A 54,169-nucleotide genomic window follows, 5' to 3' on the forward strand; every position below is an offset into this window, starting at 1 on the left:
CGAACGACACGCCGTCCACCGCGCGCACCACGACCGGCGCGCCGTCGCGCCCGCGTCCGCCGACGGGAAAGTGCACGGCCAGGTCGCGCACCGACAGCAAGGGGGATGATTGCGCTTGCGTCATCGCGCCGCCTCCGGGTAGAGCCAGCAGGCCACGCCCTGCCCGTCGTCCACGCGCGTCAGCGGCGGAAAGGCGCCGCGGCACCGCGCCATGGCGTGGCTGCAGCGGTCATGGAAAGGGCAGCCTTCGCCGCGTTCCCACACCGAGGGCACCATGCCGGGAATCTCGGGCAGGTCCGGCCGGATATCGTCGGGCGCCCGGTCCAGTTCCGGCAGGCACGCGATCAGGCCCCGGGTGTAGGGGTGCAGCGGATGCGCCAGGATCTGGCCGACGCTGCCCTGCTCCACCACGCGGCCGCCATACATGACCACCACGCGGTCCGCCATCTCCGACACCGCCCCCATGTCGTGGGTGATCAGCAGCACCGCGGTGCCGCGCCGCGCCTGCTGCTCGCGCAGCAAGTCGAAGATCTGCGCCTGCACCGTGACGTCCAGCGCCGTGGTCGGTTCGTCGGCGATCAGCACGTCCGGGTCGCAGGCCAGCGCGATGGCGATCATGACGCGCTGCCTCATGCCGCCCGACATCTGGTGCGGGTAGTCGTCCACACGGCGCTCGGGCAGCGGGATGCCGACGGACTTCAGCATCTCGATGGCGCGCTCGCGCGCCTGGCCTTTGCTCAGGCCCTGGTGCTGGCGCAGGGGTTCGGCGATCTGCTCGCCCACCGAATACACCGGATTGAGCGCGGTCATGGGCTCCTGGAAGATCATGGAAATGTTGTTGCCCCGCACCTGGCGCATCGCCTCGTCGTCTTGCGACGCCAGGTCGGCGCCGCGCAGGCGCACGCTGCCGGCGCCGATGCGCGCCAGCGGCGGGATCAGGCGCATGATGGCCAGCGCCGTCATGCTCTTGCCGCATCCGGACTCGCCCACCAGGCACAGCGTTTCCCCCGGCCGCAGGTCGAAGCTCACGTCGCTCAGCACCTCCGCCACGCGCCCCCGCGTGCGGAACTCCAGGCTCAGGCCGTCGACCTCCAGCACGGGCAACTGGTCGGGCGCGTTCATGCCCGGCCCCGCGAGGTGGGATTGAGCGCGTCGTTCAGGCCGTCGCCGATCAGACTGACCGCCAGCACCGTCAGGAAGATGGCCGCGCCGGGCAGGGTCACCGCCCACCAGGCGGTAAGGATGTAGGGGCGGTTGCTGCCTATCATTAGCCCCCAGCTCATCACGTTCGGATCGCCCAGCCCCAGGAACGACAGGCCGGCCTCGAACAGGATGGCGGTGCCGATGGCCAGCGTGGCCGACACGATCAGCGGCGCCAGCGCATTGGGCAGGATGACGCGCCAGATGATGCGCGCGTCGCCCGCGCCGATCACCCTTTCCGCCAGCACGTATTCGCGGCGCTTGAGGCGCAGGAATTCCCCGCGGGCCAGGCGCGCCGTTCCCGTCCAGCTCACTACGCCGATGGCCACGGCGATGGTGGCCAGGGACGGCGTGAAGAGCGTGACCAGCACCATGGCAAAGAGCAAGGTGGGCAGCACCTGGAAAAACTCCGTGATGCGCATCAGCGTTTCGTCGACCCAGCCGCCGTAGTAGCCCGCCAGCGCGCCCACCGTCACGCCGATGGCCATGGACAGCACGGCCGCCACCACGCCCACCAGCAGGGTCGCGCGGCCGCCGTAGATCATGCCGGTCAGGACGTCCCGGCCCAGGTAGTCGGAACCCAGCAGCAGGTCCGAGCCGGGCGGCTCCATCGGGGCGGCGGCGATCTCGAATGGATCCGTCTCCATCGCCATCGGGCCGAAGATGGTTACCGCCAGAATCGCCGCGAGCAGCAGCACGCCGATCAGCGCGGTCGGGTTGCGCGCGAAGACCCGCAGCGCCTCGTAGGGTGGTCGCGGCGGCGGCTTGGGCCGGGCATCGCCCAGAGCGGCGCCGGGAATCGCGATGGGGGCTGGTCTCATGCTCATGATGTCTTGATCCTGGGATCGATCAGCCGGTAGGCCAGATCGGTAAGCTGGTTCATCACCACCACCAGCAGCGATGCGAAGAGCAGGATGCCGAGCAAGGTGGGGTAATCGCGCCGGAGCACCGAGTCAAAGGCCAGTCGCCCCAGCCCGGGCCAGTTGAAGACGGTTTCCACCAGGATGGCGCCGGCCAGCACATTGCCGAACTGCAGCCCCAGCATGGTCACCACCGGCAGCACGCCGTTGCGCAGCGCGTGCTTGTACAGGACCGTGCGCTCCGGCAGGCCCTTGGCGCGGGCGGTGCGGATGTAGTCGGCCGACAGCGCGTCCATGACGCTGGCGCGCGCCAGCCGGCTGTACTGCGCCAGGTACACGAAGGCCAGCGTGAACGCCGGCAGCACCAGGTGGTGCAGCACGTCCAGCGCGCCGGCCCATCCGCCCTGCGGCCCGCCCGCCGAGCGCATGTCGGACACCGGAAAGATCGGCCAGGTCGAGGCGAACAGGATGATGAGGATGATGCCCGTCCAGAACACCGGCGCCGAGTAACCCACGACGGACAGCAGCGTGATGCCCTGCGACAGCGGACCGTTCGGCTTGCGCGCGGCCAGCGTGCCCAGCAGCGTGCCGACGATGAAGGCGCTGGACACGGACGTCACCACCAGCAGCAGCGTGGCGGGCACGCGTTCCCAGATCAGCTGGGCGACCGGCACGTTGAAGAAGTAGGAATAGCCCAGGTCTCCACGCAGCACCTGCGACAGGTACAGGCCCAGCTGCACCAGGAACGGCTTGTCCAGCCCGTACTGGACCCGCAGCTGCGCGCGCAGGTCCTCGCTGATGCCGCCCATGGACCCCGCGATGGTCTCCACGGGGTCGCCCGGCGAAATATGGATCAGCAGGAAATTCAGCGTCACCACGGCAAGCAGCAGCAGCGCGGCGTAGGCGAGACGGCGCGAGAGATAGCGCAGCATGGCGGCCCCCTGGCTATTGCAGGTACGTATCGTCCATCGGCGACAGCAGGCCCCATATACCCGCGGGCAGGCCCTGCACCTTCTTGGACGACAGCGTGTGGTACGGGATGACCGTCAGGAAATCGATGGGCACGTCCTCGGTGACCAGGCGCTGGAACTCGGCGTACAGCGCGCGGCGCTTGTCCACGTCGGTCTCCACGCCCGCCTGTTCCAGCAGGGCGTCGACCTTGGGGTTCTTATAGGATTGCGTGTTGGTCCAGATGATGTCGCGGATGTTGGTCGACAGATAGGTCCGGTGCACGCCGATGACGGGGTCGCCCCAGTTGAAGACGATGTCGGTGGTGATGTCGAAGTCATGGCTGGCGATGCGCTTGGCCCAGGTGGGGAAATCCGGCGACGCCCGCACCTGCACCGCGATGCCCACCTTCTTTAGCTGGCTGCGCAGGTACTCGGCCACGTTCTTGCCCTGCACGTCGCTGCCCGGCATGTAGTCCACCGTGAGCGACATGCGTTCGCCCTTGCCGTCCTTCTTGAACCCGGCCTCGTCCAGCAATTGCTCGGACTTCTTCAGGTCCAGCGGATACTTCTTCACTTCCTGGGTGGCGAAGGGGCTGGTGCCGACGATCGGGCCGTCCGCCGGCGCGGCAAACCCCGCGTTCAGCGCCTTGGTGATAAAGCCCTTGTCCGTCGCGTAGGCAATCGCCTGGCGCACCCGCACGTCGTCCAGCGGCTTGCGGGCGGTGTTGAACGCCAGCCAGCTCAGCGCGCCGATGCCCTCGTAGCCCTTGTTGCTCATGACGATGGCCGGGTTGTCCTTGGCGCGCCGCAGGATGGTGGGCTCGGTCATGTAGGGCAGCACGCCGATGTCGCCGCGCTCCAGCCCGATCAGCAGATTGGTGGCGTCCGGATTGATCTTCACTACGATGCGGTCCAGATGGGGCTTGCCCGGCAGGAAGAACTTGTCGAAGCGCTCCAGCACGATTTCCTGGCCGGGCTTGAATTCCTTGAACACGAACGGGCCGGAGCCCACCACATTGGCGGAGTTGCGGGGATGGGTCTTGAGGTCCTGGCCGTCGCCATAGATATGCTTGGGCAGGACCGGCATCAGTGCCGGCGACAGGGCCAGCAGGATCGCCGGATGCGGCTTGCTCATGCGCAGCACGGCGGTATGGGCGTCCGGCGTGTCCACGCGCTCCACCGGCGCGAACATGGTCTGGAACGGATGGTTCTGCTTGACCGCCATGATGGAGAAAGCCACGTCTTCCGACGTCACGGGCTTGCCGTCATGGAACACCGCGTCGCTGCGCAGGTGCAGCGTCAGCGACTTGCCGTCGGGCGCCAGCTCCCAGGATTGCGCCAGATAGGGCTGCGGCTTCCAGTCCGCGTCGTAGCGCAGCGGGCTGGCGAAAAGCTGCGAACTGGGCAGCGCCGTGGCGATGCCCGATTGCACGGCGCCGTTCAGGTGCCGCGGCACCTGGGTCGAACCGATCACCAGCGTGCCGCCCGCCTTGGGCGGGTCCGCCGCCATGGCGCCTCCCGCCAGGGCGAACACCGACAGAATTGTGGCCAGGCCTAGTCTTGCGCTGCGCATGTTCTACCCCTTGATGTGGTGACAGCCATTCATCGGATGGCTTGCGCTTTAGCGTAGCCATCCAATGGGTCCGGGCTTAGTACCAAACCGCGAGACTTGCTGGTGCCAGCTCAGCCGGCCAGCGCCCGCGCATACAGCACCGCCACGGCGCAGCTGTTCACGCGCGCCTCCATGGAGTCGGAGCGGCTTGTCAGCAGCACCGGCACCCGCGTGCCCAGCACCAGCCCCGCGGCGCCGGCGCCCGCCAGCCAGGTCAGCTCCTTGTAGAGCATGTTGCCGGCCTCGATGTCGGGCGCCAGCAGGATGTCCGCGTCCCCCGCCACGCGCGACACGATGCCCTTCTGCTCCGCCGCCTCGCGCGAGATGGCGTTGTCGAAGGCCAGCGGCCCGTCGATCTCGCCGCCGCGGATCTGCTGCCGGTCGGCCATCTTGGACAGCGCCGCCGCGTCCAGCGTGGCGGGCATGGCCGGGTTGACCGACTCGGTGGCGCACAGCACGGCCACCTTGGGCCGCTCGACGCCCAGGGCGCGCGCCAGGTCGATGGCGTTCTGCGCGATGTCCGCCTTTTCCTGTAGCGTGGGCGCGATGTTGACGGCGGCATCCGTCAAGATGAAGAGCTTGGAATAGGCCGCCACCGCCATGACGAAGGCATGGCTGATGCGCCTGCCGGTGCGCAAGCCCGACTCGCGCGCCACCACGGCGGACATGAAGTGGTCGGTGTGCAGGCTGCCTTTCATCAGCATGCGGACCGCGCCGTCCCGCGCCAGGGCCGCCGCGGCGCGCGCCGCCAGCAGCTCGTCGTCCGGCGTGTCGACGATCTCCATCGACCCGGCCCGTATGCCCGTCTCCGCCATCAACGCCGCAAGCCGGGCCGCGGGCCCGACGAGCACGGGCTCGATGTAGCCCGCTTCGCCCGCCTGGGCGGCGGCGCGCAGGCTGGTGGCGCATAGCGGATACGCCACCGCGGTGCGCAAGCGCCCCGCCGCCAGCGCGGCAACGCGCAGCGGCTCGAACATGCGATCGATTGCCATGGCGCCGATCAGCGTCCGACCGGATCGATCGGCAGCGGCACTTCGCCCGCCTTGAACGGCTGGTTCACGTACTTGCGGTACTTGTCCAGGAAGCGCACCGGCTGCTTGAGCGCATCGCGCCGGAACGGATCGCCCAGCTCCTGGCTGACCATCATTTCCAGCACGGTGGTCTTGCCTTCCAGCTGCGCCTGGCAGGCGGCCTGCAGGGCCGCGCCGACCTGATCCGCGTGCTCCACCCGTATGCCTTCCGCCCCCATGGCGCGCGCCAGTTCGGCAAAGCCCGGGTTCCGCAGGTTGCTGCCCACGAAGCGCCGGCCGTAGAAGTCGACCTGGTTCTTTTTCTCGGCGCCCCACTGGCCGTTGTGGAACACCACCGCCGTCACCGGAATCTGCTCGCGCACGCAGGTCAGCAGCTCCTGGAAGCTCATGCACCAGGCGCCGTCGCCCACGTAGGCCACGGCCGGCCGGTCGGGCCGGCCCAGCTTGGCGCCGATCAGCGCCGGCAGCGCGTAGCCGCAGTTGCCGAAGCTCATCGCGGCCAGCATGGAGTTGGGCTCGTCGAACCGCAGGTAGCTGTTGGACACCGAGCAGATGTTGCCGATGTCGGTCGACACCATGACGTGCTTGGGCATGGCGCGTTCCAGCTCGCGCAGCATGCGGCGCGGGTGCATGCGGCCCCCGCCGTGCTCGATGATGTCCAGGCTCCAGTCATCGCGTTCGTGCGACCAGTCGTCCAGTTCCTTTTCCCATTCGGCCTTTTGCGCGGCGATCTCGCCGGCGCGGCCTTCCTTCGTGCGGACGCAGGCGACCTCGCGGGCCTGCAGCTTGGCCGCCAGCGCTGCGGCCGCGGGCTTGGCGTCGCCGCAGATGCCGACCGACACCGGGCGCACCAGGCCCAGCATCCGGTGGTCCGCGTCGACCTGGATGATGCGCGCGCCCTGCGGCCAGTAGTCCAGCCCGTGCTGCGGCAAGGTGCCGAAGGGCCCCAGCCGCGTGCCCAGCGCCAGCACCACGTCGGCCTGCGACAAGAGCTTCATGCCGGCCTTGGCGCCCTGGTAGCCCAGCGGGCCGCACCACAGCGGATGGCTGGCCGGGAACGCGTCGTTGTGCAGATAGCTGGTCACCACGGGCGCGCCCAGCAGCTCGGCCAGCGCCACGCATTCGGCCTGGCCGTCGGAGAACAGCACGCCGCCGCCCGCCACGATGACCGGGAATTTGGCGTCGGCCAGCAGGCGCGCCGCCGCTTCCAGGTCTTCTTCGGACCCCGGCCCGCGGCGGATCCGGCGCGGCTCCGGAATGGCCACGTCGATCTCGCCGTAGAAATAGTCGCGCGGGATATTCAGCTGCGAGGGCCCGCGTTCGGCCATCGCATTGTCGAACGCCTTGGCCGTGAATTCGGCCATGCGGTCCGGCCGGTTCACGTGCGCCTGGTATTTGGTGATGCGCGAAAAGATGGGCAGTTGCTCCGTCTCCTGGAAGCCGCCCAGCCCCATGCCCGACGTGCCGGTCTCGGGGGTGATGGCCACCACCGGGCTGTGCGCCCAGTAGGCGGCGGCCACGCCGGTCACGAAATTGGTGATGCCCGGGCCGTTCTGCGCGATGCACACGCCATGCCTGCCGGTCACGCGCGAATAGCCGTCGGCCATGTGCGCCGCGCCCTGCTCGTGCACCGTCGGCACGAAGCGGATGCCGGCTGCGGGAAACAGGTCCAGCGCATCCATGAAGGCCGAACCGACGATGCCGAAAACATCTTTGACGCCCTGCGCGACCAGCGTCTCGACAAACGCTTCGCTGGGGGTCATGTGTTGCTTGCTGCTCATGGTCTCTCTCCTGGCGGGCCGGCGCTCGTCCCATTGCTTATTGGCCGGTGTGATCCGATACTGCGCCAGAAATCTCGTCCTTCCCATCCCGCGGCGTTTCATTTTCTGCAAATTCTGTGCGAGGATGGGCTGCCTTTCGCCGAATCTTCAAATATTGAAAGATGAAAGACGAATCCTCCGCCGCGCTGCGCGCGCTGACGCTCCTGGAACAGGTGGCCCGGTCCGGGCAGCCGGTGTCGCTGGCCGCGCTGACCGAGGCCACCGGCCTGCCCAAGCCCTCCGTGCTGCGCATCCTGTCGCGCCTGGTGGATGCCGGCATGCTGCTGCGCGAACCCGCCGGAAAAAGCTATGTCAGCGGCCCCCGGCTCAGCGCCCTGGCCCGCGACACGCTGCTGAATTCGCCGCTGCGGGCCGAGCGCCATCGCATCCTCGACAGCCTGGTCGATGAAATCGGCGAAACCTGCAACTGCACCATGCTCGACGGCGACGAGGTCATCTACCTGGACCGCGTGGAAACCGCCTGGCCGCTGCGGGTAAACCTGCAAACGGGTTCGCGCGTGCCCCTGCACTGCTCGGCCAGCGGCAAGCTGTTCCTGGCGCACATGCGGCGCGAGGCGCGCGCGCGCCTCCTGGCCGCCGCGCCACTGCCGCGCTACACGCCCAATACCCTGTGCGATGTGGCGGCGCTGGAACAGGAACTGCGCGTCATCAAGAAGGAAGGCGCCAGCTTCGACCGCGAGGAATTCCTGCTGGGCATCGTCTGCATGGCCGTGCCCATCCTGCACGGCTCGCGCGCCATCGCCGCGGTCGCCCTGCATGCGCCGGTTGCGCGCCTGTCCATCGAAGGCGCCCGCGCCTGGCTGCCGCGCATGCAGGAAGCCGCACGGGCGCTGGCGGGCACCTACGAGCCTGCGCCCTAGCGCCCTGACGCAGGCGTCGCGGATGCATTGCGTCCCTGTTTTTTCTGCCCTGTGCGGGACAGGCGCGCATTCGGGCCGCCGGCGGCGGCGAAGCGATGCCAGGGCTTACACTGTCGGTCGACTCTGTTTTTCGCGGTCTTTGCGATCCGCCCTATTGTGACCAACACCCCCTTCTCCTCCCTGCCCCTCTTGCCCTCCCTGCTCGACAACCTGCAAAGCCTGGGTTTCGAACAGATGACGCCCATCCAGGCGCAAAGCCTGCCGCTCATCCTGGAAGGCCGCGACCTGATCGCGCAAGCCAAGACCGGCAGCGGCAAGACCGCGGCGTTCGGCCTGGGCGTGCTGCAGAACCTGGACGTCAACCGCCTGGCCCCGCAGGCGCTGCTGGTGTGCCCCACCCGTGAACTCGCCGACCAGGTGGCGCAGGAACTGCGCCGGCTGGCCCGCCTGATCCCCAACGTCAAGATCCTGACGCTGTGCGGCGGCGCCGCCGCGCGTCCCCAGGCCGAATCGCTCGCCCGCGGCGCGCATCTGGTGGTGGGCACGCCCGGCCGCATCCAGGACCACCTGGAGCGCGGCAGCCTGGACCTGTCCGGCCTGAACACCCTGGTGCTCGACGAGGCCGACCGCATGGTCGACATGGGCTTCTATGACGATATCGTCGCCATCGCCTCGCACTGCCCGACCAAGCGCCAGACCCTGCTGTTCTCGGCCACCTACCCCGACAACATCCGCAAGCTCAGCGCCCGTTTCCTGCGCAACCCCGCCGAGGTCAAGGTCGAGGCGCAGCATGATTCCAGCCGGATCGAGCAGTACTTCTACGAAATCGGCGACGGCGAAAGGCTGGACGCCGTGGCCCGGCTGCTGGCCCACTTCCGCCCGGTCTCCACGCTGGCCTTCTGCAACACCAAGGTCCGCAGCCATGACCTGGTCGAACGCCTGCAGGCCGAGGGCATCAGCGCCCAGGCGCTCAACGGCGACCTGGAACAGCGCGAGCGCGACGAAATCCTGATCCAGTTTGCCAACCAGAGCTGCGCCGTGCTGGTCGCCACCGACGTGGCCGCGCGCGGCCTGGATATCCAGAACCTGGGCGCCGTGATCAATGTGGACGTGACCAAGGACACCGAGGTCCATGTGCACCGCATCGGCCGCAGCGGCCGCGGCGACCAGAAGGGCCTGGCGCTCAGCCTGTGTTCGCCCGACGAAATGCGCTGGGCCAACCTGATCGAGCAGTACCAGGGTTCGCCGCTGAAATGGGCCGACCTCAAGTCGCTGCGTCCCAAGGCCGACCGGCCTTTGCGCGCGCCCATGATCACCCTGTGCATCCAGGGCGGCAAGAAGGACAAGCTGCGCCCCGGCGACTTGTTGGGCGCCCTGACCGGCGACGGCGGCCTGAGCTTCGAGCAGGTCGGCAAGATCAACATCACCGAGTTCAACTCCTATGTGGCGCTGGACCGTCAGATCGCCAAGCAGGCGTTCTCGCGCGTGTCCAACAGCAACATCAAGGGCCGCCGGTTCCGCATGCGCTTTCTGGAAGAGTTCTGATCGCCCGCCGGGCCCTCGGATTGTCGCGATTCCGGTGGAAAGCTTGATGATTTTGTTCGGCCTTTGCCATAATGGCGCGGCCAGCACCTGCGGCCTCCCCTAAGCCGGGCGGCCGCGGGTCGCGGAACCAAAGGCACGCGGCGCGCTCCAACCGGCGCACTGTCCCCCTTAACCATCACAAGAGAAACTCACCATGATCAAGTCCGATGACACCGGCAAGCTGATCCTGCGCCTGACCCTCGGTATCCTGATTCTGCTCCACGGCTTGGCCAAACTGACCGGCGGCGGCGTCAGCGGCATCAGCGGCATGCTGTCCTCGCACGGCCTGCCCGGCTTCCTGGCGTATGGCGCCTACGTGGGCGAGATCATCGCTCCCGTGCTGCTGATTATTGGCGTCTACACCCGCCTGGGCGGCCTGCTGGTCGCCATCAACATGGTCGTCGCCATCCTGCTCGCGCACAGCGGCCAGATCGGCAGCATCAACAACCAAGGCGGCTGGGCGCTGGAACTGCAAGGCATGTTCCTGTTCACCGGCCTGGCCATCGCCTTCATGGGCGCGGGCCGTTTCAGCCTGGCCGGCAACGGCGGACGCTGGAACTAAAAATCGCCCAGGCGTAAAGCCGCAACGCGGGACAAAGGGGTCGCTCAGGCGGCCCCTTTGCTTTTTCGGGCTTCCCGGCAGACATTGATACGAACGACATCGACGGTCACGCGCCCGCAAACACCGGTCACGCGAAAGCTGTTTCGGAACGATTACAGTCCCGAACTCGCGCCATCCGCTGTGGCCTAATTCCTAAGAGCGCAACTGCGCACAGGAAACGCCATGACCTCTTCCATCCGGATCTCCCGCCTGCGGCCGCTGGCCACCGCCGCCATGCTGGCCGCCTGTGCGGCCGCGGCGGCGCAGACCTATGCGCCGCCGCCCGCGCCGTCCTACGATCCCGCCTATGACAATGGCGATCCCGCCGCCGCCAACCTGGCGCTGGTGGACCGCAGCCCCGAGCCGCCGCCGGCCCTGCCCGTCTACGTGCAGCCGCCGGCCCCGGGCGACGGCTACCTGTGGGTGCCGGGCTACTGGAGCCGCAACCATTACGGCTTTTTCTGGGTTCCCGGCGCCTGGGTGCTGGCGCCCTACGCCGGGGCGCTGTGGACGCCCGGCTACTGGGGCTACGCCAACGGCCTGTACATGTGGAACGCCGGCTACTGGGGTCCCCACGTGGGCTTCTACGGCGGCATCAACTACGGCTTTGGCTACACCGGCCTGGGCTATGCCGGGGGCTACTGGAAGCGCGACCGCTTCTACTACAACCGGTCCGTCACGAACGTGAACGTCACGCGCGTGAACTACGTCTACAACCACACCGTCGTGGTCAACAACGCGGACCACCGGCGCGTCAGCTACCACGGCGGCCCGTCGGGCATCCGGCGCCAGCCCGATCCGCGCGAACTCGCGGCGCGCAAGGAACGCCACGCGCCTCCCACGGATATCCAGCGCGGCTACGCGCGCGATGCCGGCAGCAACCGGGCGCAATTCTACGAGCACAACAAGGGCCGGCCTCCGCAGGCATACGTCGACCATTCCGACAACGGCAGGCGCCCCGATGGACAGCGGGCGGAAGGCGGCGGACGGCCCGGCAACGGCTGGGACGGCCGCGACAAGGGGCCGGAAAACGGACGGGACGGCAGGCCGGGCAATGCGCCGCCGCAGGCCCGCGAACAATTGGCCCAGCAGCAGGATCGTCAACGGCAGGTTCGCGAACAGCAGCAACGCGACCAGCAGGCGCAGCGGCAGAATCGCCAGCAGGAGGCGCGCGATCAACAGGCGCGCCAGCAACTGGAACGCGACCAGCAGGCCCAGCAGCGTGCCCGCGAGCAGCGCACGCGCGATCAGCACGCGCGCGAGCAGCAGCAAAACAACGCGCAAGACCAGCAGCAGGCCCGCCGGCGGGAAATGCGCGATCAACAGGCGCGCCAGCAGCTGCAACGCGACCAGCAGATCCAGCAGCAGGCCCGCGAGCAAGGGCAGCGCGATCAGCAGGCGCGCCAGCGGCAACAACGCGAACAGCAGGACCGGCAACTGGCCCGCGACCGGCAGCAGCACGAGCAGCAGGCGCGCCAACAACGCGACCAGCAAGCCCGCCAAAGGCAGCAGCAACAGCAGCAACAGCAACAGCAGCAGCAGCAGCAGCAACGCGACCAGTCTCGCGGCGGCGACGGCAATGGCCGCGGCGGGCCAGGCCGAGACTGAACTGGACCCTCGCCACCCGCAGGGCTACAGTAGCCCACCTGCCCGCGGCATTCCCGCGCGGCGCCCCGACACTAGGAGATTCCGATGAAGCGCCTTGCCCCCTGGTTACTGCTATGCGGCCTGCTGGCCGGTCCTTCGGCCCAGGCCGCGCTGGACGTGGGCGCCCCCGCGCCGGACTTCAGCACCCAGGCTTCGCTGGGCGGGAACGTCTTCACCTTCAAGCTCGCCGAGGCGCTCAAGCAGGGTCCAGTCGTGCTGTACTTCTTTCCGGCCGCGTTCACGCAGGGCTGCACGATCGAAGCGCACAACTTCGCCGAAGCCACGGATGAATACAAGTCGCTGGGCGCCACCGTCATCGGCGTCTCGACGGACAACATCGACACGCTGAACAAGTTCTCGGTCAGCGCATGCCGCAGCAAGTTTGCCGTCGCGGCGGACGGCGACGGCAAGATCATGAAGGCCTATGACGCCGTCCACGACAAGCGTCCCGACTACGCGCAACGCGTGTCCTACGTGATCTCGCCGGAAGGCAAGATCCTGTATGAATTCACGGATATGAGCCCGGAGTCGCACGTGGCCAACACGATGCGCGCCCTGCGCGACTGGAAGGCCAGGCAGTAGCCTAGTTGAACGGCCAGACGGTGGGATGCGTGCCGGGCGGGCAGGACGGCCGTGTCCAGCGGGCCGGCGTTGCGGAAAAACGCGCGGCGTGGCGCAAGGCGACCAGTTCGCCAAAGCCCGAGGGCACCGTTTCCAGCAGTCCGTCAAAGCCCGGCAGGGGACAGGCAAGCCCGCCATCGACCCGGCCCAGGTTGCGCAGCCAGTGCGCGGTCTGCGCCAGCGACACCCGCACATGCCAGCTTCCGCCTTCGGTCGCCTGGCGCGCCAGGGCCACTTGCGCCCCGAACGCCATCAGGTAGCCCGACGCATGGTCCAGGATCTGCATCGGCAGCGCCTTGGGCGCGTCCTGGCCGGCGGCTTGCGCTTCGGCGTGGTTAAAGCCCGTTGCCGTCTGCACCAGGGAATCGAAACCGCGGCGGTTGGCCCACGGGCCCACGTTGCCGTAGGCGGACAGCGAGACATAGACGATGCCCGGACGGATGCGCGCCGCGTCCAGCGGGCCGAAGCCCAGGGCGGACAGCCCGCCGGGACGGTAGCCCTGCACGAACACATGGGCGCTGCGCAGCAGATTGCCCACGGCGATGCGGCCATCGGCCGTGTCCAGGTCGGCCAGCACGGAAAGCTTGCCCCGGCTGGTGTCGATGATGTTGTCGATATTGGGCAGCTGCGGGGAATTGACCAGCATCACATCGGCGCCGTAAGCCGCCAGCGCCCTGCCGCAAACCGGCCCGGCGATGATGCGCGTCAGGTCCAGCACGCGGATGTCCTTGAGCGGGCGGGCGTCTTGCCCGTACTTGGGCAGGGGCCGCGGATCGGCCTCGCCGATGCGTTCGACGGTCAGGAGCGGCTGCGCCGCAATGGCCTGGCCCTGCGGATGGCGGTCCCATTCGTCAAAGCTGCGCATGGCGGAAACCACCATGCCGGCATCGGCCGCAACCTGCTCGAAATCCTCGGCCTTCCAGCGGCTCAGCGCGCGCTCCACCGCGTCTCGCGTGGCGCCGTCGCCGGTGGGGCAGCCCAGCAGCGCCAGGGCCCCGTCGCGGTGATGGGCGAAGTTGGCGTGGATGCGCACCCAGCCGCCGTCGCCGCAGCGATAGACGCCGGTGATGGGATCCCAGGGATTGGGGGCAATGCCATTGATCGTGAAATGGCTGCGGCATTCCTGCGCCGCATGCAGCATGTCCACGCTGACCTGCTGGCGCGCGCCGCCGCGCAGGTGCCAGATTTCGGCCGCGGCCAGGGCCGCCGCCGCCATGCTGGCCTGCGCTGCCGTGCCGACGGCGAACGACGAAGGAAGGACAGGGTCCGCACCGGTCAACACCACGTGCTCCAGCGACTCGTCGGGCAGGTCGACCGAGCGCCAGAGTTTTTGCAAGACGTCGCGGGATGTCTTGCCGGCGGGTGTGCGTCCCTTCAGAAAGGACGGGCGTAGGTCCATCAGGTTTCCCATATCGTTCATCTTGCTCTGATTGTTTATTGCATTACATGGCGGGGCCCCACCCGCGTCAATACGTACAGCGCGCCAGCGTGTTTCATGGTTTGACCGGCGCATGCCCGCCCGCCGCTCTTTCCCCATGCGCGGGGGCCTCCTGTTTCACCCGTGCGCACCGGTCACATCTACTCGTAGTTTTTACATCGTCTTCCAAGCCCCAACGCCGCCGGAACGCGGCCTGGCGGGCCGCGGGATAAAATCCCGCCTCGCCTGCCGGCCCCCGCCGCGCCGTCCTTTCCTGCCCTGGACCGTCCTCATGAACACGCTGCTCTGGCTACGCACCGACCTGCGCATGCACGACAATCCCGCCCTGGCCGCGGCCGCCGAAGCCGGCGCCGTCACGGCGCTTTTCCTGGCCGCGCCGGGCCAATGGCGCCGGCATGGCGAGGCGCCCGCCAAGGTCGACTTCTGGCTGCGCAACCTGCGCGAGCTCTCGCGGGACCTGGCCCGGGCCGGCATTCCGCTCAAGCTGCTGACCGTCCATGACTGGAGCGAAGCGCCCGCCGCCATTGCGCAATTCTGCCAGGCCCACGCCATCACGCAGGCGCACGCCAATGCCGAGTGGCCAGTCAATGAACGCCGCCGCGACGCCGCCGTGGCGGACAGCCTTCGGGCCATCGGCGTGGATTGGACCCTGCATCATGGCGCGTCGCTGCTGCGCCCGGGCACCGTCCTCAGCGGCAAGGGCGAGTGCTATCGCGTCTACACGCCCTATGCACGCGCCTGCCGCGAACGCCTGCGCACCGCGCCGCTGCGGGCCATTCCCGCACCGCGCGCGCAGACGCCGCCGGCTTGGGGCCCCGATCCGCTGCCCGCGGCCTTTGACGGCTTCGACGCGCCCGGCGACGCCGTGCGCGCGCTCTGGCCCGCCGGCGAGTCCGCGGCCGGCGACCGCCTGGCCGCCTTCGCCGACAGCGCCATCGACGCCTACAAGGACGAGCGCGACTTCCCGTCCCTGCCCGGCACCAGCTGCCTGTCGCCCTATCTGGCGGCGGGCGTGCTGTCGCCGGGCCAGGCCCTGCGCGCCGCGCTGGCCGCCAATCACGGCGAGCTGGACAGCGGCCGCGCGGGCGTGGCCACCTGGATCAACGAACTGCTGTGGCGCGAGTTCTACCAGCACCTGCTGGCAGCGCATCCGTCCTTGTCCATGCACCGGCCCATGAAGCCGGAAACCGCCGCCGTGCCCTGGCGCGACGCGCCCGCCGACCTGCTCGCCTGGCAGCAAGGCCGCACCGGAATCCCCATCGTGGACGCAGCCATGCGCCAGCTGCTGGCGCTGGGCTGGATGCACAACCGCCTGCGCATGGTGACCGCCATGTTCCTGTCCAAGAACCTGCTGCTCGACTGGCGGCTGGGCGAGGCCTGGTTCATGGCGCAACTGGTGGATGGCGATCTGGCCGCCAACAACGGCGGCTGGCAATGGAGCGCCTCCACCGGCGCCGACGCGGCGCCCTACTTCCGCGTCTTCAATCCGCTGACCCAATCGCGCCGGTTCGATCCGCGCGGCGCGTTCCTGCGCGAATGGCTGCCGGAACTGGCGCATCTGGACGAGCGGGCCATCCACGACCCGAGTCCCATGGAGCGCGCGGCGGCCGGCTATCCGCTGCCCATCGTGGATCTCGCGCAGAGCCGGTTGCGCGCGCTGGAAGCCTTCGGCAACCTGCCGCCCGCACCGGCCTTACCTTTGGCATAACCTCTGAACATCTTGATGTAGATCAACCTCGCTGCCCTGTCCGTCCCGGATGATCCCGCTGCACCACGCCTATCACGGACGCCAGACGCATGCGCAACAACCAGCCGGTTCACGACAAGGAATACACGCTGCAGGACGAGCAGTACCTGATCTCCCGCACCGACGCGCGCGGCCGCATCATCTACGCCAACCCCGCCTTCGTCGAGGTCAGCGGCTTCTCCCGCGAGGAACTGGTGGGCGCGGCGCACAACATCGTGCGCCATCCCGACATGCCCGAAGAGGCGTTCGAAGACCTGTGGCGCACCATACAGCGCGGCGAATCCTGGACGGGCATGGTCAAGAACCGCCGCAAGGACGGCGGCTTCTACTGGGTGTTGGCCAACGTCACGCCCATCATGGAACGCGGCGAGACCGTCTGCTATGCCTCGGTGCGCGTCAAGCCGACGCGCGCGCAGATCGAGGCCGCCCAGGACGTCTACGCGCGACTGCGCGACGGCACCGCCCGCGGCTTGCGGCTCAGCCGTGGACAGGTCAGGCCCACGGGCCTGCGCGGCGCGCTGGCGCGCCTGAGGATCTGGCGCCTCACCGGGGTGCGCTCGCGCATGCTGGCGTGGGCCGTGCTGGCATCCTCGCTGTTCCTGGGCGCCGCCGGCGTCGCGCTCTACGGCATGTACGAGCGCATGAACAACGAAGAGCTCGCCATCGCCGCGGGCGTGCTGGCGGGCGGCGTGGTCCTGATCTTCGCGTCGGGCTGGGGCTTTGCCCGATCGATCACGGGGCTGCTGGTCACGGCCACCGACTTCACGCGCCAGGTCGCCGCCGGCAACCTCAGCACGCCCTTGCCGCCAGGCAGCATCCGCGACGAAATCGGCGCGCTGAAGTTCTCGCTCGAGGTGATGCGCAAGAGCCTGGTCAGCATCACCCGCGACGTCCACAACGGCATTGAAAGCGCGCTCCATTCCGCGGCCGAGATCGCCGACGGCAACGCCGACCTGTCCGCGCACACGCAGCGCCAGGCCGCCTCGCTGGAAGAGGCCGCGGCCAGCATGGAGCAGCTGGCCGCCACCGTGAAGCAGAACGCCGCCAGCGCGCACGGCGCGGACCTCATGGCCAGCCAGGCTTCCGACGTGGCCCGGCGCGGCGGCCTCGTCGTGAACGAGGCCGCGCAAGCCATGCAGGGCATCGTGCAAAGCTCTTCGCGGATTGCCGAAGTGGTGGGCCTCATCGACGGCATCGCCTTCCAGACCAATATCCTGGCGCTCAACGCCGCCGTGGAAGCCGCCCGCGCGGGCGAGGCCGGCAAGGGCTTTGCGGTGGTGGCAAGCGAAGTGCGCAGCCTGGCGCAGAAAAGCGCCACCGCCGCGCGCGAGATCAAGGCGCTGATCGAAGCGTCCAACGAGCGCGTCGCCGACGGCGTGCGGCATGTGGAGCGCGCCGGCGAAACCATGCTGGACATCGAGGAATCGGTGCGGCAGGTGACGCGCATCATGAACGAGATCGCGGCCACCTCGACCGAACAGCACACCGGCATCGACAACGTAAGCCGCACGATCTCGGAAACGGACAATGCCGCCCAGCGCAATGCCGCGCGGGTCGAGCAGGCCTCTCAGGCCGTCGACAACCTGCGCACGCGCGGCGCCCAGCTGCGCCACGCCATCGAGGTCTTCCGCGTCGCGGGCAGCCAGACTGTGCTGCCCAAGGCCGCGCCTGCCGCGGCGCCGGCGGGCCGGCTCGCGCCGCCGCAGCGCGCGCGTGCGCTACTGGGCAATCAGGCGACGTAGCGGCCGGCCCCTCAGGCGCCGGCCGCCGCTTCCTTATCCAGCCGCTTGATGAACACCTGCAGCTCCTTCACCACCTGCTGGTCGCCCCGGGCATGGGCGGCCGCCAGGCCGGATTCCCAGGCGGCGCGCGCGCCGTCCTTGTCGCCCAGGCCCAGGCAGGCCTTGCCCAGCCATTTCCACGCCACGGAATAGGCGGGGTCGAACGCCAGCGCGGCGCGCAGATGCGCTTCGGCCTCGCGAAAGCGCTCCTGCTCGGCATAGGCCTTGCCCAGCGAAAATCGCAACAGCATGTTGTCCGTGCCCTTGGCCAGCATCGCCTCCAGGCGCTCGATCATTCCTTCCATCCTCGGGCTCCTTTCGCCTCTGGCGCACTCGGCAATACCGCATGATAGGACGCGCGCACCGCGGCGGCCGGAAAGCCCCCGCGGCCACTGGGGGCAGGCGCGGTTTCTAAAACGATCCGTTTCCTTGCGTTGCAAGGTGCCCCCGGCCCGTAATGTTCGCGCGATTATCCTGTCACCCGCTCGACCAACCTTGAAGGTGCACGCCTCATGCCGTACCCGCGCCTGTTCCTCCACCGTCTGGCGGCGCTGCTGTTGCTGCCCCTGGCCGCCGCCGTCCACGCGCAGCAGCAAGACGCCGCCCGCGACGCCGCCATGGTGAACCGCGTCACCTGGGGCGCCACGCCCGCCGAACTCGCCCGCATGCAGGCGCTGGGCGCCGACCGCTACCTGCAGGCGCAGCTCCATCCCGACCCCAAGGCCAAGCTGCCCGGCGAGGTGCAGGCGCGCATCGACGCGCTGTCGATCTCGCTCCAAAGCGCCGAGGACGCGCTTGCGCAACAACGCGGCATGCGCGAACGGGCCAAGGACGCCGCGCCCGATGCGCGCCAGAAGGTGCAGCGCGAGGCGCGGCTGATTTCCCGGCAGCGCGCCGACGACACCGCCAGCCGCGCGTTCTGGCGCGCGCTGTATTCGCCAAACCAGCTGCAAGAGCAGATGACGTGGTTCTGGATGAACCACTTCAACGTCTACGCCGCCAAGAACGACATCGGCACCTACATCGACCAGTACGAAGAGCAAGCCATCCGGCCGCATGCGCTGGGCAAATTCCGCGACCTGCTGGCGGCCACGCTGCGCTCGCCGGCCATGCTGGTCTATCTGGACAACACCCAGAATGCCGCCGGCCGCATCAACGAAAACTACGCCCGCGAGCTGATGGAGCTGCATACGCTCGGGGTCAAGGGCGGCTACACGCAGACCGACGTCCAGGAGCTGGCGCGCATCCTCACCGGCCTGGGCATCCACAACAAGGACCAGCTCCCGAAGGTCAAGCCCGAACTGCGCGGCCAGCTCGTGCAGGACGGGCTGTTCCTCTTCAACCCCGCCCGCCACGACTACGGCGACAAGGTGTTCCTGGGCCGCAAGATCCCGGGCGCCGGCTTGGCGGAAGTGGACGCGGCCGTGGACCTGCTGGCCCGGCATCCCGCCACCGCGCGCTTCATCAGCGCCAAGCTCGCCGCGTACTTCGTGGGCGACGCGCCCGCGCCGGCGCTCATCGACCGCATGGCAAAAACGTTCCTGGCCAAGGACGGCGACATCGCGGCCACGCTGCAGACGCTGTATTCGTCGCCGGAGTTCGCCCAATCGCTGAAGGCGGGCGTGTTCAAGGACCCCGTCCACTATGTCTATTCGTCGCTGCGGCTGGCCTACGCCGACCTGCCGACCATCGTCAACACCAAGCCCGGCATGAACATGCTGAAGCAGCTCGGGCAGCCGCTGAACCAGCGCTTGACGCCCGACGGCTATCCGCAGACCCAGTCGGACTGGGCGGGGTCCGGACAGATGACGGCGCGTTTCGAGACGGCGCGCGGCATCGCCGCGGCGCCCCAGGGCTTCTACCGCGAAGGCGACGACAAAGGGCGCGTGGACCTGCCGCCCCTGCCCGACCTGTACAAGGCAAACGCGGACAACGGCCTGTTCGCCGGCCTGTCGGGCGCCACGCGCCAAGCCATCGGGCAAGCCAGGTCGCCCAAGGACGCCAACACCTATCTGCTGGCCTCGCCTGAATTCATGCGACGCTAGCCCGATGACGGAGAGAACCCCCATGCAACGCCGCCGCCTGCTTCAACTGATGGCCAGCGCCCCGCTGGCGTTCGGCGCGAGCCGCCTGTACGCGGCGCCCGCCGCCTCGTCCAACCGCCTGCTGGTCGTTTTCATGCGCGGCGCCTACGACGCCGCCAGCCTGCTGGTGCCGGCCAGCAGCGACTTCTATTACGAGTCGCGGCCCAACATCGCCATCGCCCGGCCGGGCAGCGGGCCCGACGCCGCGCTGCCGCTTGCCGACGGCTGGGCGCTGCACCCCGCCCTGGCGCACAGCCTGCTGCCCTTCTATCAACGGCGGGAACTGGCCTTCGTGCCCTTCGCCGGCACGGACGACACAAGCCGCAGCCACTTCGAAACCCAGAACCGCATCGAACTCGGCCAGGGCGCCGGCAAGGACGGCGACTACCGCTCGGGCTTTCTCAATCGCCTGTCCACCGCGCTGACCACGTCGCGCGCCCAATCGGCCGCCTTCACCTCCGACGTGCCGCAGATTTTCCGCGGCGGCACGCGGGTGCCCAACATCGACCTGGGCGGCGCAAACCGCAAGTCCCGCCTGGACGAGGACAACCACCGCGCCATCGCCGCGATGTATCGCGATACCGAGCTGGACGCTTCGGTGGCCGAAGGCCAGCGCATCATGGGCGCGGCGCGCGAGGAGCTGGAGGCCGAGATGAAGGCCGCCAACGGCAACGCGGTATCGGCGGACAAGCTGGAGCAGGAGGCGCGGCGCATCGCCCGCTTCATGAGCGACCGCTACAACCTGGGCTTTGTCGACGTGGGCGGATGGGACACGCATGTGGGGCAAGGCGGCGCCAAGGGCCTGCTGTCGAACCGCCTGGGCCAGCTCGGCCGCGCCCTGGCCGCGTATGCCGACGAAATGGGCCCGGCCTGGAAGCAGACCACCGTGGTGGTGATCAGCGAGTTCGGCCGCACCTTCCGTGAAAACGGCAACAAGGGCACGGACCACGGCCACGGCACGGTCTATTGGGTGATGGGCGGCAATGTGCGCGGCGGGCGCATCGCGGGCCGGCAGGCCGAAATCAAGCGCGAGGCCTTGTTCCAGGACCGCGACTATCCCGTGCTCAACGAGTACCGCGCCGTGTTCGCCGGCCTGTTCTCGCGCCTGTACGGCCTGGACCAGGCGCGCCTGGCCCAGGTGTTCCCCGGGGTGGCGCCGCTGGACCTGAAGCTGGTGTAGGCCGCGCCGCTGACGCCGTCCTGAACACAGGGTATACCCTTAACAAGACTAGGGCTTTCCGACTGTGCCGCGGCCGCGGTGCCCTAGAATTTCGCCCTTCTCTTTCATCCCGCCGGGGCTTTCTTTTTCGTCCCGGCCACGCCCCTTTCCATGCCCCTGCACCTTATCGCGCTGGCCGCCGCCGCTTTCGGCATCGGCACCAGCGAGTTCGTCATCATGGGCCTGCTGCCCAACGTCGCCGACGACCTCCATGTCAGTATCGACATCGCCGGCCTGCTGATCACCGGCTACGCGATGGGCGTCGTGATCGGCGCCCCCATCATGGCCATCATCACCTCCAGGATGCCGCGCAAGGCCACGCTGATCGGCCTGGCAAGCACCTTCGTGCTGGGCAACCTGCTGTGCGCGCTGGCGCCCAACTACGGGCTGCTGATGGCCGCGCGCGTCTTCACCGCGTTCTGCCATGGCGCCTTCTTCGGCATCGGCGCCGTCGTGGCGGCCGACCTGGTCCCGCGCAACCAGCGCTCCAGCGCCATCGCGCTGATGTTCACGGGACTGACCCTGGCCAACGTGCTGGGCGTGCCCTTGGGCACCGCGCTGGGCCAGGTGGCCGGCTGGCGCTCGACGTTCTGGGTGGTCAGCGGCATCGGCATGGCGGCCGTGGCCGCGCTGGCCGCGTGGCTGCCGGCCCGCATCCCCATGCAGCCCGGCAACATCCTCCGCGAATTCAAGGTGCTGCGCGATGTGCGCGTGGTCTGGCCGCTGGCGGCCAGCGTGCTGGCGTCGGCGGCGCTCTTCTGCGTGCTGACCTACATCGCGCCCATGCTGCGCGAAGTGACCGGCGTATCCGAGCGCGGCGTGACCGGCGTGCTGCTGCTGTTCGGCGTGGCGCTGACGGTAGGCAGCACCCTGGGCGGCAAGCTGGGCGACCGCAATCTGGAAACGTCGCTGCGCCGCATATTCATCGGCCTGCTGCTGGTCTTCCTGGCGCTCAGCCAGGCAATCCACGCGCTGGCGCCCATGCTGGTCGTGACCTTCATCTGGGGCGTGCTGGGCTTTGCGGTGGTGCCGCTGCTGCAGACGCTGATCGTCGACCAGGCGGCCGAGGCGCCCAATCTGGCGTCCACCCTGAACCAGGGCGCGTTCAACCTGGGCAATGCGGGCGGCGCGTGGCTGGGCAGCCTGGCGCTGGGCCATGGCCTGCCGCTGACCGACCTGCCCTGGATGTCCGCGGCGATCACGGCCGCCGTGCTGCTCCTGACGTTGTGGGGCACGCGCTACTACGGCAGGCATGCCGGCGCTACACTCGCTGGACAATCCGGCGCGCTGACGCCTTCGCGTTCGGACGCCTGACCAGAGGAGCCCGCATGAGCACGATCCATGATTTCTCCGCCCGCGGCATCGACGGCGCGGAACAGTCCCTGAACGCCTATCGCGGCCGCGTGCTGCTGGTGGTGAACGTGGCGTCCAAATGCGGCTTCACGCCGCAGTACGCGGGCCTGGAAGAACTCTACCGGTCGTTCCGCGACGACGGGCTGACCGTGCTGGGCTTTCCCTGCGACCAGTTCGGCCACCAGGAACCCGGCGACGAGGCCGAGATCCAGAATTTCTGCGCCACGCAGTACGACATCACCTTCCCGCTCTACGCCAAGATCAACGTCAACGGCGCCGACGCCCATCCGCTGTACCAATGGCTCAAGGGCGAAAGGCCCGGCGTGTTCGGCACCGAAGGCATCAAGTGGAACTTCACCAAGTTCCTGGTGGGGCGCGACGGCCTGGTGATCAAGCGCTACGGGCCCACCGATACGCCAGCGGGCATCAGGGACGACATCGCCAAGGCGCTGTCCGCGCCCGTCTAGCGCGCCAGGCCCTAGCGCAGCGGCGGCAGCCGGCGGCGCACCGTGTGCGCCTTGACGATGGCCGTGTTGGTCTCGGCGAACTCCGTCACGCGCTCCAGGATGCCGTCCAGGTGCGCGATCGACCTCAGCACCACGCGGGCGATGAAGCAGTCGTCGCCCGTCACCTTGTCGCACTCCACGAATTCCGGGATCTCCTGGATCAGCCCCTCCACGTGGCGCAACTGCCCGGGCAAGGGCCGGATGCGCACGATGGCCTCCAGCGTATAGCCCAGGGCCACCGGGTCCACATCCAGCGTGTAGGCGCGGATCACGCCAGACTCTTCCAGCCGCCGCAGCCGGTCCGCCACGCTGGGCGCGGACATGCCGACCTGCCGCGCGAGGTCTGCGGTGGTGGTGCGCGCATTGGCCGTCAGGGTCTCGACGAGGCGGCGGTCGATGCCGTCCAGCACCGGGTTTTCAATTTTTAGGTCATTTTGCATAAATTTCACCCAAACGAAGGTTTGACGATGAAAGCGCCACAACAACATCATATAAGCAGCTTGATTCGCCTGGGATAATTTCTCCATCGCACATCGCGGCCGCACGGCCCCCCGGAGAACCCATCATGATCCCCTCGACTGAACGCATCGGCCTGGCGCAAATGGCCGCCGCCATGACCCTCTCCGGCACACTGGGCGTGTTCGTGCTGGAATCCGGCCAGAGCGCCTGGAACGTCGTCTTCTTCCGCTGCGTCTTCGGCGCCCTGTCGCTGTTCCTGTACTGCTGGGCGCGCGGGCTGCTCAAGCCCGGCCTGTTCACCGCCAGGACGCTGGCCCTGGCGCTCGGGGCGGGCGCGGCGCTGGTGCTGAACTGGGTGCTGCTGTTCTCCGCCTACCGCCTGGCCTCCATTTCGCTGGCCACCGCCGTCTACAACGTGCAGCCCTTCTTCCTGATCGGCCTGGGCGTGCTGTTCCTGGGCGAACGCCCGTCGCGCGGCAAGCTGGCGTGGTCGGTGGTGGCCTTTGCCGGACTGCTGCTGGTGCTGCGCCTGGGAGACACCGGCGCGGCGGGCGGCAGCGCCTATCTGACGGGCCTGATGCTGGGCCTGGGCGCAGCGGCCCTCTATGGCATCACCGCCGTCATCGTCAAGCGCCTGAAGGGCATCCCGCCCCAGGTGCTGGCGCTGGTGCAGGTGACGCTGGGCGCCTTCATGCTGCTGCCCATGGCCGATTTCAATGCCCTGCCCGCCCAGCCCGTCCAATGGGGCTACCTGGTTGCGCTGGGCCTGATCCATACCTGCCTCATGTACATCCTGATGTACTCGGCCATCCAGAAGCTGCCCACCACCTCCACCGCCGCGCTCAGCTTCATCTACCCGGCGGTGGCCATCATGCTGGACTTCCTGGTCTACGGACACCGCATGGACGCCTCGCAGATCGCGGGGGTGGCGCTGATCTTCCTGGCCGCCGCGGCCGTCAGCCTGAACTGGACCTGGCGCCTGCCGGGCAGCCCGCGCCCGGGCGCGGTCTGAGGACCGGGGGGGCCGGGCCGGGGAAACCCGCACCCGCCCCCCGGTTATTCGGGTGGCCGTCAAGATTGCCCCGCTATCATGGCTTTCCCATCCGCCGGCCCCCGCCGGCGGCGCCATGATGCCCAGGACACCCTCATGATCGACCTCTACTACTGGACCACCCCCAACGGTCACAAGATCACGCTGTTCCTCGAAGAAGCCGGCCTGCCCTACAAGATCCACCCCGTGAACATCGGCCGCGGCGACCAGTTCAAGCCCGAATTCCTAGCCATCGCGCCCAACAACCGCATCCCCGCCATCGTGGACCAGGCGCCCGCCGACGGCGGCGCGCCCATCCCGCTGTTCGAGTCGGGCGCGATCCTGCTCTACCTGGCCGAGAAGACCGGCCGGTTCCTGCCCGCCGACGTGCGCGGCCGCGCCGAGGTGTCGCAATGGCTCTTCTGGCAGATGGGCGGCCTGGGCCCCATGGCCGGCCAGAACCACCATTTCTCGGGCTACGCGCAGGAACGCATTCCCTACGCCATCGACCGCTACGTCAAGGAAACCAACCGCCTGTACGGCGTGCTGAACAAGCGCCTGGCCGACCGCGAATTCGTCGCCGGCGGCTACTCCATCGCGGACATGGCGGCATACCCCTGGATCGTGCCGCACGCCAAGCAGGGCCAGGACCTGAACGACTTCCCGCATCTGAAGCGCTGGTTCGACGCGATCGCCGCGCGTCCCGCCACGCAGCGCGCCTATGCGCTGGCCGACACGGTCAACACGGCGCCGTCGGTCAGCGACGAGGAATCGCGCCGCATCCTGTTCGGCCAGACCGCCCAGAACGTCGCCCGCTGAAAGGAAGCACCATGACCGAACCGCAACTGGTGTTTCGCCGCGCCCGCCGGGAGGACCTGCCCGGGATCATCGCGATGCTGGCCGACGATGTGCTGGGCGCAGCCCGCGAGGACGCGTCGGTTCCGCCGAACCCGCGCTATGCGGCCGCGTTCACCGCGATCCAGCAAGACCCCAATCAATTCCTGGCGGTGGTTGAGCAGGATTCACACCTGGTCGGCTGTTTGCAGTTATCGTTCATACCCGGCCTGTCGCGGCAGGGCCAGTGGCGGGGTCAGATCGAGAGCGTGCGCATCGCTTCGTCGTCCCGCGGCGCCGGCCTGGGCCGCGCCATGTTCGAATGGGCGATCGACCAATGCCGCATCCAGGGATGCGGGCTGGTCCAGCTCACCACCGACCGCGCCCGTCCCGACGCGCGCCGGTTCTATGAAAGCCTGGGTTTCACGGCCAGCCACGACGGCATGAAGCTCAGCCTGTAATTTCCGATTCTGATTTTGCAAGGAGCGCCCATGCATGGCGAATACAAAGTCCCCGGCGGCAAGCTGGTCGTCGCGGATCTGGAAGTGCGCGACGGCCGCCTGGCCGATGTGCGCATCAGCGGCGACTTCTTTCTTGAGCCGCCCGAAGCCCTTGAGGCCATCAACCGCGGACTGAACGGCATGCCCGCCGACGCGGGCGAATTGGAACTGGCGGTGGCCGTGCAATCCGCCCTGCCGCCCAACGCCGAGATGTTCGGCTTTTCCGCCGAGGCCGTCGCCGTGGTCTTGCGGAGGGCGCTTGCATGACGCGCACCGACTGGAACGACTACGACTGGCAACTGGTCCATGAGGGGCCGCAAGCGCCGGCGCTGCACATGGCGCTGGACGCCGTCATCACCGACGAAGTCGGCGCCGGCCAGCGCCCGCCCACCCTGCGCATCTGGGAATGGTCGGCCCCCGCCGTCGTGATCGGCCGTTTCCAATCCCTGAAGAACGAAGTCGATCCCGAAAGCGCCCGGCGCCACGGCATCGAGGTGGTGCGCCGCGTCAGCGGCGGCGGCGCGATGTTCATCGAGCCCGGCAACTCCATCACCTATTCGCTGAGCGCCCCGCAGGCACTCGTCCACGGCATGAGTTTCCAGGAGTCCTACGCGTTCCTGGACGCCTGGGTGCTGGCCGCCCTGCAGGGCCTGGGCATCAAGGCCTGGTATCAGCCGCTCAACGACATCGCCTCGGACATTGGCAAGATCGGCGGCGCGGCCCAGGCCCGCCGCGCCGGCGCCGTCCTGCATCACGTGACCATGTCCTACGATATCGACGCCGATAAAATGGTCGAGGTCTTGCGCATCGGACGCGAGAAGCTTTCCGACAAGGGCACCACCAGCGCCAAGAAGCGCGTCGATCCCCTGCGCACCCAGACCGGACTGGCGCGGGAAGTCATCATCGACCGCATGGTGGAAACTTTTGCCGCCCTGCATCGTCTGACTCCGGGGCAGGTGGGCAGCGACACGCTGGCGCGCGCGCAGGCGCAGGCCGACGAAAAGTTCTCCACCGCGGAATGGACGGGTGTCGTGCCCTGACGGGCAAGCCCCGATTTTCTGGAGGTAATTCAATGCGTCGCACATTCACGCCGCAAGGCGCGATACGCGGTCTGATACTGGGCGCCGCCCTGCTGGCGCTTGCCGGCTGCGGCAGCACGCCACCGTCTGAAATCACCCTGGCCGACCCGGCATCGCCCGCCTCGGCAACGCCGGAAAAAGTGGGCGACCTGTCGACCGAGCGCATCAAGTGGGCATCGAACAAGCCGGGCTGCGAAGGCGACTGCCCGCGGATCGAAATCGACAGCGTGGCCTTTCCGGGCATCCCGAAGCTGACGGCCCTGGTGGACCACGTGCTGGCCTACATGACCGGCACCGACGCCAACCGCCGCGGCCCCTACGACACCCTGTCGGAATACACCAAGTACTTCTGGTCCACGGCGCAACCGCGCGACGCAACCTACTTCAAGGCCAGCGTGAAGGACACGGTGGGCGACATCGTGTCCATCGAACTGCACACGGAACAGTACCTGACCGGCGCCGCGCACGGCATTCCGGCCACGCAATACCTGAACTGGGAGCGCAGCCGCGGCCGCGTGATGAGCCTGGACGAAGCGCTGATCCCGGGCCGCCGCGCCGACTACGTCGCCGCCCTGCAGCGGGCGCACGCGAAGTGGCTGGCAGGCAATCCGGACGCCAAGCGCGATCCCGCGGCCTACAACAAGATGTGGCCGTTCCAGGAGAGCGACAACTTTGCCCTGACGCGGGACGGCATCGTCGTCAAGTACGACGCCTATTCGATCGCCCCGTATTCGCACGGGGAACCGGAACTCGCGATTTCCTACGCCGACTTGCGCGGCGTGCTCAGGCCGGAACTGCTGCCCGGCTCGTGAAGCCGGGGGTTGCCCTACCCGCCAATAGGAATCGCCCCTTGCGGGGCGATTCCTTTTTTTGTCTCACTCGGCCTCCTCGGCAACGCGCCCGAAAGCGCATTGCCGATTCAGTCCTTACGGGTACAGGCCGCGCACCTGGCGCGCCTGCAGGATGCGCGTGCAAGCCACGATGAACGCGGCGGTGCGCAGCGTCACCTTGTGTTCCTTGGCCACTTGCGACACGGCCGCATAGGCTTCGCGCATGAGGCGCTCGAGGCGCTGGTTGATTTCCTCTTCGCTCCAGAAGAAGCTGGAGAAGTCCTGCACCCATTCAAAGTAGCTGACCGTCACGCCGCCGGCGTTGGCCAGCACGTCGGGCACCACATAGACGCCGTTTTCAGCCAGGATGTCGTCCGCTTCCGGGGTGGTCGGGCCGTTGGCGCCTTCCACCACGATCTTCGCGCGGACCTTCGCGGCGTTGTCCACCGTGATCTGGCTTTCCAGGGCCGCCGGGATCAGGAATTCGGTTTCCAGCGTCCAGAACTCGTTCTTGTCCAGCGCCTGGCCGCCCGAGAAGCCGCCCACGCCGCCGGTTTGCGACACGTGCGACAACAGCTTGTGCACGTCCAGGCCCGCGGGGTTGTGCACGGTGCCGGTATGGTCTTGCGCGGCGATGACCTTGGCGCCGGCTTCATGGAACAGGCGGGCGGCCGTGCCGCCCACGTTGCCGAAGCCCTGCACGACGACGCGCGCCTTGGAGACGTCGATGTTCAGGTCGCGCGCGGCTTCGCACGCCACGACGAACACGCCGCGGCCGGTGGCCTCGACGCGGCCCAGGCTGCCGCCCAGCGCGATCGGCTTGCCGGTGACCACGCCGGTGGCGGTGGCGCCTTCGTTCATGGAGTACGTGTCCATCATCCAGGCCATGGTCTGGGCGTTGGTGTTCACGTCAGGCGCCGGGATGTCCTTGGACGGTCCGATGATGACGCCGATTTCGCTGGTGTAGCGGCGCGTCATGCGTTCGAGTTCGGAGGCGGAGAGCTTGCGGGGATCGACGCGGACGCCGCCCTTGGCGCCGCCGTAAGGCAGGTTCACGGCCGCGTTCTTGACCGACATCCAGGCCGCCAGCGCCATCACTTCGGAGAGCGTGACGTCCTGGTGGAAACGCACGCCGCCCTTGCCGGGGCCGCGCGACACGTTGTGCTGCACGCGATAGCCCTCGAAGTGGGCGATCGTGCCGTTATCCAGTTCGATCGGCACATCGACGATCAGCGAGCGTTTCGGGCGCTTAAGCGTCTCGACCCACCGGCTCAGGGAGCCGAGATACGGCGTGACCCGGTCGACTTGTTGCAGGTAATTACCCCAGGGGCCGAGGTCATCGGCATTCAGATAAGACGGCAAGGCATGGGTGGGAGTTTGAGACATGAGCATGCTCTCCTGACAAAGTTGCGCCATTTTATCCACGAAAATAATAGCGTCCCCATTTAAAGATAAAATATTTTAAATGGGGACATATACCTGTTGTGGATATCGAACGGGTCGCAGGCCCGGCCCTGAAACTGCCCCTATCCTAAGCCGCGAAGCCGCAAGCGTCCAGCCTGCCGGGCAGAACCAGCCGCTTCCTACACTACGCCGTCCGGCCTCGTCCGTCAGGCCGACATGAGCTGCCACGCCAGGCGCGCCGCGGCGCGCGCGCCATGGCCGTCCACGTCGAAACGCGGGCTGTACTCCGCCATGTCGGCCAGGCGCAGCTTGCCGCTGGCCTTGACCCGCAGAACGATTTCCTCGATCACCGCCAGGGGCACGCCATAGGGCGCGGGCGCCGAGACGCCGGGCATGACCGCGGCGGGCAGCACGTCCAGGTCGATGGTCAGGTAAACGTGCCGCGCGCGAGCCAGCAAGGCGTCCACATTGGCCAGCCGCGCCGCGAGGTGGCGTTCCTGCATGTCGTGGTCTTCCACCCAGACCGCGCCGACTTCGGCGGCGCGCGCATACAGCGCGGGCGTATTGGCCAGCCGCGACACGCCCAGGCAGGCGTACTGCAGGGCGTGGCCGCGCTCCTCGCAATAGCGGGCGATCTGGTCGAACGGCGTGCCCGAACTGCCGGGACGCCCGGTGCGCAGGTCGAAATGCGCATCCAGGTTGAGCACCAGCACGGGACCGGTATCGCCGCGCGACTCCAGCCAGCGGGCCAGCCCCTGGAAGCTGCCCCAGGCGATCTCATGGCCTCCGCCCAGCACCAGCGGCCGCGCGCCCTCTTCCAGCAGCTCGGCCACGCGCAGGCCCAGGCGCTCCTGCGCGTCTTCCAAAGCATCGCCCGTGCACGCCACGTCGCCCGCGTCCAGCAGGCGCGTCAGGCCGTGCGCGGGCAGGCCCGCCATGAACCTGCGGATGCCGGCGGGGCCCTCCGCCGCGCCCACGCGGCCCTGGTTGCGCGCCACGCCCGCATCGCAGGCAAAGCCCAGCAGCACGGCTTCGCCCTTCTTCGCCTGCCCCGCGGCCGGTTCGACGATATGCGCGAGGCGGCGCGTGTCGCCCTGCTCGGCGCTGTCGTCCCGCGCCTTCCAGAGGCTCTTGTCCAGTTGCGCGCCGCTCATGCCACACCCGCCCCCTGCCCCGTGCTCAGGACAGCCTGGAGGAATTCCCGGGTGCGCGCCTCGCGCGGCTCGCTGAAGATCACCTCCGGCGGACCGGACTCCAGGATCACGCCGCCGTCCATCACGGCCACCACGTCGGCCACGTCGCGGGCAAAGCCCATTTCGTGCGTCACCACCATCATGGTCATGCCCTCGCGGGCCAGCAGCTTCATGACCTGCAGCACTTCGCCCACCAGTTCCGGGTCCAGCGCCGAGGTCGGCTCGTCGAACAGCATGACCTTGGGCTGCATGGCCAGCGCGCGGGCAATCGCCACGCGCTGCTTCTGCCCGCCCGACAGGCTGGCCGGCATGGCCGCCATCTTCTGCGACAGGCCGACCTTCTTCAGCAGGTCGGCCGCCAGGGCGTTGGCTTCCTCGCGGCCCATGCCGCGCAGCTTGCGCGGGCCGACCGTCACGTTGTCCAGCACCGACAGGTGCGGGAACAGGTTAAAGCCCTGGAACACCATGCCCACCTGCATGCGCAGCTGGTTCAGTTGCGCCTCGGGCAGCAGCTTGCCGTGGTCCAGCAAGGTCTGGCCGCAGATGTCCACGGTGCCGGCTTGCGCCACTTCCAGCCCGTTGCAGCAGCGCAGCAAGGTGCTCTTGCCCGAGCCGCTGGGCCCGATCACCACCACCACCTGCGAAGGCAGCACGTCGAAGTCGATCCCGCGCAGGACGGCGTGGTCGCCGTAGGACTTGTGCAGGCCGCGGATGCGGACCATTTCCTGCGGGCTCTCCGCAGCATTCATTGCAGCGCTCATTGCACCATCCCCCCGGCGCGCAGGCGTTGCTCCACCTGCCGCAATACCAACATGGTGGCCGTGGTCAGGATCAGATAGATCAGCGCCACCACCAGATACGTTTCCAACGAGCGGTAAGACACGCTGATGATCTTCTGCCCTTCGTGCATCAGATCGTGAATGGTCAACAGCGACACCAGCGCCGAGTTCTTGATCAGCGCGATGAATTCGTTGCCCAGCGGCGGGATCATGCGCACCACTGCCTGCGGCAGGATGATGATGCGCATGGCCTGCCCCGAGGACATGCCCAGCGAACGGGCCGCTTCCGTCTGGCCGCGGTCCACGGACTGGATGGCGCCGCGGACGATCTCCGACACATAGGCGCCGGAGTACATGCCCAGGCCCAGCACGCCGCAGGCGAACGCCGGCAGCGTCACGCCGAAGTGGGGCAAGCCGAAGAACCAGATGAACAGCTGCACCAGCAGCGGCGTGCCGCGAAACAGCAGCAGATACGTGCTGCACAGGCCATAGACGACGCGCCGGCGCGGATTGAGCCGGCCCACGCCGACCAAGAGGCCCATGACGCACGCCAGCAGCAAGGCGCCGGCGGTCACCTCGATGGTGACCACCGCGCCCCGCACGAGCGCGTCGAAATCGGCGAAGACGGGAGCGAATTCCAGGTTCATTTGGCGGGCGCCTCGAACCACTTGTTCACGATGGCCTGGTAGCTGCCGTCCGCCTTGAGCTTCTGCAGCGCGGCGTTCAGCTCGCGCGTCAGCTCGGGCTTGCTCTTGGGCACGGCGATGCCGTAGTCCTCGGTCGTGATCTGCTCGTTCAGCACGACCAGGCCGGTGGTGTTCTGGGCGAACAGCTTGGCGGCGGGCTTGCCGGTCACGGCGGCTTCGGCGCGGCCGATCTGCACCAGGTTGAACATTTCCTGGTTCTTCTCGACTTCCACGCGCTGCACGGCCGGGTAGTGGTCCTTCAGGTAATTGACCGACTTCGTGCCGACCTGCACCGACACCTTGCGGCCGTCCAGGTCCTTCAGCGTCTTGATCGGGCTGTCCGTCTTGGTCAGCACCACCAGGCCGCCGGCGTAGTAGGAGTCCGTGAAATCCACGACCTTGCTGCGCTCGGGCGTGATGTAGATGGCGGACACGGCGATGTCGGCGCGGCCGGCCTGCAAGGCGGGGATCAGGCCCTTGAAGTCGATGTCGATCCACTCGACCTTCTTGCCCATCGCGCCGGCCAGCGCTTCCACCAGCTCGATGTCGAAGCCGGTGCGCTTGCCGTCTTTGACAAACTCCATCGGCGGGAAGGTGGCGTCGGTGACGGCGCGGATGGTTTCCTGGGCGTGCGCGGAGCCAGCGCTCCAGGCCAGGCCCAGGGTCAGGGCGGCGGTCAGCAGTGTGCGGCGAGTAGTCATGATGGGTCCTATGGATGTGGATACGGCGATGAGTACGGCGAGTCGTTGCGGCGGGAAATGCGGAAGCGCCTGGATAAAGGATGTGGAATTCGGGAAGGCAGGGAGCCTGGCGCCTCAGAGGGCCTTCAATCGCTCCGAGATGCGGCGGGCGGCCGCCACGGTCATGTCGATCAGCGCGTCGGGGCGCTGCGCGGCCCGCGTGGAGGGCGCCATCAGCGTGATCGAGGCGACGGCCTGGTTCGCGCGCTGGAAGATCGGAACGCTGACCCCCCAGACGCCGGCGTCGACTTCGCTGTCGGTGACGGCATACCCCTGGGCGCGGATGGTTTCCAGTTCATCGCCCAGCCGGGCGGCGTCCACCCCGGCCTCGGCGGCCAGGTAGGCCAGCGCCGCCTGCAGGCGGGCAAGCGGCATGAACGCCAGCAGGGACTTGGCCGAAGCGCCGCGCGCCAGCGGCAGCCCGCGGCCCTTGGTGAACGAACAGCGCAGCGGATGCTGGCTCTCCACCATGTCCAGGCAGACAGCCTGGTCCTTGACCGCCACGAGCAGCCCGATGGTTTCGCCGGACGACTCGGCCAGCGCCGCCATGTCCGGCTGCGCTTCGTGGATCAGGAAGGAGGACTGGTCAAAGCCCCACGCCAGCTGCACGCAGAGCGGCCCCGGTCCGTATTCGCCTTCGTGCTCGGCGACGAAGCCCCAGCGCTTGAGCAGCGCAACCTGCCGGTACAGCGTGCTCTGCGCCAGGCCGGTCTGCTCGGCCAGCGCGGCGATGCTGAGCGGGCCGTCATGCCGGGCCAGGGTGGCCAGCACATACAGGACGCGATCCGCGCCCGCCCCTACGGACAGATCCGACATGAAAATTCATCTCCCAGCAATATGGCGGCGAGATTATCAATTTATGGTGTTATGGCTTTAAATTTTTCCCATAAATTGAGAACTACAAGGGAAAACCCCGAACGGAGAGCGTAAAAAAACCCGCCGTCGGCGGGTTCTTGAGGCGGCGGGCAGACCCGCAGCGAGCCGGCTACGGCGCCGGCGGCTTCTCGTAGTCGGACAATCCCACGCCCGACACGCCCTGCACGCCGGACTTGTCCGCCGGCGCCTTGGCCGCCGGGGCAGGCGCGTCCTGGGGCGCCGCCGGCGCGGCGGGGGCAGCCGCCTCGGGGGCCGCCGCAGCGCCCTCCTGCGAGCCGTCGCGCGCTGCCGCGCGGCGCTTGCGCTTGGCCTCGTCCTGCTGCGCGATCATGGTCGTCAGCTCGGCCGACAGCGCGGTCCATTTGCCGGTGGCCGCCCAATCGGCGGCGTTCTGGCCCTTGGTGTCCTGGGTGGTGACGTCCGCGCCCGCTTTCAGCAGCAGCTCCACCATGGGCTTGCGGCCCGACAGCGCCGCCATCATCAGGGGCGTCTCGCCGTTGGGCGCCGGCGCATTGGCCATCGCCTTGTTCGCCAGCAGCAGCCGCGCCATCTCCATCTGTCCCTTGGACGCGGCGTAGTGCAGCGGCGTCCAGCCCAGGCGATTGACCTGGGCGCCGCGCGCGATCAGCTTCCTGGCGCGCTCGGTCTCTCCGGCGATGGCCAGGTACATCAGCGGAGTCTCGCGCGCCGGATTCTCGGCGTTCACATCGGTGCGCGGGTCCGCCGCAAGCACGTCGAACACCTTCCAGGCCCCGTCCACCACGGCCCGCATGATCGCCGGCTGGCCGTTCTTGTAGCGCACGTTGGGATCGGATCCCCGGGCCAGCAGGTCCTTGATGTCGTCGGGATAGTCGTTGGCGACGTAGACCCACCAGTCGGCGGCATTGGCGGCCTGCGCCGCCGGCGCGGCCAGTCCGATGGCCAACGCCAGCAGGCCTCCGCGGCAGCACGACAAGAAGGCCTTCTGGGTAGATGCGACGCTGATAGCCATGGCAATCCTATAAATCACTTTAAATAAATCAAATCAACTTATCTCTTTATCTTCTTGAAAAGATTAAAGAAATTGTCAGTTGAAGCGCGCGCCACTTCGGCCACCGGGATGCCTCTCAAGTCCGCGATCTTCTCGGCCACGTGGATCACCTTGGACGGATCGTTGAGCTTGCCACGGTACGGCACGGGCGCCAGGTACGGCGAATCCGTTTCGATCAGCAGGCGGTCCAGCGGCACCTTGGCGGCCACTTCATGCACGATCTGGGCGTTCTTGAACGTCACGATGCCGGACAGCGAAATGTAGAAATTCTGGTCCAGCGCGGCCTGCGCGACTTCCCAGGTTTCGGTGAAGCAGTGCATGACCCCGCCGGCCTCGGCCGCCTTCTCTTCGCGCAGCATGCGCACGGTGTCCTCGGCGGACGAACGCGTATGCACGATCAGCGGCAGGCCCGTGTCGCGCGCGGCGCGGATATGGACGCGAAAGCGCTCGCGCTGCCAGTCCAGCGGCTCCGACAGGCGGTAGTAGTCCAGCCCGGTCTCGCCGATGGCCACGACCTTGGGGTGTTCGGACAGGCGCGCCAACTCTTCGGGCGAGGGGTCCGGCGTGTCCTCGTAGTCGGGGTGCACGCCCACCGACGCCCAGAGGTTCGCCTGCGGCTCGACCAGGGACATCAGGCCCGGCCATTCCGGCATGTTGACGCTGACGACCAGCGCATGGGTGACCTGGTTGGCGGCCATGCGGTCAAGAATGGCCGGCAGATCGGCCGCAAGCTCCGGGAAATTCAAGTGACAGTGGGAATCGACGTACATGATGAGTCTGGAGGTAGGTGCCGCGGCGCCCCGCCCCATTGCCGGGCAAAGCGCCGTCGGATCAAGGGCTTACGCCTGGCAGGATAGCACCACGCGTTGCAGGGTGGCGTGGGCGAACAGCTTGGCGTTCAGGGGATGCGTGGCCAGCGCGCGCTGGCGCGTCAACCAGCGCGCGGCCTCGGCGACCCGGGCGGTATGCATGCGCGCCGCCACCTGCGCCACGCCGGCCGCAAGCGCCGGAAAGTAGCGCACGGGTGCGCCCGCGCTGGCCAGCATCAGGTCGGTATAGAGGCGTTGCAGCGCATCGATCCATTCGGTGGCCGCGACTTTCTCCAGGGCTTCGGCCAGGGTGCCGACATCGGGCGCCTGCCCCTTGGCCAGCGGGCCGATCAGTTGCGCGAGCCACGGCGGACAAGCGGTTTCGCCGGCCTGGGCCAGGCGCAGCGCCGCCAGCGGCGCGCCGCCGGCCGCGGCCAGCCATTCGCGCGCCGGCTCCACGTTCTGGTCGCGCAGCCACTGCAGCGCGGTGTCCGCGTCCGGGGCGGGCAGCGGCAGACGCCGGCAGCGCGACACCAGGGTCGGCAGCAGGCGGTCCGGCGCATCGGCCACCAGCAGGAACACGGTATGGGGAGGCGGTTCCTCCAGCACCTTGAGCAAGGCGTTGGACGACACCACGTTCAGCGCATGGGCCGGATACAGCAGCGCCACGCGCCAGCCGCCGCGGTGGGTGGCGGTGTTGAACCACGACTCCAGCGAGCGGATCTGGTCGATGCGGATTTCCTTGGACGGCGCGCGCTTGGCGGCGCCGGTCGCGGGCTCGGCGTCTTCCGCCTGCTCGGCGGCATCGGCGCCCTCTTCCACGGCCACGGCCTCGGGCCGGATGCGCCGCAAGTCGGGATGGTTGCCGCTGGCGAACCAGGCGCAGGCCGCGCAATGGCCGCAAGCCAGGCCGTTTTCGGGCGTCTCGCACAGCAGGCTGGCCGCCGCGGCGATCGCGAAGTCCAGTTTGCCGATGCCGGCCAGCCCATGCACCAGCCAGGCATGCGCGAAGCGGTCGCGGTTGCCCAGCCAGGCGCGCGCCGTGTCCATCTGCCAGGGCAGGAACTGGGGCGCGCTCATGCCTGGACGGCCAGCAGCTCGCGCAGCCCGGCTTCGAGTTCGGCGCGGACCTGGGCGATGGCCCGGGTGGAGTCGACAATGCGGATGCGGCCGGGGTCGGCCTTGGCGCGGGCATGGTAGGCCGCGCGGGTGCGCTCGAAGAACGCCGCGCCTTCGCGCTCGAAGCGGTCCGGCTCGCGGGCGTTGGCCAGGCGGGCCCGCGCCACTTCCAGCGGCACGTCGAAGAGCCAGGTGCGGTCGGGGCGGCCCGCGCGCATCCAGTCTTCCAGGACGGCCACGCGCTCAGCGCCCAGTTCGCGCCCGCCGCCCTGGTAGGCGTAGGTCGCGTCGGTGTAGCGGTCGCAAACCACCCAGGCGCCGCGCTCAAGCGCCGGCTCGATGACCTGGCGGGCGTGTTCGCAGCGGGCGGCAAACATCAGCAGGGTCTCGGTGTCCAGGCCCATGGGGTCGGTCAGCAGCAGCGCGCGCAGCTTTTCGCCCAGCGGCGTGCCGCCGGGTTCGCGGGTGGAGACCACATCCAGCCCCTGCGCCCGCAGGAACTCGGCGATCCAGACGGTGTGGGTGCTCTTGCCCGCGCCGTCCACGCCCTCCAGCGTAATGAAGCGTCCGCGTGAGGTCATTGATCTTGTCCTTGTGCTGATTCGGGTTCCGGATCGGGGCTAGGAGCCGGGGTTGGCGCCGAAGCCGGTTCCGGGGCCGCGGCCGGAGCCGCTGCCGGCGCGGGCGCCGGCGCCGGCGTCGGGCTGGAACGCCCGAGGATGTAGCGGGAAACGTTGCGGTTGTGCTCGGACAGATTGATCGAGAATTCGCTGGTGCCGTTGCCGCGCGATACGAAAAAGAGGTACTTGTGCTGTTCGGGCTGCACGGCCGCCAGCAGCGCCGCCCGGCCGGCCGCCGCGATCGGCGTGGGAGGCAGGCCCGGACGCGTGTAGGTGTTCCAGGGCGTGTCGGTCTGCAGGTCGCGCTTGCGGATCCGGCCCTGGTAGGCGTCCCCCATGCCGTAGATCACGGTGGGGTCGGTCTGCAGCAGCATGCCGATTTTCAACCGGTTGGCGAACACGCCGGAAACGCGGCGGCGGTCCGGGCCGTGGCCGGTTTCCTTTTCGATGATGGACGCCAGCACCAGCGCCTCATAGGGCGTGGCGACGGCCAGGTCGGGCTGGCGCTTGGCCCAGGTGTCGTTCAGGATGCGCTGGCCCTCCTGGTAGGAGCGGCGCAGCAGGTCGTAGTCGGTGCTGCCCGGCGTGAAGATATAGGTATCCGGGAAGAACAGCCCTTCCGGATGCTTGATGTCCGAGCCCAGGCGCTCCATCAGTTCTTCATCGCTGATGTCGCCCAGCGTCTGCTTGACGTCCGGATTCTCGCGCAGCGCCTGGCGGATCTGGCGGAAGGTCCAGCCTTCCAGGAAGGTGACCTGCCGCTGCGTCATGTCGCCGCGCGCCAGGCGCTCCAGCAGCAGCCAGGGCGTATCGCCGTTGATCGCCTGATAGCCGCCGGCCTTCATCAGCTTGTCGCGTTCGGACAGGCGCGCCATCCAGACGAAACCCGGTTCCCAGACCGGCACCCCCGCCGCATTCAGCGCGCGCGCAACCGTGCGCGGGCTGCTGCCCGGGTCCACCACAAAGTCGATCTTGTCGGCCGGCAGCTGCATGGGCCGGTGCATCCAGCTCCAGGCGCCGCCCACTGCGGCGGCGGCGGCCAGCACGATGAGCAGGAAAGACCACAAGACGTAATATCGGAGTCGCTTCTTCATAAGTGTCGGAAGTTTAATTGATCGCGCGGCCCTGCCGGGCAACAAGAGGGGCCGGAACCCGCGGCGCGCCCCTTTGGCCGTCGGGGACATGGCCCTCGCGGCCAGGGAACGCGGCTATCATCAGCACTTTGATGACGCGATAACCCGCCGCCATGCACGCCTTTTACTCTTCGATTCCCGTACGCGCCGAAGGTTGCGCGCAATGCGCGCCGCTTGATGATCTTCTGGTCATCACCGCCGCCGGCGCCGACGCCCTGACCTTTCTGCACGGCCAGCTGACGCAGGACGTCACGGGACTGACTCCGGACGCCGCCCGCCTGGCCGGCTACTGCACCGCCAAGGGCCGTCTGCTGGCCACGCTGGTGATGTGGCGCGGCGCCGCCGCCGACGCGGATGACGCCCCCCAGCTCTACGCCATGGTCCGCCAGGACCTGTCCCAGGCCTTGCTCAAGCGCCTGTCGATGTTCGTGCTGCGCGCCAAGGTCAAGCTGGCCGCCGCGCCGCTGCAGGTGGCCGGCGTCCAGGCGACGCCGGACCAGGCGGCCGCGCTGGAAGCCGTGGCCGGCGCCCTGCCGCGCAGCCCCTGGCAACGCGCGGACCTGCCGTCCGGCACCTGGATCGCCGCCCCCACGGCCGACGCGCGCCTGCGCTGGTGGTGGATCGCCTCCGACGAGCAACTGGCGCAATCCGCCCCGCTGGCCCAGGCGCTCGGCCTGGCGTCCGCCGAGCACTGGCATGCCGCCGATCTGGCCGCGGGCATTCCGTGGATTGCCGCAGCCACGCAGGACGTCTTCATCCCGCAAACCGTCAACCTGGACCTGATCCAGGGCGTCAGCTTCACCAAGGGCTGTTATCCCGGCCAGGAGGTCGTGGCCCGCAGCCACTACCGCGGCACCGTCAAGCGGCGCATGGCGTTCGGCACGGTCGCCGACGCCAGCCTGCGGGGCGCGGCGCTGGCCGGCGTGGACGTATTCGACGCGGCGCAGCCCGGCGAGCCCATCGGCCGCGTGGTGCAGGCCGCCAGCGACCAGGGCGTGGTGTCGGTGCTGTTCGAGACCACGCTGGCCGCGCTGCCGGAAGGCGATCTTCGGCTCAGCGCGGCCGACGGCCCGCGCATTGCCGCCGCGCCCTTGCCCTATTCGATCACCCCCTAAGCCTCAGGCCCCAGGGCGCTGGCGGAACTAGACCGCCACGCCGAACAGCGCGCCCACGCCAGCCGTCAGGCCCATCGCCGCGGCCCCCAGCACCGTCACGCGCAGCGCGGCGGGCAGCTTGGGCGCGCCCCCCGCTTTCGCGGCCATGGCGCCCAGGGCCGCCAGGCAAAGCACCGACGCCCCGATGACCCACCCGATCAGTTGCGGCACGGGCGCCGTCACGGCCACGGCCAGCGGCACCGCGGCGCCCGCGGCGAACGACGCGGCGGAAGCCAGCGCCGCCTGCACCGGCCGCGCGCGGGTGTGAATCGAGATGCCGAGTTCATCGCGCGCGTGCGCGTCCAGCGCATCATGGCTGGTCAGCTGGCGCGCCACCTGGACCGCCAGGTCGCGCGTCAGCCCGCGAGCCACGTAGATATCGATCAGTTCAGCCAGCTCTTCGCTGGAATTGCGGCGCAGCGAACGCTGCTCCAGGCGCAGGTCGGCGGCTTCGGTGTCCGCCTGGGACCGCACCGACACGTATTCCCCCGCCGCCATCGACAGCGCGCCCGCCACCAGGCCCGCCAGGCCGGACGTCAGGATGGCGCCATGCGAGGCCTGCGCCGCGGCGACGCCGGTGATCAGGCTGGCCGTGGATACGATGCCGTCGTTGGCGCCCAGCACCGCGGCGCGCAGCCAGTTGCTGCGAAAAATCCGATGATGTTCTTTTGCAGGCATTGCCCGATACCCATGCGACGCGCGACAGGCGCGCGGCGCGCCGGGCCGGGTGGCCGGACGCGCCGCGCGCGGGATTCATCGCGGCGTCACGCGCACCGCGGTAAGCAAGCCTATCACGCAGAGCGTGGCCTGCTCGCCTTCGTACGCATGCACCTCCACCTGGCAGACCGACAGGCGCTTGCCGGGCTTGACCACGCGGCCGGTGGCCACGTAGCGGTCGCCCTTGGCGGGCGCCAGGAAGTTCATCTTGAACTCCGAGGTCAGCACGTCCTCGCCCGGGCCGAACAGCGTGTACGCGGCATAGCCGCCGGCGCTGTCGGCAATGGTGGTGGAAATGCCCGCATGCAGAAAGCCGTTCTGCTGGCAGAGATCGGCGCGATAAGGCAGCGCGATGTCCACCCTGCCCGGCTCCACCACGTCCAGTGTGGCGCCCAGCAAGACCATGATGCTCTGCTGGCCGAAACTGGCCCTGACCCGCCCGGCGGGGTCCGTGGACGACTGGAGTTCCGCCATGTCAGTCCTGCTCGCGCTTGACCAGGTTGACGATGCTGGAGAAATCCAGCTTGCCCGAACCGCCCGAGCTGTGCAGCGAATACAGGTTGCGCGCCAGTTCGCCCAGCGGGATGGACGCGCGCGCCGACAGCGCCGATTCGGCCGCCAGGCCCAGGTCCTTGAGCATCAGGTCCACGCCAAAGCCGCCCGCGTAGCCCTTGGAGGCCGGCGCATGGTCCATCACGCCGGGCCAGGGGTTGTAGAGCTCGGTGGCCCAATTGCGGCCCGAGCTCTTGGCGATAATGTCCGACAGCACCTTGGGATCCAGCCCGTTGGCCACGCCCAGCGCCAGCGCCTCGGAGGTGCCCGCCATCAGGATGCCGAGCAGCATGTTGTTGCAGATCTTGGCCACCTGCCCCGCGCCCGCCGGCCCGGCATGGAAAATGTTCTTGCCCATCTTTTCCAGCACGGGGCGCGCGCGCTCCAGCGCGGCGGCCGCGCCGCCCACGATGAACGTCAGCGTGCCCGCGGCCGCGCCGCCGGTGCCGCCCGAGACCGGGGCGTCGATCATGGCGATGCCGCGCACGTCGGCCGCCTGCGCCACCTTGCGCGCCGAATCCGGCGCGATGGTGCTGCATTCGATGACCAGCGCGCTGGACGGGATCTTGCCCAGCAGGTCTTCGCCCAGATACAGGCCTTCCACATGCTTGCTGGCCGGCAGCATCGAGATCACCACCTCGGCTCCCTTGACCGCTTCGGAAGCGGACGCCGCCGCCGTGGCGCCGGCGTCGGTCAGCCGCTTGACGGCCGCCGGCACCAGGTCGAAGACCTTCAGGCTGTGGCCGGCCTTCACCAGATTCAATGCCATGGGCGCGCCCATGTTGCCCAGGCCGATAAACGCGATGCTGCTCATGATGTCTTGTCTCCTGTTGCTATTGCTGTAGGTATGGATTCATCGTGACTGCGTAATGCGGGGGCGGCCGGCCCGCCTCAGCCGGACCGGCCGGCGGATCAGCGTCCTTCCTGGCCCAGGTCGGCCAGCGGATGCGGCTCGCCCTCGGGCCACGGTTCTTCGAAGAACTTCTGCACCCAGGCGTCGGTCGCCATGTCCATGACGGCGGGATTCCAGCGCGGCTTCTTGTCCTTGTCGATCAGCAGCGCGCGGATGCCCTCGGCGAAATCGCCGTGCGCGGTGCAGGCCAGCGCCGCGATGTACTCGGCACGGAACACGTCGTCCAGCGAACGCAGGCGCGTGCGCTGCTGCAGCGCGAAGGCCAGGCGCACCGAACCCGGCGAGCCCGCCAGCATCGTGGTTGCCGCGCGCGCCAGCCAGGGATCCTCGTGATCCTTGAGCAGCGCCAGTTCTTCGAAAATCTCGTCCAGCCGGTTCCCGTTGCACAGGTTGTTGATCAGGAACGAATGCTGGCGCAGATGGCCCGGGTCCAGCGGCGTCTGCGGCTCCAGCGCCGTCAGCGCGCGGCGCAGCAGGCCGTCGTTGATGGAGCGCGGCGGGAGGGTCCCGTCGGACGCGCCCGTGGCCTGGCCGCCCCAGGGCTGCTCCTCCAGCGAGGCCAGCAGCTTGGGCCAGTCCGCGTGGTTCAGGCGGAAGTCCGCCAGGCCCGCGAAGAACGCGTCGGCGGTGTTCATCTGCGCGCCCGTCAGGGCCAGGAACAGGCCGACCCGGCCCGGCATGCGGTTCAGCAGCCAGCTGCCGCCCACGTCCGGGAACAGCCCGATCGAGACTTCCGGCATGGCCAGGCGCGAACTCTCGCTGACCACGCGATGGCTCGCGCCCATCATCAGGCCGATGCCGCCGCCCATGACGATGCCATGGCCCCAGCACAGCACGGGCTTCGGATAGGTGTGGATGCGATAGTCCAGCCGGTACTCGTGCTCGAAGAAACGGCGCGCATAGGCGTTGCTCCAGCCGGATTTGCCCGCGTTCTCGGTCATGCTCCGGTACAGGCCGTGCAGATCGCCCCCGGCGCAGAAGGCCTTTTCGCCCGCGCCCTGCAAGACCACCAGGGCCACCCCGGGGTCGCGCGCCCAGGCGTCCAGCCGGGCCGCCAGCAGGTCCACCATTTCCAGCGACAGGCCGTTGAGGGTTTGCGGCGCATTCAGCGTCGCAATCCCGAATCGCATCCCGTTGGCAGCGGTTCTTTCTTCGAACAACACCGGTGCATTCATCTTATGTCGGCTCCTTTTTCCAACAATTGGCGGGCAATGATCACGCGCATGATCTCGTTGGTGCCCTCCAGTATCTGATGAACGCGAGTATCGCGCACCAGACGCTCCAAGGGATAGTCCTTCAAGTATCCATAACCGCCATGAATCTGTTGCGCGTCCAGGCAGATCTGGAAGCCCATGTCGGTCGCGAAGCGCTTGGCCATCGCGCAGTAGGTTGCCGCGTCCGGCGCGCCCGCGTCCAGCTTGCATGCGGCCAGGCGGACCATCTGGCGAGCCGCCACCAGATGGGTCGCCATGTCCGCCAGCTTGAACTGCAGGGCCTGGAACTCGGCCAGCCGGCGGTTGAACTGGCGGCGCTCGTCCATGTAGCGGCGGGCGGCGTCCAGCGCGCCCTGCGCCGCGCCCACCGAGCAGGTGCCGATATTGATGCGGCCGCCGTCCAGCCCCTTCATGGCGATCTTGAAGCCCTCGCCCTCCTGGCCCAGCATGTTGGCGGCCGGCACGCGGACGTTCTCGAATGTGATGGGGCGCGTGGACTGGCTGTTCCAGCCCATCTTTTCTTCCTTGCGGCCGTAGCTGATGCCTTCGCTGTCGGCGGGGATGGCGAACGCGCTGATGCCGCCCGCGCCCTCGCCGCCCGTGCGCGCCATGACCACCAGCAGGTCCGTGTCGCCGCCGCCGGAAATGAAGGCCTTGGCCCCGTTGACGATGTAGTCGTCGCCCTGGCGCTGCGCCCGGGTGGACAGGGACGCGGCATCGGAGCCCGCGCCCGGCTCGGTCAGGCAGTAGGAGGCCAGCTTCTCGCCGCTGGCCAGCAAGGGGCCCCAGGCTTCGCGCAGCCCCGGCTGACCCCACTTTCCGACCATCCAGGCGGCCATGTTGTGGATCGTCAGGAACGCCGTGGTGGACGGGTCCACCGCCGCCATTTCCTCGAACACCAGCGTGGCGTCCAGGCGCGGCAGTCCCAGGCCGCCGATGTCCTCGCTGGCGTAGATGGCGCAAAAACCCATTGCGCCCGCCCGGGCGAACGCCTCGCGCGGGAAAATGCCCTCGGCGTCCCAGCGCGCGGCGTTGGGCGCAAGCTCGCCTTCGGCATAGTCGCGCGCGGCCTGCGCGAACGCGCGCTGCTCGTCGGTCAGTTCCAAGTCCACAGCCTGTCTCCTGTTGTATTGAGTATTGTCTGTTGGCGTTGCTGCCGTCTCGTGAACGCCAGCCCGTCGATTTTGACATGACGTTGACGTAAACGTAAGCGGGAACCCGTGTTTATGTTACGCCGGAAGCGCCGGCGCGATTTGTCCTGTCGATGACAATGTAAGGCGCGGACCGGGCCGGCCCGCCTCCCCGCCTAGAGCAGCCCGGCCGGGCGCACCCTGCCGTTCCTGGCCGTCTTGGCCCGGCGATGCTCGGCGCGGCGGCGCCGGGATTCCTTGGGGTCGAAGCTCAGGCCGCGGTAGACCTCCACGCGGTCGCCGTCGGCCAGCCGCGCCTGCGGCTCGGCGGCGCGGCCGAAGATGCCCACGCCCCGCTCCCAGGGCTTGACCACCGGGAAGGCCTGCGCAAAGCCGCTGGCGGCCAGCGCGTCCTCCACCGTGGCGCCTTCGGGCAGCCGCAGTTCCCGCAGCCACACATGCCCGGGCAAGGCGTAGCAGACGATGACGCCGATCTGCCGCGCCCCCGACGGCTCATTCGCCATACTTGGCCTGCGCGCGCTTGGTGAAGGAATCGATGAAGCTGGTCGCGATGCGGTTGAATACCGGCCCCACCACCATTTCCAGCGCGCGGTTGGAAAACGCGTACTCCATGGTGAAGAGCACCTTGCAGGCGTCGTCGGCCAGGGGCTGGAACACCCAATGCCCCACCAGGCTGGAAAACGGGCCATCCACCAGCTCCAGGTCGATCCGGTCGGGATAGGCGTGGGTATTGCGCGTGGTGAAGCGCTGCTTCATCCCCGCGAAACTGATCAGGATGGAGGCCTGCATGCCGTGTTCGTTACGGGTCTGCACCTCGGCGCCGCCACACCACGGCATGAACTCGGGGTACTTCTCCACGTCGGCAACCAGGTCGAACATCTGGGCGGCGCTGTAGGGCACCAGGACGGATCGTTGTACTTTGTGCATCGACTATCGCAAATGGCTAGAATGGCAAGATTTTACCGGCACAGCACGACCTGGACCTAAAAACAGGCAAAAAGCATCGGGTTCGACGCATCGGGCCCCAAGCAAAAAAGGCTTTATGAGCATTATCGACAATCGCAAGGCCACGCACGACTATTTCATCGAAGACCGCTACGAAGCTGGCCTTGTCCTGCAAGGCTGGGAAGTCAAGGCGATCCGCGATGGCCGCGTGCAGCTCAAGGAAAGCTACGTCATCGTGCGCGATGGCGAACTGTACCTGCTTGGCATGCACGTGAGCCCCCTGCCCACGGCCTCCACCCATATCCATCCCGACGCCATGCGCACGCGCAAGCTGCTGCTCAAGGCCGAGGAAATCAGCAAGCTCATCGGCAAGGTCGAGCAGCGCGGCTATACGCTGGTGCCGCTCAACCTGCACTACAAGAACGGGCGCATCAAGCTCGACTTTGCGCTCGGCCGCGGCAAGAAGCTGTTCGACAAGCGCGACACCGCCCGCGAAAAAGACTGGGCGCGCGAGAAAGAACGCATCATGAAGCACGACACCCGCGCCCCGCGCAAGGACAAGGACGACTGAGTCACGCGGCCACGGGCAGTTGCGGGCGCTCGGCCTCATGGCCGGGGCCCATGACGCGGTTGCGTCCCGCCGACTTCGCGGCGTAGAGCTTGCGGTCGGCCCGCTCGAAGAACACCTGCAGGTTCTCGCCGGGCATCCAGTCCTCCACCCCCGCGCTGAACGTATACGAAATAGTGCTGCCGCCATGCGCGCAAGGCGTGCGCCGCACCGAATCCAGCAGCCGGCCGGCCACCTCCAGCACCGCATCGCTGCGCATGTCGGGAAACAGCACGCCGAACTCCTCGCCGCCCACCCGGCCCACATGGTCGCCCGTGCGCAGGGTCGCGGTGGCCAAGAGGCCGAAATGGCGCAGCACCGCGTCGCCGGCCGCGTGGCCGTGCGTGTCGTTGATGCGCTTGAAATGGTCGATGTCCAGCAGCAACAGCGTCAGCGGACGCCGCATGCGCAGGGCCTGGGCGCAATACCGCTCGGCCTGCATCCACCACGCCTTGCGCGACATCAGGCCGGTCAGGAAGTCGGTGTTGGCCTCCTGCTCGCGGTCGGCCAGCATGCGGTCATGGATGATCATGATGGTGCCCAGCGTCAGGCATGGCATGACCAGCACGCCCAGCGTCAAAAAGGCCACGTTCCAGGCGGTGGGCTCCAGGAAGGCCGGGGTCACGGCCAGGTCCATCAGGTACACCGCGGCGCGCACCGCGCAGACGGCGGCGGAAATCAGCGCCACCGCCCACACGAAGCGGTAGCTGTAGCGCGAACGATGCACGGGCATGTTGCGCTGGACGGTGACGGCCACGCTCAGCATGAAGCCCATCTGCAGCAGCGACATCGCCACGATGCGCGGCCCGACCCGCCAGTCCACGTAGGTGTAGACCACCAGCACCGCGAGCGCCGTCAGGCAGCCCGACACCATCAGATGGCGCGGCACGCCCAGGCCCAGCAGCCGGCGCACGCCCGCGTAGTACGCGCACAGCGCCAGGGCGATGGCCGTGTTGGGAACCAGGACGGACAGCCAGAGCGGCGCCTGGGTGTTCTGCAGCGCAAATGTGGAAAACGCCAACAGCGTGAGCAAGTTGGCGCGTATGGTCTCGCGTATCCCGGCCATGCCGCTGCGCGCCAGGGATCCCAGCACGCAAAGGGAAAGCACCCCCGCCAGTGCTGCTATTAGAAGCAAATTAACGGGAGCGATCATGGGCGGGGCGCCGTGGGGCGCGGTGTCAGGTGTTGCGCGTGGACTTCACAATGGTCATGGCGGAGGCGATCATGCCGCCCACGTCGGCCAGGTTGGCCGGCAGGATCAGCGTGTTGCCTTCCTTGGCCACGTTGCCGAACGCCTCGACGTAGCGCTCGGCCACCTTCAGGTTCACCGCTTCCATGCCGCCGGGCTGGCGCACGGCGTCGGCCACCTGCGTAATGGCCTTGGCGGTGGCTTCGGCGATCGCCAGCACAGCGGCGGCTTCGCCCTGGGCCTGGTTGATCTGCGCCTGCTTCTCGCCTTCCGAACGGGCGATCGCGGCTTCGCGTTCGCCGGTGGCGATGTTGATCTGCTCCTGGCGGCGGCCTTCGGAAGCGGCGATCAGCGCGCGCTTTTCGCGCTCGGCGGTGATCTGCGCCTGCATCGAGCGCAGGATTTCGTTGGGCGGCGTCAGATCCTTGATCTCGTAGCGCAGCACCTTCACGCCCCAGTTCAGCGCGGCCTCGTCCAGCGACGAGACGATGTTGCTGTTGATGGAGTCGCGCTCTTCAAATGTGCGGTCCAGCTCCATCTTGCCGATGACCGAACGCAGGGTCGTCTGGGCCAGCTGCGTGATCGCCGAGATGTAGTTCGACGAGCCGTAGGAGGCGCGCATCGGGTCCGTCACCTGGAAGTACAGCACGCCGTCGACCTGCAATTGCGTGTTGTCGCGCGTGATGCAGACCTGGCTCGGCACGTCCAGCGGGATTTCCTTGAGCGAGTGCTTATAGGACACGCGTTCAATGAAGGGAATGACAAAACCGGCGCCGGGAGACAGGACGCGGTCGAACTTGCCCAGCCGCTCGACTACCCAGGCATGCTGCTGGGGCACGATGGCGATCGCCCTGATGACGATCAGGATCGCCAGCGCGACAACGACGAGCAGGACGATAGTGGAAGTATCGATCATGATTTGAAGCCTCTTTTCGGATGAATGCGCTGGCGGTCCCTGCCGTGCCGGCCAGGGCGCCAACGGCTGCCCGCGCGTCTCGCGCGGGCCGGTTCTGCTATGCCGAGCCGGGTGTGCCCTTGGGGGTCAGCACCAGGCTCGAACCGCGCACTTCGGTAATGATGTGTTCGCCGGCCTGGGGCGCATGCCCCGCGGCCAGTTCCGCCTGCCAATGCGCGCCGCGGTACCAGACGCGCGCCGTACCGCTTTCGGACCAGGCCTCGACCGAGACCGTCTGGCCGATATCAAGGTTGACGTCGGCGTTGCTGGCCGAATCGACCTCGCGCTTTTTCAGGACGCGGGTCTTGCGCAGCACCAGCAGGCCCAGCAGCAGCACGACGCCGCAAGCCACAAGCTCCCATTGCAGGCCCGCGCTGAATCCGGCGACGACGCCGCCCGCCGCCAATCCCAGGGCGACCAGCAGCAAATAGAAGGTTCCCGTCGCCAGTTCCCCGATGAGGGCCAGCGCGGCCAGTCCCAGCCATATCCACATAGTGTTCAGATCGCCTGTAAGGATGAGTCACTGAGCGGATTGTACGTATTTCCGGGACGGAAGGGGTAAAGCCAATCGCCTCATGAACAATAGCGCTGCATTATGATGTGCGCATGGCGCGTGCGATCCCCCGGACCGCCGCGCCGCTCTCTTCAAACGCACAAGCCTCCATGACCGCTGCAACTCCTTCTGCCCTTCCCGTCCTGATCCTGCACACCGGCGATCCCGACGACACGCTCAAAAGCCGGTTCGGCGGTTATGCCGACCAACTCGCGCAAGCGGCCGGCCTGGGCGCCGACGCGCTGGAAATCGTGGCCGTCCATGAAGGCCAGCGCCCGCAGGCGCCCGCCCGGTACCGCGCCGCGCTGATCACCGGTTCGCCCGCGATGGTCACGGACAAGGAGCCCTGGAGCGAAGATGCCGCCGCGTGGCTGCGCGATGCCGCCGAGGCCGGCCTGCCCATGTTCGGCGTCTGCTACGGCCATCAGCTGCTGGCGCACGCGCTGGGCGGCAAGGTCGGCTACAACCCGGCCGGACGCGAGGTCGGCACCCAGACCGTCGAGCTGCTGCCGGCCGCCGCCGGCGACAAGCTGATGGCCGGCGTGCCGTCCACCTTCCCGGCCCAGATGCTGCATGCCCAGACCGTGCTGCAGCCGCCGCCGGGCTCGGCCGTGCTGGCGCGGTCGGACCTGGACGAGCACCAGATGATCCGGATCGGCCGCAACGTGTTCTCCACCCAGTTCCATCCCGAATTCGGCCCGGACTTCATCCGCGCCCACCTGGAGCGTTTCGGCCGCCGCTACGCCGCCGAGAACCTCGATGTGCCGGGACTCGCCGCGAACGTGCGCGCCACGCCGGTGGCGGGCGGCCTGCTGCGCCGGTTCCTGGAGGCCTACGCTCCCGCCTAGCTTTCGCGGTCCGGCCCGGTCCGCAACAAGCGGAGTGCGGCGGCCGGCGGGCTTTGAGACGATATGGTCAAGCGTAAACGTCCACGCGCAAGTCAGGAGTCCTCCATGAGCCACGCCGCCGCCCCCTTGAACAAACAGCACGCCGCCGCCGTCGAGCGCGCCTGCCGCGCGCTGGAAGCCGAGCAGCCGCCCGACCTGTCCGCGCTGGCCGAACAGGCCGGCATGAGCCGCTTTCATTTCCACCGGGTCTTCAAGGCCGCCACCGGCATCACCCCCAAGGCCTACGCCAACGCCCTGCGCGCCAGGCGCGCGCGCCAGCAGCTCAAGCAGAGCGCCAGCGTCACCGACGCCATGTACGACGCCGGCTTCAATTCCAGCGGCCGCTTCTACGAAGCCGCGCCCGCCATCCTGGGCATGACCCCCACCGCCTTCCGCAAGGACGGCGAAGGCGTGGACATCCGGTTCGCGGTGGCCCAGTGCTCGCTGGGCGCGCTGCTGGTGGCGGCAAGCAGCACCGGCATCTGCGAGATCGCCCTGCACGAGGATCCGGAGCAACTCGTCAAGAACCTCCAGGACCGCTTCAAGGCCGCGCGCCTGATCGGCGCCGACCCCGGCTTCGAAGACTGGGTGGCCGCCGTGGTGGGCTTCGTCGAAGACCCCTCCCGCGGCCTGGACCTGCCGCTGGACGTGCGCGGCACGGCCTTCCAGCGCAAGGTATGGGAGGCGCTGCGCGAGATCCCCGTGGGCGCCACCGCGACCTATGCGCAAGTCGCCGAACGCATCGGTTCGCCCCGGGCCGTGCGCGCGGTGGCCCGCGCCTGCGCCACCAACAACATCGCGCTGGCCATTCCCTGCCACCGCGTGGTGCGCACCGACGGCTCGCTCGCCGGCTACCGCTGGGGCATCGACCGCAAGCGCGAGCTAATCGCCCGCGAGGCGCAAGCGGCCTGACGCCGCTTTTCCCGTCCACCCGGGCAAAAAAAACCCCGCGCCTTCGCAGGCGCGGGGTTTTTGCTGATCGGCCGGGCGATCAGTTCTTGGCCAGACGCTGCCAGGTATCGACAACGGTGTCCGGGTTCAGCGACATCGACAGGATGCCTTCGTCCTTCAGCCACTGCGCGAAATCCGGATGGTCGCTGGGGCCCTGTCCGCAGATGCCCACGTACTTGTTGGCGGCCAGGCAAGCCTTGATCGCGCGGCGCAGCATGAACTTCACGGCCTCGTCGCGTTCGTCGAAGTCGGCGGCCAGCAGCTCCATGCCCGAATCGCGGTCCAGGCCCAGCGTGAGCTGGGTCATGTCGTTCGAACCGATCGAGAAGCCGTCGAAGAATTGCAGGAATTCGTCGGCCAGGATGGCGTTGGACGGGACTTCGCACATCATGACCAGCTTCAGGCCGTTCTCACCGCGCGCCAGGCCGTGCTTGGCAAGCAGGTTCACGACCTTTTCCGCCTGGCCCAGGGTGCGCACGAAGGGCACCATGATCTCGACGTTGGTCAGGCCCATTTCATCGCGCACCTTCTTCAGCGCTTCGCATTCCATGCGGAAGCACTCGGCGAAGTCCTCGGCGATATAGCGCGACGCGCCGCGGAAGCCCAGCATGGGGTTCTCTTCCTCGGGCTCGTAGCGCGAACCGCCGACCAGCTTGCGGTACTCGTTGGACTTGAAGTCCGACATGCGCACGATGACGGGCTTCGGGTAGAAGGCGGCGGCAATCGTCGCCACGCCTTCGGCCATCTTCTCGACGAAGAACGCGCGCGGGCTGGCGTGGCCGCGAGCCGCCGATTCCACGGCCTTCTTCAGTTCGCCGTCCACATTCGGGTAGTCCAGGACCGCCTTGGGGTGGATGCCGATGTTGTTGTTGATGATGAATTCCAGGCGCGCCAAGCCCACGCCCGAATTGGGGATCTGGGCGAAATCGAACGCCAGCTGCGGGTTGCCCACGTTCATCATGATCTTCAGATCGATGGCGGGCATGTCGCCGCGGCGCACTTCTTCCACTTCGGTCTCGATCAGGCCGTCATAGATGCGGCCTTCGTCGCCTTCCGCGCAAGACACGGTCACGGCCTGGCCTTCCTTGAGCAGGTCGGTGGCGTTGCCGCAGCCCACCACGGCCGGAATGCCCAGTTCGCGCGCGATGATCGCCGCGTGGCAGGTGCGGCCGCCGCGGTTCGTCACGATGGCGGCGGCGCGCTTCATCACGGGTTCCCAGTTGGGATCCGTCATGTCGGTGACCAGCACGTCGCCGGGCTGGACCTTGTCCATGTCGGAGATGTCGCCCACCACGCGCACGGGACCGGAGCCGATCTTCTGGCCGATCGCGCGGCCGGTGATCAGGACCTGGCCGGTGGCTTTCAGGCGGTAGCGCTGCTGGACGTCGTTGACGCCCTGCTGCGACTTCACCGTTTCCGGGCGCGCCTGCAGGATGTAGATCTTGCCGTCGACGCCGTCGCGGCCCCACTCGATGTCCATCGGGCGCTGGTAGTGCTTTTCGATGATGACGGCGTAGCGGGCCAGTTCATTGACCTCGTCGTCGGTCAGCGAATAGCGGTTGCGCTCGGACACCGGCACGTCCACCGTGCGCACGGCGCGGCCTTCCGGACGCTCGGGATCGAATTCCATCTTGATCAGCTTGGAGCCGATGCGGCGGCCGACGATCGGGAAGTGGCCTTGGGCCAGCGTGGGCTTGAAGACGTAGAACTCGTCCGGGTTGACGGCGCCCTGCACCACGGTTTCGCCCAAACCATAGGACGAGGTGATGAAGACCACGTCCTGGAAGCCGGATTCGGTGTCGATGGTGAACATCACGCCGGCGCTGCCCTTGTCGGAACGCACCATGCGCTGGATGCCGGCCGACAAGGCGACGTCGGCGTGGGCGTAGCCCTTGTGCACGCGATAGGAAATGGCGCGGTCGTTGTACAGCGACGCGAACACGTGGCGGATCTTGTCCAGCACGTCGTCGATGCCAACGACGTTCAGGAAGGTTTCCTGCTGGCCGGCGAACGAAGCGTCGGGCAGGTCTTCGGCCGTGGCGGACGAGCGCACGGCGAACGAGCCCTTGCCGTCGGCGTCGAGCTTGCCGAAGGCCTCGCGGATCTGGGCTTCGAATTCAGGCGAGAACGGCGCATCGACGATCCATTGGCGGATCTGCGCGCCGGCGGTGGCCAGCTCGCGCACGTCTTCGGGGTTCAGCGTGGTCAGGCGCTCAGCGATGCGCTTGTCCAGGCCCGAGGCCTTCAGGAAATCGCGGAAGGCGTCAGCGGTCGTGGCAAAGCCGCCCGGTACGCGGACTCCCGCGCCAGACAGCTGGCTGATCATTTCGCCTAGTGATGCGTTCTTGCCTCCTACCGAGTCCACGTCCGTCATGCGGAGCTGCTCGAACAAAACAACATACGACATTGAAGTCACCTTTTACAATGGAATGAAAGCGAGTTTGGTCAATGCATGAAGAAGGTTGTTTTCGGCCGGTTCAAACCGGGCAAAAAGCCCGGTTCCGACGGGCCTGGCAACCACTCTTTCAGACGCTGACCAAACTGGCCTTGGACCGCCCTTGGGGTGACTTATAGGGGCCTGATTGTACTCGGTGGAGTACGTCCGGCCATCAGCCTGGTTGGAATTTTTTACACATGACATCTACCCCTATCGTACGCACGGTATACATCGTTTCCGACAGTACCGGCATCACCGCGGAAACCTTCAGCCAGTCGGTGCTTTCGCAGTTCGAGGAGGTCGATTTCAAGCCCGTCCGCCTGCCGTTTGTCGACACCCTGGAAAAGGCCGCGGAAGTGGCCATGCGGATCGACCGCAGCGCCCAGGACACAGGCGTCCCCCCCATCGTGTTCAGCACCCTGGTCAATCCCGAGATCCTGTCCCGTGTTCGCCAGGCGAACGGAATTTTCCTGGACCTGTTCGGCACCTTCGTCAGCCACATCGAGCAGGCGCTGGGCCTGAAGTCCAGCCATTCCATCGGCCGCTCGCACATGCAGGCGAATTCCGAAAAGTACCGCAATCGGATAGACGCCATCAACTTCAGCCTGGCCCATGACGACGGCCAGTTCGTCAACCAGCTCGACCAGGCGGATGTCATCCTGGTGGGCGTTTCCCGCTGCGGCAAGACCCCGACCAGCCTCTACCTGGCCATGCAATACGCCATCAAGGCGGCCAACTTCCCGCTCACGCCCGACGATTTCGAGCGCGGCACCCTGCCCTCCACCATCGCGCCTCACCGCGGCAAGCTGTTTGGCCTGTCCATCCAGCCCGAACGCCTGTCCGAAGTGCGCAACGAACGCCGCCCCAACAGCCGCTACGCGCAGCTGGAGCAGTGCCGCTACGAAGTGGCCGAGGCCGAACGCATGATGCGCCGCGAGGGCATTTCCTGGCTGTCGAGCACCACCAAATCGATCGAGGAGATCGCCACCACGGTGCTGCAGGAAGTGGGACTGGACCGGGGCTGAAAACGACAAGGGCGCGCCCGCGGCGCGCCCTGCTTTCAACCGGCCCCTGTCAGGGCCGCAGCTTCACGCGTTCGCGCGAGCCCGCTCCCCAGTACTTCAGCGGCCCCATTTCCTGCTGCGCGGCCGCTTCGGACTCCTCAAGCCGCATGGACTGCCGGCCCACGCTGGACGAATTTCCGCCCACGCCTTCGATGCTCAGCCGCACGTACCGCGTCTGGCCCGGCGCCAGCGTAAACGACAGCGTCTCGTCGTCGCGCAAGGTGTCGATCTCGTACTTGCCCGCGGGGCGGTTCACGTAAAAGAAACTGCCCGGCTTGGAACGGCCTACCTTCACGCCGTTTATCCGCAGATAGGGTTGGCTGGACACGACGCCGGCAGGCGCCGGGGGCTGATAGAAATAGATGCGCCCCGTGTCCGGCACCATGAAGGGAATGCTGCCCGCGACATCCTTGTACCGGGGCCCGCCGCAACCCGCCAGCAAGGCGGCGCCGAGCGCCGCGGCGGCAATCATCTTGAAACTGCGCGTCATTTGTTTTTCTCCCTAGCCAGCCATTACATGCCGTGGACCTGCTCGCCCGACGCCGCGCCCCAATAGCGCATCTTCATCAGCTCGCCCTCGGCCTGCTCAGGCGGATCCACCAATTCCATCGTCAGCTTGCCGGCGGCGCTCGTGCTGCCCAGGGATTCCGCCATGATGCGAACGTAGCGGGTCTGCCCGGCGTCCAGCATGAAGCTCACGCCATCGCCCGTCCAATACAGGTTGGTCACCACGTAGCTGCCGGCCGGGCGGTCCACGAAGAAGAAGCTGCCCGGCTTGTTGCGGCCCACCACGTCCTGGTTCACGCGCAGCTTCTGCTGCGCAG

At 67.9% G+C, this 54,169-nt stretch carries 56 protein-coding genes (2 of these 56 running past the window's edge); 22 read left to right on the forward strand and 34 right to left on the reverse strand.

What is annotated here, in order from left to right; all coding sequences use genetic code 11:
• The 7 genes from ACFWP0_RS24640 to xsc form a co-directional block, all read right to left on the reverse strand.
• On the reverse strand, positions 1-124 hold the beginning of the coding sequence (locus ACFWP0_RS24640) for an ABC transporter ATP-binding protein (RefSeq protein WP_377846582.1). Its footprint begins 899 nt before the window's first position; only the first 124 of its 1,023 coding nucleotides appear in the window; it begins with the start codon at positions 122-124; its stop codon lies beyond the left edge, outside the window.
• Complete coding sequence (locus ACFWP0_RS24645) at positions 121-1,122, reverse strand: ABC transporter ATP-binding protein (RefSeq protein WP_377846584.1); 1,002 nt, start codon at positions 1,120-1,122, stop codon at positions 121-123. The genes ACFWP0_RS24640 and ACFWP0_RS24645 overlap by 4 nt, the downstream gene beginning before the upstream one ends.
• Complete coding sequence (locus tag ACFWP0_RS24650) at positions 1,119-2,021, reverse strand: ABC transporter permease (RefSeq protein WP_377846783.1); 903 nt, start codon at positions 2,019-2,021, stop codon at positions 1,119-1,121. Before ACFWP0_RS24650 ends, ACFWP0_RS24645 begins: the two co-directional genes overlap by 4 nt.
• Before the next feature lie 2 nt (positions 2,022-2,023).
• Positions 2,024-2,992: an ABC transporter permease gene (locus ACFWP0_RS24655; protein ID WP_377846586.1), complete on the reverse strand. Its 969-nt coding sequence runs from the start codon at positions 2,990-2,992 to the stop codon at positions 2,024-2,026.
• Positions 2,993-3,005: 13 nt separating this feature from the next.
• Positions 3,006-4,583 (reverse strand): ABC transporter substrate-binding protein, encoded by a 1,578-nt coding sequence (locus ACFWP0_RS24660; protein ID WP_377846588.1) that lies wholly within the window; start codon positions 4,581-4,583, stop codon positions 3,006-3,008.
• 110 nt (positions 4,584-4,693) lie between these two features.
• Complete coding sequence (locus tag ACFWP0_RS24665) at positions 4,694-5,614, reverse strand: bifunctional enoyl-CoA hydratase/phosphate acetyltransferase (protein ID WP_377846590.1); 921 nt, start codon at positions 5,612-5,614, stop codon at positions 4,694-4,696.
• 8 nt (positions 5,615-5,622) lie between these two features.
• The gene (xsc, locus tag ACFWP0_RS24670) at positions 5,623-7,434 is read right to left on the reverse strand and encodes a sulfoacetaldehyde acetyltransferase (protein WP_377846592.1); all 1,812 of its coding nucleotides are present in this window, start codon (positions 7,432-7,434) and stop codon (positions 5,623-5,625) included.
• 161 nt (positions 7,435-7,595) lie between these two features.
• Between xsc and ACFWP0_RS24675 the strand changes: the two genes are divergently transcribed.
• From ACFWP0_RS24675 to ACFWP0_RS24695, 5 genes are all read left to right on the forward strand, one after another.
• Positions 7,596-8,354 carry an IclR family transcriptional regulator gene (locus ACFWP0_RS24675; RefSeq protein ID WP_377846593.1) on the forward strand — a complete coding sequence of 253 codons (759 nt, stop codon included), beginning with the start codon at positions 7,596-7,598 and terminating at the stop codon, positions 8,352-8,354.
• A 156-nt stretch (positions 8,355-8,510) separates the two neighbouring features.
• Positions 8,511-9,899, forward strand: coding sequence for an ATP-dependent RNA helicase DbpA (dbpA, locus tag ACFWP0_RS24680; RefSeq protein ID WP_377846595.1), 1,389 nt, complete (start codon positions 8,511-8,513; stop codon positions 9,897-9,899).
• Between the two features lie 193 nt (positions 9,900-10,092).
• Positions 10,093-10,500, forward strand: a complete 408-nt coding sequence (locus ACFWP0_RS24685) for a DoxX family protein (RefSeq protein WP_377846597.1) — start codon at positions 10,093-10,095, stop codon at positions 10,498-10,500.
• A 222-nt stretch (positions 10,501-10,722) separates the two neighbouring features.
• Positions 10,723-12,147 carry an adenylate cyclase gene (locus tag ACFWP0_RS24690; protein WP_377846599.1) on the forward strand — a complete coding sequence of 475 codons (1,425 nt, stop codon included), beginning with the start codon at positions 10,723-10,725 and terminating at the stop codon, positions 12,145-12,147.
• 84 nt (positions 12,148-12,231) lie between these two features.
• Complete coding sequence (locus ACFWP0_RS24695; RefSeq protein WP_377846601.1) at positions 12,232-12,768, forward strand: peroxiredoxin; 537 nt, start codon at positions 12,232-12,234, stop codon at positions 12,766-12,768.
• Between the two features lies 1 nt (position 12,769).
• On the opposite strand, the gene ACFWP0_RS24700 is transcribed toward ACFWP0_RS24695, so the two are convergent.
• A complete protein-coding gene (locus tag ACFWP0_RS24700) occupies positions 12,770-14,218 on the reverse strand; it encodes a CoA transferase (RefSeq protein WP_377846785.1) in 1,449 nt (482 codons plus the stop codon).
• 298 nt (positions 14,219-14,516) lie between these two features.
• On the opposite strand from ACFWP0_RS24700, the gene phrB reads away from it, so the two are divergent.
• Together phrB and ACFWP0_RS24710 are read left to right on the forward strand one after the other, a co-directional pair.
• Positions 14,517-15,953, forward strand: a complete 1,437-nt coding sequence (phrB, locus tag ACFWP0_RS24705) for a deoxyribodipyrimidine photo-lyase (protein WP_377846603.1) — start codon at positions 14,517-14,519, stop codon at positions 15,951-15,953.
• A gap of 89 nt (positions 15,954-16,042) precedes the next feature.
• Entirely contained in the window at positions 16,043-17,734 is a 1,692-nt protein-coding gene (locus ACFWP0_RS24710; protein WP_377846605.1) for a methyl-accepting chemotaxis protein, read from the forward strand.
• A gap of 11 nt (positions 17,735-17,745) precedes the next feature.
• Here ACFWP0_RS24710 and ACFWP0_RS24715 read toward each other — a convergent pair whose 3' ends face one another.
• Positions 17,746-18,078: a tetratricopeptide repeat protein gene (locus ACFWP0_RS24715; RefSeq protein ID WP_377846607.1), complete on the reverse strand. Its 333-nt coding sequence runs from the start codon at positions 18,076-18,078 to the stop codon at positions 17,746-17,748.
• A 207-nt stretch (positions 18,079-18,285) separates the two neighbouring features.
• Between ACFWP0_RS24715 and ACFWP0_RS24720 the strand changes: the two genes are divergently transcribed.
• The 4 genes from ACFWP0_RS24720 (at position 18,286) to ACFWP0_RS24735 (ending at position 22,896) form a co-directional block, all read left to right on the forward strand.
• Entirely contained in the window at positions 18,286-19,818 is a 1,533-nt protein-coding gene (locus ACFWP0_RS24720; RefSeq protein ID WP_377846608.1) for a DUF1800 domain-containing protein, read from the forward strand.
• Positions 19,819-19,840: 22 nt separating this feature from the next.
• Positions 19,841-21,037, forward strand: coding sequence for a DUF1501 domain-containing protein (locus tag ACFWP0_RS24725; RefSeq protein WP_377846609.1), 1,197 nt, complete (start codon positions 19,841-19,843; stop codon positions 21,035-21,037).
• A 150-nt stretch (positions 21,038-21,187) separates the two neighbouring features.
• Positions 21,188-22,390, forward strand: a complete 1,203-nt coding sequence (locus ACFWP0_RS24730; RefSeq protein WP_377846611.1) for an MFS transporter — start codon at positions 21,188-21,190, stop codon at positions 22,388-22,390.
• Positions 22,391-22,404: 14 nt separating this feature from the next.
• Complete coding sequence (locus ACFWP0_RS24735) at positions 22,405-22,896, forward strand: glutathione peroxidase (protein WP_377846613.1); 492 nt, start codon at positions 22,405-22,407, stop codon at positions 22,894-22,896.
• 11 nt (positions 22,897-22,907) lie between these two features.
• Here ACFWP0_RS24735 and ACFWP0_RS24740 read toward each other — a convergent pair whose 3' ends face one another.
• The gene (locus ACFWP0_RS24740; RefSeq protein ID WP_377846615.1) at positions 22,908-23,375 is read right to left on the reverse strand and encodes an Lrp/AsnC family transcriptional regulator; all 468 of its coding nucleotides are present in this window, start codon (positions 23,373-23,375) and stop codon (positions 22,908-22,910) included.
• Positions 23,376-23,500: 125 nt separating this feature from the next.
• Here ACFWP0_RS24740 and ACFWP0_RS24745 point away from each other — a divergent pair, with 125 nt between their 5' ends.
• From ACFWP0_RS24745 to ACFWP0_RS24770, 6 genes are all read left to right on the forward strand, one after another.
• Positions 23,501-24,406, forward strand: coding sequence for a DMT family transporter (locus tag ACFWP0_RS24745; protein ID WP_377846617.1), 906 nt, complete (start codon positions 23,501-23,503; stop codon positions 24,404-24,406).
• Between the two features lie 135 nt (positions 24,407-24,541).
• The gene (locus tag ACFWP0_RS24750; RefSeq protein WP_377846618.1) at positions 24,542-25,243 is read left to right on the forward strand and encodes a glutathione binding-like protein; all 702 of its coding nucleotides are present in this window, start codon (positions 24,542-24,544) and stop codon (positions 25,241-25,243) included.
• Positions 25,244-25,254: 11 nt separating this feature from the next.
• Entirely contained in the window at positions 25,255-25,719 is a 465-nt protein-coding gene (locus ACFWP0_RS24755) for a GNAT family N-acetyltransferase (protein WP_377846620.1), read from the forward strand.
• A 30-nt stretch (positions 25,720-25,749) separates the two neighbouring features.
• On the forward strand, positions 25,750-26,025 hold the full coding sequence (locus ACFWP0_RS24760) for a lipoate protein ligase C-terminal domain-containing protein (RefSeq protein WP_377846622.1): 276 nt from the start codon (positions 25,750-25,752) through the stop codon (positions 26,023-26,025).
• Positions 26,022-26,798 carry a biotin/lipoate A/B protein ligase family protein gene (locus tag ACFWP0_RS24765; RefSeq protein ID WP_377846623.1) on the forward strand — a complete coding sequence of 259 codons (777 nt, stop codon included), beginning with the start codon at positions 26,022-26,024 and terminating at the stop codon, positions 26,796-26,798. Before ACFWP0_RS24760 ends, ACFWP0_RS24765 begins: the two co-directional genes overlap by 4 nt.
• Positions 26,799-26,830: 32 nt before the next feature.
• Positions 26,831-27,649, forward strand: a complete 819-nt coding sequence (locus ACFWP0_RS24770; protein WP_377846625.1) for an RsiV family protein — start codon at positions 26,831-26,833, stop codon at positions 27,647-27,649.
• Positions 27,650-27,763: 114 nt separating this feature from the next.
• On the opposite strand, the gene ACFWP0_RS24775 is transcribed toward ACFWP0_RS24770, so the two are convergent.
• The 11 genes from ACFWP0_RS24775 to mltG all read right to left on the reverse strand — a co-directional run bounded on the left by ACFWP0_RS24775 (position 27,764) and on the right by mltG (position 38,017).
• Positions 27,764-29,053 carry a Glu/Leu/Phe/Val dehydrogenase gene (locus ACFWP0_RS24775; protein ID WP_377846627.1) on the reverse strand — a complete coding sequence of 430 codons (1,290 nt, stop codon included), beginning with the start codon at positions 29,051-29,053 and terminating at the stop codon, positions 27,764-27,766.
• Positions 29,054-29,277: 224 nt separating this feature from the next.
• Positions 29,278-30,225 (reverse strand): formimidoylglutamase, encoded by a 948-nt coding sequence (gene hutG / locus ACFWP0_RS24780; RefSeq protein ID WP_377846628.1) that lies wholly within the window; start codon positions 30,223-30,225, stop codon positions 29,278-29,280.
• Complete coding sequence (locus ACFWP0_RS24785; protein ID WP_377846630.1) at positions 30,222-31,013, reverse strand: amino acid ABC transporter ATP-binding protein; 792 nt, start codon at positions 31,011-31,013, stop codon at positions 30,222-30,224. Before ACFWP0_RS24785 ends, hutG begins: the two co-directional genes overlap by 4 nt.
• An 8-nt stretch (positions 31,014-31,021) precedes the next feature.
• On the reverse strand, positions 31,022-31,690 hold the full coding sequence (locus tag ACFWP0_RS24790; RefSeq protein WP_377846632.1) for an amino acid ABC transporter permease: 669 nt from the start codon (positions 31,688-31,690) through the stop codon (positions 31,022-31,024).
• Positions 31,687-32,430 carry a transporter substrate-binding domain-containing protein gene (locus ACFWP0_RS24795; RefSeq protein WP_377846634.1) on the reverse strand — a complete coding sequence of 248 codons (744 nt, stop codon included), beginning with the start codon at positions 32,428-32,430 and terminating at the stop codon, positions 31,687-31,689. Before ACFWP0_RS24795 ends, ACFWP0_RS24790 begins: the two co-directional genes overlap by 4 nt.
• Positions 32,431-32,544: 114 nt before the next feature.
• Positions 32,545-33,285, reverse strand: a complete 741-nt coding sequence (locus tag ACFWP0_RS24800; protein ID WP_377846636.1) for an IclR family transcriptional regulator — start codon at positions 33,283-33,285, stop codon at positions 32,545-32,547.
• A gap of 169 nt (positions 33,286-33,454) precedes the next feature.
• The gene (locus ACFWP0_RS24805) at positions 33,455-34,336 is read right to left on the reverse strand and encodes an ankyrin repeat domain-containing protein (RefSeq protein ID WP_377846638.1); all 882 of its coding nucleotides are present in this window, start codon (positions 34,334-34,336) and stop codon (positions 33,455-33,457) included.
• Between the two features lie 38 nt (positions 34,337-34,374).
• Entirely contained in the window at positions 34,375-35,145 is a 771-nt protein-coding gene (locus ACFWP0_RS24810; RefSeq protein WP_377846640.1) for a TatD family hydrolase, read from the reverse strand.
• A 69-nt stretch (positions 35,146-35,214) separates the two neighbouring features.
• Positions 35,215-36,264: a DNA polymerase III subunit delta' gene (gene holB, locus ACFWP0_RS24815; protein WP_377846642.1), complete on the reverse strand. Its 1,050-nt coding sequence runs from the start codon at positions 36,262-36,264 to the stop codon at positions 35,215-35,217.
• Positions 36,261-36,884, reverse strand: coding sequence for a dTMP kinase (gene tmk, locus ACFWP0_RS24820; RefSeq protein WP_377846644.1), 624 nt, complete (start codon positions 36,882-36,884; stop codon positions 36,261-36,263). Before tmk ends, holB begins: the two co-directional genes overlap by 4 nt.
• Complete coding sequence (gene mltG, locus ACFWP0_RS24825) at positions 36,881-38,017, reverse strand: endolytic transglycosylase MltG (protein WP_377846646.1); 1,137 nt, start codon at positions 38,015-38,017, stop codon at positions 36,881-36,883. The genes tmk and mltG overlap by 4 nt, the downstream gene beginning before the upstream one ends.
• A 152-nt stretch (positions 38,018-38,169) precedes the next feature.
• On the opposite strand from mltG, the gene ACFWP0_RS24830 reads away from it, so the two are divergent.
• Positions 38,170-39,171, forward strand: coding sequence for a YgfZ/GcvT domain-containing protein (locus ACFWP0_RS24830; RefSeq protein ID WP_377846648.1), 1,002 nt, complete (start codon positions 38,170-38,172; stop codon positions 39,169-39,171).
• 27 nt (positions 39,172-39,198) lie between these two features.
• Here ACFWP0_RS24830 and ACFWP0_RS24835 read toward each other — a convergent pair whose 3' ends face one another.
• From ACFWP0_RS24835 to ACFWP0_RS24865, 7 genes are all read right to left on the reverse strand, one after another.
• Positions 39,199-39,888, reverse strand: a complete 690-nt coding sequence (locus ACFWP0_RS24835; protein WP_377846650.1) for a VIT family protein — start codon at positions 39,886-39,888, stop codon at positions 39,199-39,201.
• Positions 39,889-39,963: 75 nt separating this feature from the next.
• Complete coding sequence (locus ACFWP0_RS24840; RefSeq protein ID WP_377846652.1) at positions 39,964-40,401, reverse strand: PaaI family thioesterase; 438 nt, start codon at positions 40,399-40,401, stop codon at positions 39,964-39,966.
• Between the two features lies 1 nt (position 40,402).
• Entirely contained in the window at positions 40,403-41,293 is an 891-nt protein-coding gene (gene mmsB / locus ACFWP0_RS24845; protein WP_377846654.1) for a 3-hydroxyisobutyrate dehydrogenase, read from the reverse strand.
• Between the two features lie 98 nt (positions 41,294-41,391).
• On the reverse strand, positions 41,392-42,567 hold the full coding sequence (locus ACFWP0_RS24850; RefSeq protein WP_377846655.1) for an enoyl-CoA hydratase/isomerase family protein: 1,176 nt from the start codon (positions 42,565-42,567) through the stop codon (positions 41,392-41,394).
• Positions 42,564-43,718 carry an acyl-CoA dehydrogenase family protein gene (locus ACFWP0_RS24855; RefSeq protein WP_377846657.1) on the reverse strand — a complete coding sequence of 385 codons (1,155 nt, stop codon included), beginning with the start codon at positions 43,716-43,718 and terminating at the stop codon, positions 42,564-42,566. Before ACFWP0_RS24855 ends, ACFWP0_RS24850 begins: the two co-directional genes overlap by 4 nt.
• Before the next feature lie 194 nt (positions 43,719-43,912).
• On the reverse strand, positions 43,913-44,260 hold the full coding sequence (locus tag ACFWP0_RS24860; RefSeq protein ID WP_377846659.1) for an RnfH family protein: 348 nt from the start codon (positions 44,258-44,260) through the stop codon (positions 43,913-43,915).
• Entirely contained in the window at positions 44,250-44,684 is a 435-nt protein-coding gene (locus ACFWP0_RS24865) for a type II toxin-antitoxin system RatA family toxin (RefSeq protein ID WP_377846661.1), read from the reverse strand. The genes ACFWP0_RS24860 and ACFWP0_RS24865 overlap by 11 nt, the downstream gene beginning before the upstream one ends.
• Between ACFWP0_RS24865 and smpB the strand changes: the two genes are divergently transcribed.
• Entirely contained in the window at positions 44,677-45,273 is a 597-nt protein-coding gene (gene smpB / locus ACFWP0_RS24870; protein ID WP_377846663.1) for an SsrA-binding protein SmpB, read from the forward strand. The genes ACFWP0_RS24865 and smpB overlap by 8 nt on opposite strands.
• A gap of 1 nt (position 45,274) precedes the next feature.
• Here smpB and ACFWP0_RS24875 read toward each other — a convergent pair whose 3' ends face one another.
• From ACFWP0_RS24875 to ACFWP0_RS24885, 3 genes are all read right to left on the reverse strand, one after another.
• Complete coding sequence (locus ACFWP0_RS24875; protein ID WP_377846665.1) at positions 45,275-46,462, reverse strand: GGDEF domain-containing protein; 1,188 nt, start codon at positions 46,460-46,462, stop codon at positions 45,275-45,277.
• Between the two features lie 25 nt (positions 46,463-46,487).
• Entirely contained in the window at positions 46,488-47,414 is a 927-nt protein-coding gene (locus ACFWP0_RS24880; RefSeq protein WP_377846667.1) for an SPFH domain-containing protein, read from the reverse strand.
• Between the two features lie 97 nt (positions 47,415-47,511).
• Positions 47,512-47,946: an NfeD family protein gene (locus ACFWP0_RS24885; protein WP_377846668.1), complete on the reverse strand. Its 435-nt coding sequence runs from the start codon at positions 47,944-47,946 to the stop codon at positions 47,512-47,514.
• Positions 47,947-48,116: 170 nt separating this feature from the next.
• On the opposite strand from ACFWP0_RS24885, the gene ACFWP0_RS24890 reads away from it, so the two are divergent.
• Together ACFWP0_RS24890 and ACFWP0_RS24895 are read left to right on the forward strand one after the other, a co-directional pair.
• On the forward strand, positions 48,117-48,854 hold the full coding sequence (locus ACFWP0_RS24890) for a glutamine amidotransferase (protein ID WP_377846670.1): 738 nt from the start codon (positions 48,117-48,119) through the stop codon (positions 48,852-48,854).
• A 105-nt stretch (positions 48,855-48,959) separates the two neighbouring features.
• Positions 48,960-49,805 carry a bifunctional transcriptional activator/DNA repair enzyme AdaA gene (locus tag ACFWP0_RS24895; RefSeq protein ID WP_377846672.1) on the forward strand — a complete coding sequence of 282 codons (846 nt, stop codon included), beginning with the start codon at positions 48,960-48,962 and terminating at the stop codon, positions 49,803-49,805.
• Positions 49,806-49,884: 79 nt separating this feature from the next.
• On the opposite strand, the gene ppsA is transcribed toward ACFWP0_RS24895, so the two are convergent.
• On the reverse strand, positions 49,885-52,251 hold the full coding sequence (ppsA, locus tag ACFWP0_RS24900) for a phosphoenolpyruvate synthase (RefSeq protein ID WP_377846674.1): 2,367 nt from the start codon (positions 52,249-52,251) through the stop codon (positions 49,885-49,887).
• Positions 52,252-52,478: 227 nt separating this feature from the next.
• On the opposite strand from ppsA, the gene ACFWP0_RS24905 reads away from it, so the two are divergent.
• Positions 52,479-53,306 (forward strand): pyruvate, water dikinase regulatory protein, encoded by an 828-nt coding sequence (locus tag ACFWP0_RS24905; protein ID WP_377846676.1) that lies wholly within the window; start codon positions 52,479-52,481, stop codon positions 53,304-53,306.
• A gap of 49 nt (positions 53,307-53,355) precedes the next feature.
• Here ACFWP0_RS24905 and ACFWP0_RS24910 read toward each other — a convergent pair whose 3' ends face one another.
• Both ACFWP0_RS24910 and ACFWP0_RS24915 read right to left on the reverse strand, forming a co-directional pair.
• Positions 53,356-53,835, reverse strand: a complete 480-nt coding sequence (locus tag ACFWP0_RS24910) for a DUF2846 domain-containing protein (RefSeq protein ID WP_377846678.1) — start codon at positions 53,833-53,835, stop codon at positions 53,356-53,358.
• A 23-nt stretch (positions 53,836-53,858) separates the two neighbouring features.
• On the reverse strand, positions 53,859-54,169 hold the 3' portion of the coding sequence (locus ACFWP0_RS24915; protein ID WP_377846679.1) for a DUF2846 domain-containing protein. It continues 160 nt past the right edge of the window; the window shows 311 of its 471 coding nt (coding positions 161-471); its start codon lies off the right edge, out of view — the gene reads right to left on this strand; the stop codon is at positions 53,859-53,861.

The organism is Achromobacter sp. NPDC058515 (genome assembly GCF_042721735.1).
Taxonomy (GTDB): Bacteria; Pseudomonadota; Gammaproteobacteria; order Burkholderiales; family Burkholderiaceae_B; genus Achromobacter.

What these genes read in the sequence shown, in the direction of transcription:
- ACFWP0_RS24800 (WP_377846636.1), bottom strand. Translation starts at nt 33,285, where the DNA reads ATGTCGGATCTGTCCGTAGGGGCGGGCGCGGATCGCGTCCTGTATGTG.
- ACFWP0_RS24710 (WP_377846605.1), top strand. Translation starts at nt 16,043, where the DNA reads ATGCGCAACAACCAGCCGGTTCACGACAAGGAATACACGCTGCAGGAC.
- ACFWP0_RS24745 (WP_377846617.1), top strand. Translation starts at nt 23,501, where the DNA reads ATGATCCCCTCGACTGAACGCATCGGCCTGGCGCAAATGGCCGCCGCC.
- ACFWP0_RS24865 (WP_377846661.1), bottom strand. Translation starts at nt 44,684, where the DNA reads ATGCACAAAGTACAACGATCCGTCCTGGTGCCCTACAGCGCCGCCCAG.
- ACFWP0_RS24880 (WP_377846667.1), bottom strand. Translation starts at nt 47,414, where the DNA reads ATGATCGATACTTCCACTATCGTCCTGCTCGTCGTTGTCGCGCTGGCG.
- ACFWP0_RS24875 (WP_377846665.1), bottom strand. Translation starts at nt 46,462, where the DNA reads ATGATCGCTCCCGTTAATTTGCTTCTAATAGCAGCACTGGCGGGGGTG.
- ACFWP0_RS24700 (WP_377846785.1), bottom strand. Translation starts at nt 14,218, where the DNA reads ATGGGAAACCTGATGGACCTACGCCCGTCCTTTCTGAAGGGACGCACA.
- ACFWP0_RS24850 (WP_377846655.1), bottom strand. Translation starts at nt 42,567, where the DNA reads ATGAATGCACCGGTGTTGTTCGAAGAAAGAACCGCTGCCAACGGGATG.
- hutG (WP_377846628.1), bottom strand. Translation starts at nt 30,225, where the DNA reads ATGAGCGGCGCGCAACTGGACAAGAGCCTCTGGAAGGCGCGGGACGAC.
- ACFWP0_RS24685 (WP_377846597.1), top strand. Translation starts at nt 10,093, where the DNA reads ATGATCAAGTCCGATGACACCGGCAAGCTGATCCTGCGCCTGACCCTC.
- ACFWP0_RS24770 (WP_377846625.1), top strand. Translation starts at nt 26,831, where the DNA reads ATGCGTCGCACATTCACGCCGCAAGGCGCGATACGCGGTCTGATACTG.
- ACFWP0_RS24860 (WP_377846659.1), bottom strand. Translation starts at nt 44,260, where the DNA reads ATGGCGAATGAGCCGTCGGGGGCGCGGCAGATCGGCGTCATCGTCTGC.
- tmk (WP_377846644.1), bottom strand. Translation starts at nt 36,884, where the DNA reads ATGACCTCACGCGGACGCTTCATTACGCTGGAGGGCGTGGACGGCGCG.
- ACFWP0_RS24835 (WP_377846650.1), bottom strand. Translation starts at nt 39,888, where the DNA reads ATGCCTGCAAAAGAACATCATCGGATTTTTCGCAGCAACTGGCTGCGC.
- ACFWP0_RS24660 (WP_377846588.1), bottom strand. Translation starts at nt 4,583, where the DNA reads ATGCGCAGCGCAAGACTAGGCCTGGCCACAATTCTGTCGGTGTTCGCC.
- ACFWP0_RS24715 (WP_377846607.1), bottom strand. Translation starts at nt 18,078, where the DNA reads ATGGAAGGAATGATCGAGCGCCTGGAGGCGATGCTGGCCAAGGGCACG.
- ACFWP0_RS24885 (WP_377846668.1), bottom strand. Translation starts at nt 47,946, where the DNA reads ATGTGGATATGGCTGGGACTGGCCGCGCTGGCCCTCATCGGGGAACTG.
- ACFWP0_RS24760 (WP_377846622.1), top strand. Translation starts at nt 25,750, where the DNA reads ATGCATGGCGAATACAAAGTCCCCGGCGGCAAGCTGGTCGTCGCGGAT.
- ACFWP0_RS24775 (WP_377846627.1), bottom strand. Translation starts at nt 29,053, where the DNA reads ATGTCTCAAACTCCCACCCATGCCTTGCCGTCTTATCTGAATGCCGAT.
- mltG (WP_377846646.1), bottom strand. Translation starts at nt 38,017, where the DNA reads ATGAAGAAGCGACTCCGATATTACGTCTTGTGGTCTTTCCTGCTCATC.
- ACFWP0_RS24730 (WP_377846611.1), top strand. Translation starts at nt 21,188, where the DNA reads ATGCCCCTGCACCTTATCGCGCTGGCCGCCGCCGCTTTCGGCATCGGC.
- ACFWP0_RS24725 (WP_377846609.1), top strand. Translation starts at nt 19,841, where the DNA reads ATGCAACGCCGCCGCCTGCTTCAACTGATGGCCAGCGCCCCGCTGGCG.
- ACFWP0_RS24675 (WP_377846593.1), top strand. Translation starts at nt 7,596, where the DNA reads ATGAAAGACGAATCCTCCGCCGCGCTGCGCGCGCTGACGCTCCTGGAA.
- ACFWP0_RS24650 (WP_377846783.1), bottom strand. Translation starts at nt 2,021, where the DNA reads ATGAGACCAGCCCCCATCGCGATTCCCGGCGCCGCTCTGGGCGATGCC.
- ACFWP0_RS24740 (WP_377846615.1), bottom strand. Translation starts at nt 23,375, where the DNA reads ATGCAAAATGACCTAAAAATTGAAAACCCGGTGCTGGACGGCATCGAC.
- ACFWP0_RS24895 (WP_377846672.1), top strand. Translation starts at nt 48,960, where the DNA reads ATGAGCCACGCCGCCGCCCCCTTGAACAAACAGCACGCCGCCGCCGTC.
- mmsB (WP_377846654.1), bottom strand. Translation starts at nt 41,293, where the DNA reads ATGAGCAGCATCGCGTTTATCGGCCTGGGCAACATGGGCGCGCCCATG.
- ACFWP0_RS24890 (WP_377846670.1), top strand. Translation starts at nt 48,117, where the DNA reads ATGACCGCTGCAACTCCTTCTGCCCTTCCCGTCCTGATCCTGCACACC.
- ACFWP0_RS24655 (WP_377846586.1), bottom strand. Translation starts at nt 2,992, where the DNA reads ATGCTGCGCTATCTCTCGCGCCGTCTCGCCTACGCCGCGCTGCTGCTG.
- ACFWP0_RS24785 (WP_377846630.1), bottom strand. Translation starts at nt 31,013, where the DNA reads ATGAATGCTGCGGAGAGCCCGCAGGAAATGGTCCGCATCCGCGGCCTG.
- ACFWP0_RS24665 (WP_377846590.1), bottom strand. Translation starts at nt 5,614, where the DNA reads ATGGCAATCGATCGCATGTTCGAGCCGCTGCGCGTTGCCGCGCTGGCG.
- holB (WP_377846642.1), bottom strand. Translation starts at nt 36,264, where the DNA reads ATGAGCGCGCCCCAGTTCCTGCCCTGGCAGATGGACACGGCGCGCGCC.
- ACFWP0_RS24645 (WP_377846584.1), bottom strand. Translation starts at nt 1,122, where the DNA reads ATGAACGCGCCCGACCAGTTGCCCGTGCTGGAGGTCGACGGCCTGAGC.
- ACFWP0_RS24755 (WP_377846620.1), top strand. Translation starts at nt 25,255, where the DNA reads ATGACCGAACCGCAACTGGTGTTTCGCCGCGCCCGCCGGGAGGACCTG.
- ACFWP0_RS24840 (WP_377846652.1), bottom strand. Translation starts at nt 40,401, where the DNA reads ATGGCGGAACTCCAGTCGTCCACGGACCCCGCCGGGCGGGTCAGGGCC.
- ACFWP0_RS24830 (WP_377846648.1), top strand. Translation starts at nt 38,170, where the DNA reads ATGCACGCCTTTTACTCTTCGATTCCCGTACGCGCCGAAGGTTGCGCG.
- ACFWP0_RS24735 (WP_377846613.1), top strand. Translation starts at nt 22,405, where the DNA reads ATGAGCACGATCCATGATTTCTCCGCCCGCGGCATCGACGGCGCGGAA.
- ACFWP0_RS24695 (WP_377846601.1), top strand. Translation starts at nt 12,232, where the DNA reads ATGAAGCGCCTTGCCCCCTGGTTACTGCTATGCGGCCTGCTGGCCGGT.
- ACFWP0_RS24910 (WP_377846678.1), bottom strand. Translation starts at nt 53,835, where the DNA reads ATGACGCGCAGTTTCAAGATGATTGCCGCCGCGGCGCTCGGCGCCGCC.
- ppsA (WP_377846674.1), bottom strand. Translation starts at nt 52,251, where the DNA reads ATGTCGTATGTTGTTTTGTTCGAGCAGCTCCGCATGACGGACGTGGAC.
- ACFWP0_RS24795 (WP_377846634.1), bottom strand. Translation starts at nt 32,430, where the DNA reads ATGACTACTCGCCGCACACTGCTGACCGCCGCCCTGACCCTGGGCCTG.
- ACFWP0_RS24720 (WP_377846608.1), top strand. Translation starts at nt 18,286, where the DNA reads ATGCCGTACCCGCGCCTGTTCCTCCACCGTCTGGCGGCGCTGCTGTTG.
- phrB (WP_377846603.1), top strand. Translation starts at nt 14,517, where the DNA reads ATGAACACGCTGCTCTGGCTACGCACCGACCTGCGCATGCACGACAAT.
- xsc (WP_377846592.1), bottom strand. Translation starts at nt 7,434, where the DNA reads ATGAGCAGCAAGCAACACATGACCCCCAGCGAAGCGTTTGTCGAGACG.
- ACFWP0_RS24905 (WP_377846676.1), top strand. Translation starts at nt 52,479, where the DNA reads ATGACATCTACCCCTATCGTACGCACGGTATACATCGTTTCCGACAGT.
- ACFWP0_RS24810 (WP_377846640.1), bottom strand. Translation starts at nt 35,145, where the DNA reads ATGTACGTCGATTCCCACTGTCACTTGAATTTCCCGGAGCTTGCGGCC.
- ACFWP0_RS24750 (WP_377846618.1), top strand. Translation starts at nt 24,542, where the DNA reads ATGATCGACCTCTACTACTGGACCACCCCCAACGGTCACAAGATCACG.
- ACFWP0_RS24805 (WP_377846638.1), bottom strand. Translation starts at nt 34,336, where the DNA reads ATGGCTATCAGCGTCGCATCTACCCAGAAGGCCTTCTTGTCGTGCTGC.
- ACFWP0_RS24690 (WP_377846599.1), top strand. Translation starts at nt 10,723, where the DNA reads ATGACCTCTTCCATCCGGATCTCCCGCCTGCGGCCGCTGGCCACCGCC.
- ACFWP0_RS24790 (WP_377846632.1), bottom strand. Translation starts at nt 31,690, where the DNA reads ATGAACCTGGAATTCGCTCCCGTCTTCGCCGATTTCGACGCGCTCGTG.
- ACFWP0_RS24765 (WP_377846623.1), top strand. Translation starts at nt 26,022, where the DNA reads ATGACGCGCACCGACTGGAACGACTACGACTGGCAACTGGTCCATGAG.